Consider the following 57,007-nt stretch of genomic DNA (forward strand, 5'->3'; position numbering starts at 1 on the left):
CGCATCTTCACCGGATTCGTCGGTCATTTTCAGCACGCCAACTGGACGGCAGCGAATGACGGAGCCTGGCTCCAGTGGATATGGCGTTGGGACCAGCACGTCAACCGGGTCACCGTCCAGAGACAGGGTGTGGTTGATGTAACCATAGTTGCACGGATAGAACATCGCAGTAGACATGAAACGGTCTACGAACAGGGCGCCGCTCTCTTTGTCCACTTCGTATTTGATCGGATCTGCGTTAGCCGGGATTTCGATAACTACGTAGATGTCTTCTGGCAGTTCTTTACCCGCTGGGACGTTGAGTAAGCTCATGTCGGTGTCCTTTAAAATGGATGGTAAACAAGTGGCAGGTATTATAGCCAACTCGCGCTGAATGTCTCCGCCTGTTTTCGCTTTATCTCCCCGCTTTCTCCACTTTTCAGACCGATTCCATGACAGGAAAATCCATAAACTCAGCCGCATTTTTCATGGCGAAATGAAAGCGATTACAAACTTGTGATTAACGTTTTATTCACTTTTCTGAAGTGTGATGTAACGCAATTCGTTACATATTTCATGGGCTATAGTCATTCCGCAGAACATCTTTTAACCAACAATAACTCACCCTACGAGGACGTTCATATGTGGAAGCGCTTACTCCTGGTCACAGCAGTTTCGGCAGCCATGTCGTCTATGGCGATGGCCGCTCCCTTAACCGTAGGTTTTTCGCAAGTCGGCTCTGAATCTGGCTGGCGAGCGGCAGAAACCAACGTGGCGAAAAGCGAGGCTCAGAAACGCGGCATTACCCTGAAAATCGCCGATGGTCAGCAAAAACAAGAGAATCAGATCAAAGCCGTGCGCTCCTTTATCGCCCAGGGCGTGGATGCCATCTTTATTGCACCCGTCGTGGCGACCGGCTGGGAACCCGTCCTGAAGGAAGCGAAAGACGCTGAGATCCCGGTCTTCCTGCTCGACCGTTCCATCGACGTCAAAGACAAATCCCTCTATATGACCACCGTCACCGCCAATAATGTGCTTGAAGGGCAATTGATTGGCGACTGGCTGGTGAAGCAGGTCGACGGCAAGCCGTGTAACGTCGTTGAGCTGCAGGGTACCGTCGGGGCGAGCGTGGCCATCGACCGTAAAAAAGGCTTTGCTGAAGCCATCGCGAAAGCGCCAAACATTAAGATTATCCGCTCTCAGTCCGGCGACTTTACCCGTAGTAAAGGTAAAGAGGTTATGGAGAGCTTCATTAAGGCTGAAAACAACGGCAAGAACATCTGCATGGTTTACGCCCACAACGATGACATGGTGATCGGTGCGATTCAGGCGATTAAAGAAGCGGGTCTGAAGCCGGGCAAAGATATCCTCACCGGCTCTATCGACGGCGTGCCGGACATCTACAAAGCGATGATCGACGGCGAAGCCAACGCCAGCGTGGAGCTGACGCCAAACATGGCGGGTCCGGCATTCGACGCGCTGGAGAAATTCAAGAAAGACGGCACGATGCCGGAGAAGGTGACGGTCACCAAGTCCACCCTTTACCTGCCTGATACGGCGAAAGAAGAGTTAGAGAAGAAGAAAAATATGGGCTACTGATCCAGTGAAATTGCCGGGTGGCGCTGCGTTTACCCGGCCTACGATACGCTCTTTTGTAGGCCGGATAAGCGTAGCGCCATCCGGCTTGATGCAGGGGGAAACCATGACCACTGAACAACACCAGGAAATCCTCCGCACAGAGGGCTTGAGTAAATTCTTCCCCGGCGTAAAAGCGCTGGATAGCGTTGATTTCAGCCTGCGGCGCGGGGAGATCATGGCGCTGCTGGGCGAGAACGGCGCGGGAAAATCGACGCTGATTAAATCCCTGACCGGTGTTTATCACGCTGACCGCGGCACCATCTGGCTGGAAGGTAACGCCATTTCGCCCAAAAACACCGCCCATGCCCAGCAGCTGGGGATCGGGACGGTGTACCAGGAAGTGAACCTGCTGCCGAATATGTCGGTGGCGGATAACCTGTTTATTGGCCGCGAACCACGCCGTTTTGGCCTGCTGCGCCGCAAAGAGATGGAAGCGCGGGCGACAACGCTGATGGAATCGTACGGCTTCTCCCTCGACGTCCGCGAGCCGCTGAACCGCTTTTCCGTGGCGATGCAGCAGATCGTCGCCATTTGTCGCGCGATCGATCTCTCCGCAAAGGTGCTGATCCTCGACGAACCCACCGCCAGCCTCGATACCCAGGAGGTGGAGATGCTCTTTACCCTGATGCGCCAGCTGCGCGATCAGGGCGTCAGCCTGATCTTCGTCACCCACTTCCTCGATCAGGTGTATGAGGTGAGCGATCGCATTACGGTGCTGCGCAACGGCAGCTTTGTCGGCTGCCGCGAAACCCGCGAGCTGCCGCAGATCGAGCTGGTAAAAATGATGCTTGGCCGCGAGCTGGAGACCAACGCCCTTCAGCGCGCGGGGCGCACGCTGCTGAGTGAGAAACCGGTCGCCGCGTTCAGCGATTACGGCAAAAAAGGGGTGATCTCGCCGTTTAACCTTGAGGTGCGGCCAGGCGAAATTGTCGGCCTGGCGGGCCTGCTGGGCTCCGGCCGGACCGAGACCGCCGAGGTGATCTTCGGGATCAAGCCTGCCGACAGCGGCAGCGCGCTGATCAAGGGCAAACCGCAGACCCTGCGATCGCCGCATCAGGCCTCCTGTCTGGGCGTCGGCTTCTGCCCGGAGGACCGGAAAACGGACGGCATTATTGCCGCGGCCTCGGTGCGGGAAAATATCATTCTTGCGCTACAGGCGCAGCGCGGCTGGCTACGGCCGATCCCTAAGCGCGAGCAAAACGCCATTGCCGAGCGCTTTATCCGCCAGCTCGGCATCCGCACTCCGAGCGCGGAACAGCCCATCGAATTCCTCTCCGGCGGTAACCAGCAGAAAGTGCTGCTGTCGCGCTGGCTGCTGACCAAACCCCAGTTCCTGATCCTCGACGAACCGACCCGCGGCATTGACGTGGGGGCGCACGCCGAAATTATCCGGCTTATCGAAACCCTGTGCGCGGACGGTCTGGCGCTGTTGGTCATTTCCTCCGAGCTGGAAGAGCTGGTGGGCTATGCCGATCGCGTCATCATCATGCGCGATCGCAAACAGGTGGCAGAGATCCCGCTGGATAAGCTGTCCGTTCCGGCGATCATGAATGCCATCGCGGCATAAGGAGTGAATCGTGATGCCCCGTTCGCTTTCGCAAACCGGTGAGTCAAAGCGCCGCTTCAGCTGGCCAACCGGCACGCCGCAAATCGCGGCGCTGCTGGTGGTTCTGCTGGTGGATAGCCTGGTCGCGCCGCATTTCTTCCAGATCATCGTGCAGGATGGCCGCCTGTTTGGCAGCCCGATAGACATTTTAAACCGCGCCGCGCCCGTGGCGCTGCTGGCCATCGGGATGACGCTGGTGATTGCCACCGGCGGGATTGACCTCTCCGTCGGCGCGGTGATGGCTATCGCCGGGGCTACGGCCGCCTCCATGACCGTGGCCGGACATAGCCTGCCGGTGATCCTGCTGGCAGCCTTGGGCACCGGCGTGCTGGCAGGATTATGGAACGGTATTCTGGTTGCGGTGCTGAAAATCCAGCCCTTCGTCGCCACGCTGATTTTAATGGTGGCCGGGCGCGGCGTCGCGCAGCTGATAACCTCCGGCCAGATTGTGACCTTCAACTCCCCGAGCCTGGCGTGGCTCGGTAGCGGCAACCTTCTGTTCTTCCCGACGCCGGTGATTATTGCCCTGGTCACGCTCGTTGTCTTCTGGCTCTTCACCCGCAAAACGGCGCTGGGCATGTTCATTGAGGCCGTCGGGATCAACATCCGCGCCGCGCGCAACGCCGGCGTCAACACCCGACTGATGGTAATGCTGACCTACGTGCTGAGCGGCGTCTGCGCCGCCATCGCCGGGGTCATCGTCGCGGCGGATATTCGCGGGGCCGATGCCAACAACGCGGGACTCTGGCTGGAGCTGGACGCGATCCTCGCGGTGGTGATCGGCGGCGGGTCGCTGATGGGCGGGCGCTTTAACCTGCTGCTCTCGGTGATCGGCGCCCTGATCATTCAGGGCATGAACACCGGGATCCTGCTGTCGGGATTCCAGCCGGAACTCAACCAGGTGGTGAAAGCCGTGGTCGTGCTCTGCGTGCTGATCGTCCAGTCACCGCGCTTTGTCAGCATCATTAAGGGGATCCGTGGCCATGATAAAACGTAATTTACCGTTAATGATCACGCTGGGCGTGTTTGTGCTGGGGTACCTCTACTGTCTGACGCAGTTCCCCGGTTTTGCCTCGACGCGCGTGATTTGCAATATCCTGACCGATAACGCCTTTTTAGGCATCATCGCCGTCGGGATGACCTTTGTGATCCTCTCCGGCGGGATCGATCTCTCCGTTGGGTCGGTGATCGCATTTACGGGCGTGTTCCTCGCGAAGGCAATCGGCTTCTGGGGCATCTCTCCGCTGGTGGCGTTTCCGCTGGTGCTGGCGATGGGCTGTGCGTTTGGCGCCTTTATGGGGCTGCTGATCGACGCGCTGAAAATCCCGGCGTTTATCATTACCCTCGCGGGAATGTTCTTCCTGCGCGGTGTGAGCTATCTGGTGTCGGAAGAGTCGATTCCAATTAACCACCCCATCTACGACACGCTCTCCAGCCTGGCGTGGAAAATTCCCGGCGGCGGCCGCCTGAGCGCGATGGGGCTGCTGATGCTGGGCGTGGTAGTGATTGGCATCTTCCTCGCCCATCGTACCCGGTTTGGCAATCAGGTTTACGCCATCGGCGGTAACGCCACGTCGGCCAACCTGATGGGCATTTCAACCCGCAGCACGACCATCCGCATCTATATGCTCTCGACCGGCCTGGCGACGCTGGCGGGCATCGTCTTCTCGGTGTATACCCAGGCGGGCTATGCCCTTGCAGGCGTGGGCGTCGAGCTGGATGCGATTGCTTCTGTGGTCATTGGCGGCACGCTGCTCAGCGGCGGGGTGGGCACGGTGCTGGGGACGCTGTTCGGCGTGGCGATTCAGGGGCTGATACAAACCTATATCAACTTTGACGGCACGCTCAGCTCCTGGTGGACGAAGATCGCCATCGGCATTCTGCTGTTTATTTTTATTGCCCTGCAGCGGGGGCTGACGGTGCTCTGGGAGAACCGTCAAAGCTCGCCTGTTACCCGCGTAAACACATCGGTAACAGAGCGATAACATGCTGAATTTGCTTAAAGTCTAAACATTTTCCGGTAGCGGCCGATAATCTTTTTTTATGCCCAGAAATATCTCGCTACCGGAAATAATATCATGCTTAAAACGCTATCGATTCGTACCGGCTTGCTCTCTTTACTGGCCGTTATGACCCTTCTGCTGCTGATTGTCAGCGGCATTGGCATTTATGCCCTCACACAGAGTTCTTCTTCGCTGCAGCGTATTAATCACCTTCAGGGTGAGCAGATGGTGCAGCTTAATTCAGGCTATACGCTGCTCCTGCGCGCGCGCAATGAGGCGGGTCAGGCCGTCCGCATGATGGAAATCGGCATGCTGGACGATGCGGCCAATGCGGTAAAAAACATCAATCAGGAAGTTGCCCTGGCCCAGAAAACGCTGAAAGGCGTGATCGACGGCGGCGTGGCTGACGAGCAGGGACAGCAGCTGCTCGATAAAGTGGCGGCCAGCCTGGCGACGTATAGCCAGCAGGGGATCAACCCGATGCTGAAAACGCTGAATGACCAGAGCGCGGACGGGTATTACGATCTGCTCGAGAAGACGTTGATTCCGGTGGCGAAGCAGTTTGATAACGATATGCAGGCGTTTCAGAAATGGAGCGAAGCGCGGGGTCAGGCGGAAGTGAGCGCCGTGCAGTCGAGTAAAACCCGCGTCCTGATCCTGATTATCGTCGCAGCGCTGCTGACGGCGGGCATTATCGTGCTCGCCTGGCTGGTGCTGCGTCATATGCTGCTCAAGCCGCTCTCGGCCTCCATTGCTCAACTGGAGAACGTGGCGGCGGGTGATTTAACCCATACGCTGAATGCCCCCGCGAGCCAGGAGTTTAACCGCCTCAACGCGGTGATAGAGGAGATGCGCCAGTCGCTGATGAACTCGGTTCTGCGGGTACGCGATGCCAGCGCGCAAATTGACACCGGTAGCCGCGAGCTGACGCTGGGAAACCGCGATCTTGCCGAGCGTACGGAATCCACCGCCACGTCGCTGGAGCAGACGGCAGCCAGTATGGAACAGATCACCGCTACGGTGAAACTCAACGCCGATAACGCCGAGCAGGCGCACCAGCTGGCGAAATCGGTGTCTGACACGGCCGATCACGGCAGCGAGATGGTCTGCTACGTGATTGAAAAAATGCGCGATATTTCCGGCAGCTCGGCGCGCATCGCCGATATCCTGAGCGTGATCGACGGCATTGCCTTCCAGACCAATATCCTGGCGCTTAACGCCTCCGTGGAAGCGGCGCGCGCGGGCGAGCAGGGGCGCGGGTTTGCCGTCGTCGCAGGCGAGGTGCGAAACCTTGCCAGCCGCAGCGCCGATGCGGCGAAAGAGATCCGAACGCTAATCAGTGATTCGCAGACCCACGTTAACGAGGGGAGCGAGCTGGCCCAGCAGGCTGGCGAAACGATGGACGAGATCGCCACCGAAGTGCTGCGCATGACCAAACTGATGCGAGAGATTGCGACCGCGTCTCAGGAGCAGAGCCGGGGCATTGAGCAGGTGAATATTGCGGTGAACCAGATGGACGAAACCGCGCAGCAGAATGCGGCGCTGGTGCAGCAATCCTCCGCCGCGACCCGCTCCCTTGAGGAGCAGTCGCGTCAGCTGATGGAAGCCATGTCATCATTCAAAGTGACGACTCAGAACGCGGCATAATATTACCCAGCCCCGGTACGTTCTGTGCCGGGGTTTTATTCCTTCCGGAATTAAGCGCCCCGATATTATCGTGAATTTCGCCCATTAATATTTCCAGCGAGCTGGTTAAGGCTAACGCTTTTTCGGTCGGTTCAAGGTATAAACCTTTACGGAAAAATAACGGCTCATCAAAGAGTTGATTAAAGCGCTTTAATGCCAGACTCACCGCGGGACGGGACATCTCCAGACGCAAAGAGGCCTTTGCCATGCTGCCGCAGCGGACGATTTCAATAAATACAGGGATAAGATTTAAATCAATGCCGGTATTAGCACGGGAATAATTTTTCATTGCGATTCTGCTCCACGAAATATCTGTCAAACTGTTATGGAAATAATGCAGGAGCAGTGGTGAATATTAAAGCATGTTTTTTATAAGCACTTATACGGTAAAATATATAAATGACAAGGGGAGCCGGACAGGCTCCCCTGAAGAGAGGGATTACGCGTCCGGGTACTCACGGATAAAACGTTCAACGTCTTCAACCATGTGGTTGTTGCCGACGAAGAATGAACGGCGCTGGTGAAGGCTTTCCGGCACGATGTCCAGAATACGCTCTTTACCGTCGCTCGCCTTGCCGCCCGCCTGTTCAGCAAGGAACGCCATCGGGTTGCATTCGTACAGCAGACGCAGTTTCCCGTCCGGGTGGCTGGCGGTGCTTGGGTAGAGGTAGATACCGCCTTTCAGCAGGTTACGGTGAAAATCCGCGACCAGAGAGCCAATATAGCGGGACGTGTACGGGCGCTGGGTCGCTTTATCTTCTTCCTGGCAGAATTTAATGTACTTCTTCACGCCGTTCGGGAATCGGATGTAGTTGCCTTCGTTGATGGAGTAGGTGTTGCCCTTCTGCGGGAAGCGCATGCGCTCCTGGCTCAGACAGAAAACGCCCAGTGACGGATCGTACGTAAAGGCGTGAACCCCGCACCCGGTGGTATACACCAGCATGGTGGAGGATCCATAAACGACGTAACCGGCAGCAACCTGATTAATGCCCGGCTGCAGGAAATCTTCTTCGGTCACCGGCGTGCCAACAGGCGTGACGCGGCGGTAGATGGAGAAAATGGTACCGACAGAAACGTTAACGTCGATGTTTGAGGAGCCGTCGAGCGGATCCATCAGAACAACGTATTTAGCGTGTTCACACCCTTCGAAAACAACAATTTCATCTTCTTCTTCAGAGGCGATACCCGCAACGATGTCGCGCGCGCGCAGTGCAGCTTTCAATTTTTCATTTGCGAACAGATCGAGCTTCTGTTGAACCTCGCCCTGAACGTTCTCGGCACCGCTGGCACCCAGGATATCGACCAGACCGGCCTTGTTGATATCACGGTGGATGATCTTAGCGCCCAGCTTTATTGCCGACAGCAAAGCAGTGAGTTCACCGGTAGCATGAGAGAACTCGTGCTGCTTTTCGACAATAAATTCACCTAACGTTTTCATAACACTTTCCCTGCATCTTTGTGAGTAGAGCGATTGTATGTTCACTAAAACGACTAAAGCCCAACAATCTTAACAAACATTCAAATATTAGCGCAGAGGTGAATCGCGCCAGCAACATACGGATTTACCTGAAATGCGTTTCACACCCGCTAACATGTGAGTAAAATGTGCGCCACATTGAAGAAGGATAGTGACGTATGCGCATTCATATATTGGGGATTTGTGGCACTTTCATGGGCGGACTGGCAATGCTGGCGCGCTCGCTGGGCCATGAAGTGACAGGTTCGGACGCCAATGTGTATCCGCCGATGAGCACGCTTCTGGAGAAACAGGGCATCGCTTTAATTCAGGGCTACGATGCCAGCCAGCTGGATCCCGAGCCGGACCTGGTGATCATTGGCAACGCCATGACCCGCGGCAATCCGTGCGTCGAGGCGGTACTGGAACGCAATATTCCGTTCATGTCCGGCCCGCAGTGGCTGCATGACTTCGTCCTGCGCGACCGCTGGGTGGTTGCCGTTGCCGGTACCCACGGCAAAACCACCACCGCCGGAATGGCGACCTGGATCCTCGAAGCCTGCGGCTACAAGCCGGGCTTCGTGATCGGCGGCGTACCGGGTAATTTCGACGTCTCTGCGCGTCTGGGCGACAGCCCGTTCTTTGTGATCGAAGCCGACGAGTATGACTGCGCGTTCTTCGACAAGCGTTCTAAGTTCGTGCATTACTGCCCGCGCACGCTGATCCTCAACAACCTTGAGTTCGACCACGCGGATATCTTTGACGACCTGAAAGCGATCCAGAAACAGTTCCACCACCTGGTGCGCATTGTTCCGGGCCAGGGCCGCATCATCCTGCCGGAGAACGACATCAACCTGAAACAGACGATGGCGATGGGATGCTGGAGCGAGCAGGAGCTGGTGGGCGAGCAGGGCCACTGGCAGGCGAAGAAACTCAACGCCGATGCCTCCGAGTGGGAAGTGCTGCTCGACGGTGAAAAAGTGGGTGAGGTGAAGTGGGGCCTGGTGGGCGAGCACAACATGCACAACGGCCTGATGGCGATTGCAGCAGCGCGTCACGTGGGCGTGCTGCCTGCGGATGCAGCCAATGCGCTGGGCTCGTTTATCAATGCCCGCCGCCGTCTGGAGCTGCGCGGTGAAGCCCACGGCGTTACCGTGTATGACGATTTCGCGCACCACCCAACGGCCATTCTGGCGACGCTTGCTGCCCTGCGTGGCAAGGTCGGCGGTACCGCGCGCATTCTGGCGGTGCTGGAACCGCGCTCGAACACCATGAAGATGGGCATCTGCAAAGACGATCTCGCGCCGTCATTAGGACGTGCCGATGAAGTCTTCCTGCTGCAGCCGCAGCATATTCCGTGGCAGGTGGCGGAAGTCGCCGATGCCTGCATTCAGCCTGCGCACTGGAGCGCGGATGTGGATGCGCTCGCGGATATGGTGGTGAAAGCCGCTCAGCCTGGCGACCACATTCTGGTGATGAGCAACGGCGGTTTTGGTGGGATCCATCAGAAGCTGCTGGACGGCCTTACGAAGAAAGCGGAAGCGGCCGCCGACGCGTAAAAAAAAGCCCGGTGGCGCTTGCGCTTACCGGGCCTACGTTCTTTTCTCCCTCGCCCCTCTGGGGAGAGGGGGATTACTCTTCGTTCTCAGACAGCTCGCGCAGATACTGGAAAATCAGGCGCGCAGACTTCGGCGGCTTATTCCCTTCTTTCTCTTTCTTCGCGTTGCGGATCAAGGAACGCAGCTGCTGGCGGTCGGCATCCGGCCACAGGTTCAGCACTTCCGGTACGGCGTCATCACCCTGTTCAATCAGACGATCGCGGATCTGCTCCAGCTTGTGGAACAGCGCAACCTGCTGGTTGTGGCGGTTTTTCAGCTTGTCCAGCGCCTGGCGGATCGGATCAACATCGCGCTGACGCAGCATTTTCCCGATAAGCTGAAGCTGGCGACGACGGCCTTCTTTTTTGATTTTCTGTGCCAGTTCAATGGCATCTCGCAGATCCTGGTCGAGCGGGATCTTATCCAGCGCGTTTTTACCCAGTTCTACCATTTCCGCGCCAAGCTGTTTTAACTCTTCGGCGTCACGTTTAATTTCACTTTTACTGACCCAGATGATCTCATCATCTTCGTCTTCGATGTCATCACCGGGAACGTCGTCGAGCCAGTCTTCGGGCTGCTTAGTCATGTCAGGCTCCTTAAAAAAAGAGGCTAATGTTACCAGTTAAGACGCGCACTGAAAAACGGTTCTCTGTTAGACTTCAGATAACTCTCTCTTACAGTATGGCATTTGCGATGAAAGTAACCTCACAAGTTGAAGCGCAGCGTAAGATTCTTGAAGAAGCCGTCTCCACCGCTCTGATGCTTGCTTCAGAAAAATCAGATGGCGCCGAAGTGGCGGTCAGCAAAACCACCGGCATCAGCGTGAGTACCCGCTATGGCGAAGTGGAGAATGTCGAATTCAACAGCGATGGCGCGCTGGGGATCACGGTGTATCACCAGAATCGCAAAGGCAGCGCGTCATCCACCGATCTCAGTCCGGATGCCATTGCCCGTACGGTGCAGGCGGCGCTGGATATCGCCCGTTATACCTCCCCGGATCCTTACGCAGGCGTGGCGGATAAAGACCTGCTGGCGTTTGATGCGCCGGATCTCGATCTTTTCCACCCGGCGGAAGTGACCCCGGACGAAGCGATCGAACTGGCCGCGCGCGCCGAGCAGGCTTCCCTGCAGGCGGATAAGCGCATCACCAATACTGAAGGCGGCAGCTTCAACAGCCACTACGGCATCAAAGTCTTCGGCAACAGCCACGGCATGCTGCAGGGCTACTGCTCCACCCGTCATTCTCTCTCCAGCTGCGTCATCGCCGAAGAGAACGGAGACATGGAGCGTGACTACGCCTACACCATTGGCCGCGCGCTGGGGGACTTGCAGTCTCCGGAGTGGGTGGGAAAAGAGTGTGCCGAACGCACGCTGTCTCGCCTGTCGCCGCGCAAACTCTCCACCATGAAGGCCCCGGTTATTTTTGCCAACGAAGTGGCGACCGGTCTGTTTGGTCATCTGGTGGGCGCTATCGCGGGCGGCTCGGTTTACCGTAAATCGACCTTCCTGCTCGATTCGCTGGGCAAGCAAATCCTGCCGGAATGGTTGACCATCGAAGAGCATCCGCACCTGCTGAAAGGGCTGGCCTCCACGCCGTTCGACAGCGAAGGCGTGCGTACCGAACGTCGTGACATCGTCAAAGACGGCGTGCTGACCCAGTGGCTGCTGACTAATTACTCCGCGCGCAAGCTGGGGCTGAAAAGTACCGGACACGCTGGCGGCATCCACAACTGGCGCATTGCCGGGCAGGGCCTGAACTTTGAGCAGATGCTGAAAGAGATGGGTACCGGCCTGGTCGTCACGGAGCTGATGGGCCAGGGCGTAAGCGGCATCACCGGAGACTACTCTCGCGGCGCTGCGGGCTTCTGGGTGGAAAACGGCGAAATTCAGTATCCGGTAAGCGAGATTACGATTGCCGGCAACCTGAAGGACATGTGGCGCAATATCGTTACGGTCGGTAACGATATTGAAACACGTAGCAATATACAGTGTGGTTCTGTACTTCTGCCGGAAATGAAAATCGCCGGCCAGTAATATCCGTAAAGGCGTTTTAATAATAAAAAAGGAAGTGAGCAATGCGTAAACACCTGTTAGCGATCGTCGCGGCTTCAACGCTGGTTCTTGGCTCTTCTGTGTTTGCTGCCGATCTTGAAGACGACATGGGCATCCTCGGTCAAAACCTGAAGGTGGTGCAGAAAACGGACAATGCGGCTGAAATGAAAGACGCGCTGACCAAAATGCGTGAAGCGGCGCTGGACGCACAGAAAGCGACGCCTCCGAAGCTGGAAAGCAAAGCGGCAGACAGCGCAGAGATGAAAGACTATCGCCACGGCTTTGACGTGCTGGTCGGCCAGATCGACGGCGCGCTGAAGCTGGCTAACGAAGGCAAAGTGAAGGAAGCCCAGGCGGCGGCCGAGCAGTTTGCGACCACGCGCAACACGTACCACCAAAAGTATCGTTAATTGGGTGCCTGAGCTGTACGTCCTTTGCCCGTATGCGGAGGCGCATGACGCGCCCCCGCATCCTTGCTCCCTACTGGCCGGAGCGACAATCCATCCTCGCTGTCACTGCAAAAGAATCGTTTCGAAAACTGATCTCGCACAGTGTTTTCCGCGTCACCAGCGTTAAGATGATTATTGTCAAAGCAATAATCATCAAAACTCCAATGCCTGGGTTTTGGCGTTTCATGGATGCCTCCTTGCTTTAAAGCGGGCGAGGTAGCGAACTCCACGGTCCGACGTGTCGTTTCGAGCCCCCGCCCTGATTTTCTATCAGGCGGGGCTTTCCACTTTCCGTCCCATGCCTGAGACGGTCAGTCTCAAGCACCCGTTGCCACTCTAGCGGATCCCCATAAGAAAACCTTATCCACGTCACATTTCTACGAGCCCGCTCGTAATCTTTTCCGCTTTGCTTGCCCCGTTTTGGCCGCGCAATAGCGTGATATTCATCACGTAAATGCAGCGGTTTATCCAGATTCACCGCATTTATGTGGCACAGATCACTGTCGCGGCTCGCCTTTCCACTTCGAAGTGGAAAACAACTCGCTACAAACAATTCCCCCCCAACGTTAGTTTTATTCCAGAGCCATTAACGGGGTAAGACCAGTGATTAACGGAGCGGTAATGAACGACGTTGGGGAACATGCGGAGCAAACAGAACAGCTCGCGAACACCATGCTGCAGCAGGTTTATGCCCTGCTGGCCCGAAACAACATCATCCCCAATGCGGTACAGGAGCAGATGCTCACCTCCCACGTGCGCGCCATGGCGCACCGGTCCGTGACCGGCGAGCCGCTGCCGGAGGTTGAAGCAGAGCTGTTTGACGAAATTTCACCGGATTCAATGCGGCTCGCCCGTGAAGTGGTCGCGCAGTTTGGCAATCTTCCTGATGAAGAAGCCTGGCTGCTCTCCGTTCACTTTGAAGTCGCGAAAGACAACCTTTAAGGAGCAACACATGGAACAGATTACAGTCGTGATTGGCGATCGCCTGGGTAAAGGTCAGAAAGTGGCTGCCGGTGTGGAAAAAGCAGGTGGACGCGCGGTGGTTGTGCCGGGCATGGCGGCGGACATGAAGCTCGGCGACATGATGAAAGCGGAAAACGCCACCTTCGGCATCTCCTTCTGCGGCAGCGGCGGCGCGGGAGCCATCACTGCCCAAACCAAATATGGCTACAAAGCCAAATACGGCATGCGTTCCGTGGAAGAGGGCGTGACCGCCATCAACGAAGGCTGCAACGTGCTGGGCTTCGGCTTTATGGATAAAGAAGAGCTGGGCGAGCGTCTGGTGCAGGCGTGGCAGAAAAAATACGGCGCATAAGCATGAAAGAACAGTTCACAACCACGGTGAGAGTGAAGGGAAAAGGCGACGCCAAAGCGCGCGCCTTTGCCGACGCGCTCAACCACGTTCAGGCCGCGGTGATGAAAGCTTCACCGCATATCTTACTGCGTATTGAGCCACAGGATGTGCAGGTCGTTCAGGCGCAAGAAGCGGTGCGTAAAGAAGCGTTTCTGTTCTTCTTTCTGCGCCGGGAAAGACGCACCTACAGCGTGGAGCTGGATGTGACCGTCAACGTGACAGCCATCAATCTCGACCAGGTGGATTTCGTCACGCAACGCTGATTATTCATAAAAGGGCAGACTGATGTTCTTAATTATATTAATAAAATCGCTCATCATTGGCGGCCTGGTTGGCGTCGGTGTCGGAGCCGGGGCTGCACGCATGTTTCATGCGCCTACCACACAGGGTATGGGCGCGTTTCGTACGTTGGGGGAACTGAACTCCTGTGAAGGGGATCCGGCGTCCCACTTCTCCTTTGGGTTAGGTTTCTTCTTTAACGCCTGGGCCTCTTCCGTGGCCGCAGGGGCTTTCACACAGGACGTTGACCACCGCATCATCCCGAACTGGGGTGCTGCTGCACTGATGATCAAAAACCGTAACGTCGGCGAAACGCTGCACGATCCGCGCAAAATGGCGATTGCCTGCGGCCTGATCGGCATGATTGTCGTGACCTTCCTTAACCTTACCGCCTCCTCCGTACCGGCTGCGCTTCAGGTCACCGCCGTCAAGGTGCTGGTGCCGGCGGCGAACCTGCTGGTGAACACCGTGATGCCGGTGATCTTCTGGCTGGCGGCCATCGACGCGGGTAAAAAATCGGGCTTCTGGGCCACCATCTTCGGCGGCGCGGCGCAGCTGATCATGGGCAACGCCGTACCGGGCCTGGTGCTGGGGATCCTGATCGGTAAAGGCGTGGAAGAGAGCGGCTGGAACCACGTCACCAAAGTGATGATGGCGGCTATCGTCCTGCTCTTCGTGCTGAGCGGCTTCTTCCGCGGCTTCGACATGAAGATGATCGAATCCTTCCATCTGACCGTGCCGAACTGGCTCGACATGATCCACAACTCGCTCAGCGGTAAATAACAGGAGCCTCTAAATGGAACAGAATAAAGGTTTTTGGTATGCCGACTGGTCGTTCCCGATCTTCGTTGGCCTGCTCTCCTCCGGCGTCTTCGCCGGGACGCACATGTACTACCTCTACGGCATCGGTGCGTTTAACGAAGTGGCCTTCGTGGCGATGCTGAAAGCGGGCATCGATACCGGCGTTTACGGCGCGGTGGCGGCGTTCGGCGCGAGCTTCCTGTTCGCCCGAATTATCGAAGGGTCGCTGGTCGGTATTCTGGATATCGGCGGCGCCATCCAGACCGGCGTGGGCCTCGGGGTTCCGGCACTGCTGCTGGGCGCGGGGATCATGTTCCCGGTGACCAACTTCATTGCTTCGCTGATCACCGGCCTGGTGATTGGTCTGGCAATTGGCTACGTTATCATCCTGGCGCGTAAGTTCACCATCAACCAGAGCAACTCCACCTACGGCGCAGACGTGATGATGGGCGCGGGCAACGCCTCCGGCCGCTTCCTCGGGCCGTTGATTATCCTGAGCGCCATGACCGCCTCCATTCCTATCGGCGTCGGTTCCCTGCTGGGAGCGCTGGTGTTCTACATCTGGCAGAAGCCGATCACCGGTGGCGCCATTCTGGGTGCAATGCTGTTGGGCTGGCTGTTCCCGGTCGCCCTTTAATACCCGCGGGCGCTCCGGCGCCCGCCTTATCAGGAGATCCTCATGTTTGATTTACTCCTGCGCCGTGCGCGCTTTGCCGACGATACCCTGACCGATATCGCCATTCAGGACGGGAAGATCGCGGCGCTGGGCGACATTGACGCCCCCGCGCATAAAACGGTTGAGCTGAACGGCGACGTGTTCGTCAGCGCAGGCTGGATTGACTCCCACGTTCACTGCTACCCGAACTCCCCGATTTACCACGACGAGCCCGACAGCGTCGGCGTTGCCACCGGCGTCACCACCGTAGTGGACGCGGGCAGCGCCGGCGCCGACGACGTGGACGATTTCTATGAGATCACCCGCAAGGCCTCCACCGAGGTTTTTGCTCTGCTGAATATCTCCCGCGTAGGGCTGATTGCCCAGAACGAGCTGGCCAATATGGCCAATGTTGATGTCGACGCGGTGAAGCAGGCGGTGAAGCGCCACCCTGATTTTATCGTCGGCCTGAAGGCGCGCATGAGCAGCAGCGTGGTTGGTGAAAACGGCATTACACCGCTGGAGCGCGCCAAAGCCATTCAGAAAGAGAACGGCGACCTGCCGCTGATGGTGCACATTGGCAACAACCCGCCAAATCTCGACGAAATTGCCGAACTGCTGAGTTCCGGCGACATCATTACCCACTGCTATAACGGCAAACCCAACCGCATTCTGACGCCCTCCGGCGAGCTGCGCGCCTCCATCACCTCCGCCCTGAAGCGCGGCGTGCGTCTGGACGTGGGGCACGGTACGGCGAGCTTCAGCTTTGAGGTGGCGAAACGCGCCATCGCGATGGGCATTCTGCCGCACACCATCAGCTCGGATATCTACTGCCGCAACCGCATCAACGGCCCGGTGGGCTCGCTGGCGAGCGTGATGTCGAAATTCCTCGCCATCGGCATGTCGCTGCCGCAGGTGATTGACTGCGTGACCGCGAACGCCGCCGACGGCCTGCGTCTGGCGCGCAAAGGCCGCATTCAGCCGGGTCTCGACGCCGACCTGACGCTGTTCACGATTAAACGTCAGCCGACGGTGCTGACGGATGCCGAAAACGACAGCCTGCAGGCTGAACACATTCTGGTGCCGCTTGCCGCGATCCGCGCGGGCAAGGGCTACATGACCGAACAAGGGAGCACGGAAAATGCCTTCGATTTATGAGAAGTACCGCTTAAAGCAGGTAATCAACACCTCTGGCCGCATGACGGCGCTGGGCGTCTCCACGCCGCGCCCGGAGGTGGTGCAGGCGGCGATGGACGGGATGAATCACTATTTCGAGATGAAGGATCTGGTCAACAAAACCGGGGAATACATCGCGAAGCTGCTGGACGTGGAAGGGGCGACGGTCGTCTCCTGCGCGTCGGCGGGCATCGCCCAGTCCGTGGCGGCAGTGCTGGTCAAAGACAGCGACTGGCTGCTGGAAAACCTGCACGTGACCCCGATTGAGAACAACGAAATCGTCCTGCCGAAAGGCCACAACGTGAACTTTGGCGCGCCGGTGGGCACCATGGTGGCGCTGGGTGGCGGCAAGCTGGTGGAAGCGGGCTACGCCAACGAATGCTCTGCCGATCAGCTGGCGGCGGCGATCACCCCGCGCACGGCGGCGATCCTCTATATCAAATCGCACCACTGCGTGCAGAAAAGCATGCTCAGCGTCGAGCAGGCGGCAGTCGTCGCACGTAAACACGATCTCCCGCTGATCGTCGATGCCGCGGCGGAAGAAGATCTGCACGTGTACTACCGCTCGGGCGCGGATCTGGTGATCTACAGCGGCGCGAAGGCGATCGAAGGGCCAACCAGCGGGCTGGTGATCGGCAAAACCCAGTACGTAGAGTGGGTAAAACGCCAGACGGCGGGCATTGGCCGCGCCATGAAGGTGGGTAAAGAGGGCATTCTTGGCCTGACCTGCGCCATCGAACACTACCTGACGGCGACCAAAGAGAGCGGTGCCGAGATGGTGTCGAAAATGACGCCGTTTATCGAGGCGCTCAACACTCTGAACGGTGTGACCGCGCGCGTGGTCTGGGACAGCGCCGGACGCGACATCGCCCGCACCGAGATTAAGTTCGACGAAGCCGCAACGGGCGTCGGCACGGGTGACCTGGTGGCGAAGCTCAAGCAGGGCGAATACGCCATTTACTTCCGTGGCTACAAGGCCAACGAAGGGATTATCGAGGCGGACGTGCGCAGCGTGAATGCTGAGCAGCTGAACATCGTGTACCGCCGCATTAGCGAAGTGTTAGGACAGGAGAAAAATGCATGAAACTGACCCCCAACTTTTACCGTGACCGCGTCTGTCTGAACGTGCTGGCAGGCTCCAAAGCCAACGCCAGCGCCATTTACGAGGCGGCGGAAGGTCACGTGCTGGTGGGCGTGCTCTCCAAAAATTACCCGGACGTGGCGAGCGCCGTCGCCGATATGCGCGAGTACGCCGCCCTGATCGATAACGCGCTCTCCGTTGGCCTGGGCGCGGGCGACCCGAACCAGTCGGCAATGGTGAGTGAAATCTCCCGCCAGGTGCAGCCGCAGCATGTTAACCAGGTGTTTACCGGCGTGGCTACCAGCCGCGCGCTGCTGGGGCAGAATGAATCCGTGGTCAACGGTCTGGTCTCCCCGACCGGCACCGTCGGGATGGTGAAAATCTCTACCGGACCGCTGAGCAGCGCGGCGCCGGACGGCATCGTGCCGGTTGAAACCGCGATTGCCCTGCTGAAAGATTTCGGCGGCAGCTCAATCAAGTACTTCCCGATGGGGGGCCTGAAGTGCCGTGACGAGTACAAGGCAGTGGCAGAAGCCTGCGCCCGTCACGACTTCTGGCTGGAGCCAACCGGAGGTATCGATCTGGAAAACTATGAGGAGATCCTGCAGATCGCCCTCGACGCGGGCGTGAGCAAAATCATCCCGCATATCTACAGCTCAATTATCGACAAAGCCAGCGGCGATACGCGTCCGGAAGATGTGCGTACCCTGCTGGCGATGACGAAGAAGCTGGTGAAGTAGAACTCACACATATAAAGGAGCCACCATGCACACCCGTACCCTGCTTGTCGCTTCACTTTCTTTACTGACCACTGCCGCGATCGCCCAGACGCAATACGCCTGGGTGGGCACCTACAACCCCAACGGCGAAGGGCTGTACCGCTTTACCGTTGACCCGCAAACCGGCGCGCTGGCGAATAAAACGCTGGTGAGCAAACTGCCGAATGCGGCGCAGTTGGCCCTTTCACAGGACGGCAAAACGCTGTATCTGGCAAGCGAAGTGGAGCAGGGCGTGGTGCAGGCGCTGCGCGTCGGCGATAACGGTGCGCTGAGCGAGCTCAATCAGGTGGCCTCCGGCGGCGCGGGGCCGGTTTACCTGTCGCTGACGCCGAACGGTCGCCATCTGCTGGTGGCCAACTACGTCAGCGGGTCGATTGCCGTTTTGCCGATCAAGGCAGACGGCAGCCTGGGTGAAGCCACGGACACACATCAGGACAAGGGCGAACCGGGCGCGGCGAAGCCCGAAGCCGCTGCGGAGGGCAGCTTTGCCATCAGCGATCATAATGGCCCCCACGCGCATATGATCGCCGCCGATCCGAGCGGAAAATACGTATTTTCCACCGATCTGGGGCTGGATCGCCTCTACCAGTACCGTTTTGACGATCGAACCGGGAAGCTGACGCCGAACGATCCACCGTTTATCAGCGCCTCCTCGAAAGGCGCCGGGCCGCGCCACTTTGTCTTTACGCCAAAAGGCGATGCCCTGTGGCTGATTAACGAAGAGGCGTCTACGCTCACCCATTATACCGTGAGCGCCAACGGCACCTTGAAAGAGGGCAAAACGCTTTCAGCCCTGCCGGAAGGCTACAAAGGCACCAGCTTTGCTGCCGGGCTGGCATTAAGCGCTGATGGCAAACAGCTGTATGTGGCTAACCGTTTGCATAACAGCATCGGGCACTTTACCGTAACAGCGGAGGGTACGCTGACGCATCAGGACGATGTGTGGACGCGTGGTGATTATCCCCGCACCCTGACGCTCGATAAACAGGGGCGCTGGCTGTACGTCATGAACCAGCGGAGCGACAACATTACCCGTTTCCGCGTCGGTCAGGACGGCAAGCTAAGCTTTGAGCCAGACTATACCCCGGTCGGCAGCCCATCCCAGATGGTCATTTCACCTTAAGCCGTAAGAGGACAAACCCGTGCGATTTCCGAACCAACGTTTAGCGCAACTTTTCGATCTGTTGCAAAACGAGACGCTGCCGCAGGACGAGCTGGCGCAGCGGCTGTCGGTCTCCACGCGAACCGTCCGTGCGGACATTACCGCCCTTAACGCGCTGCTGGCCAGCCACGGCGCGCAGTTTATCCTGAGCCGGGGCAACGGCTATCAGCTCAAAATTGAGGATGCCGGGCGCTATCAGCAGCTTCAGGCATCCCACCCGCGCGCGCTGCGTATTCCCCGGACCGGGCCGGAGCGCGTGCATTATCTGGTGGTGCGTTTTCTCACCTCGGCGTTTTCGCTTAAGCTGGAGGATCTGGCGGACGAGTGGTTCGTCAGCCGCGCCACGCTGCAAAGCGACATGGCGGAGGTGCGCGAGTGGTTTCATCGTTACAACCTGACGCTGGAAACCCGTCCGCGCCACGGCATGAAGCTGTTTGGCAGCGAGATGTCCACCCGCGCCTGCCTGACCGATCTGCTCTGGGAGCTGGCGCAGCAGGACAGCCTGAACCCGCTGGTGACCGACGTGGCGCTGAATGCGGGCGTGGCGGAGCAGATGGTGCCGGTGCTGCACGACGCCCTGACGCGTCACCACATTCGCCTGACCGATGAAGGCGAGCTGTTCCTGCGCCTGTACTGCGCGGTGTCGGTGCGGCGCATCAGCGAGGGCTATCCGCTGCCGGAATTCCACGCCGAAGACGTGGAAGAGAACGTGCGCGAGGCGGCGAAGGATATCGCGGTGACCATCCAGCAACTGGCGGGCAAAACGCTTTCGCCGTCGGAGGAGAGCTGGCTGTGCGTGCACATTGCGGCGCGGCAGATTCAGGAGATTGCCCCGAGCGCAATTAACGCCGACGACGACGAAGCGCTGGTCAACTACATCCTGCGCTACATCAACACCCACTATAACTACAACCTGCTTAGCGACGCGCAGCTGCACGCGGACCTGCTCACGCATATCAAAACCATGATTACCCGCGTGCGGTATCAAATCATGATCCCCAATCCGCTGCTGGATAACATCAAGCAGCACTACCCGATGGCGTGGGACATGACCCTCGCGGCGGTGTCGAGCTGGGGCAAATACACGCCGTATGTGATCAGCGAAAACGAGATTGGTTTCCTGGTGCTGCATATTGGCGTCGGGCTGGAGCGTCACTACAACATTGGCTACCAGCGTCAGCCGCGCGTGCTGCTGGTATGCGACGCCGGTAATGCCATGGTCCGCATGATTGAGGCGGTGCTGCAGCGTAAATACCCGCAGATTGAGGTCACGCGCACGCTCACCCTGCGCGAGTACGAGCTGGCGGAAACGATTGGCGAAGACTTTGTGATCGCCACCGCCCGCGTCAGCGAAAAGTCAAAACCGGTGGTGACGATCGCCCCGTTCCCGACCGACTATCAGCTGGAGCAGATTGGCAAGCTGGTGCTGGTGGATCGCACCCGTCCGTGGATGCTGGATAAATACTTCGACGCGGTCCATTTCCGCATTATCGACAAGCCGATCGATCAGCAGACGCTGTTCCGCGAGCTGTGTGAACAGCTTGAGGCAGAAGGCTTTGTTGGCGCGGAGTTTCTGGATTCGGTTGTTGAGCGTGAAGCTATCGTCAGCACCATGCTCGGCGACGGCATTGCGCTCCCGCACTCCCTCGGCCTGCTGGCGCAGAAGACGGTGGTCTACACCGTGCTGGCCCCGCATGGCGTTCAGTGGGGGGACGAAACCGCGCACGTCATCTTCCTGCTCGCCATCAGCAAAAGCGAGTACGAAGAGGCGATGGCGATTTACGATATCTTCGTCACCTTCCTGCGCGAGCGGGCGATGTCACGTCTCTGTAGCTGCGAGGATTTTGCCGGATTTAAGGCGATGGCGATGGAGAGTTTGAGTCGTTTTTGAGATAAGGGCGGATGGATAACATCCGCCTTTGATCAACGCAAATGATGTACAACCTGGTTGCTGCTGCCGCGCCAGATGAGCGCCGGGTCTTTTAAATCCTGCACGAACTTGCCGTCGACCAGCACGTTAATCAGATCCACGACTTCCATCTGCTGCGCATTCAGCTCATCCAGCTTGTAGCCTGTCCAGACCCAGATATCTTTTCCCGTACACTCTGCCCGAATGCGCTTCACCAGCTTCAGGATATCCGGCACGTTTTGCGGGTGCAGCGGATCGCCGCCGGAGAGGGAAATCCCCTGACGGTGAATGCGCGTGTCGTTCAGGTCGCTGATGATTTTATCTTCCATCTCCGCGGTGAACGGCATGCCGGAATTCAGGCGCCAGGTGCTTTTGTTGTAGCAGCCAGGGCATTCGTGGACGCAGCCTGACACGAACAGGGTGCAGCGGGTGCCGGGGCCGTTGACGATGTCGACGGGGTAGTACTGGTGATAGTTCATAGCGTTAACCTGATGCCCTCACCCCGGCCCTCTCCCACAGGGAGCGGGAGAAAACCGGAGTCAGGCTTAGCAATGTGCTCGATCGGTTCCCTCTCCCTTGAGGGAGAGGGGTAGGGTGAGGGGGAGTACCCTGCGCAGAACTTACCCGATCTGCCCATTCCCCAAATGCTTCACGCGACGCTTCACCTCTTCCTGCTTGCCCGCGTTAAACGGACGCGCGTCCGGGCTACCGAGGTAGCCGCACACGCGACGGGTCACGGAGACGCGGGCCGCGTCGTGGTTGCCGCATTTCGGGCAGGTAAAGCCTTTACTCGTACACTCGAACTCACCGGTAAAGCCGCACTCGTAGCACTCGTCGATAGGCGTGTTGGTCCCGTAATACGGCACGTGCTGATAGCTGTAATCCCACACGTCCTCCAGCGCCTTCAGGTTGTGCTGAATGTTCGGGTACTCGCCGTAGCAGATGAACCCGCCGCTGGCGATCGGCGGATAGCCCGCTTCGAAGTCGATCTTGTCGTACGGGTTTACCTTCTTCTCCACGTCGAGGTGGAAGCTGTTGGTGTAGTACCCTTTGTCGGTCACGCCTTCCACAATCCCGAACTCGGCGGTGTCCAGACGGCAGAAGCGGTCGCACAGGTTCTCGCTTGGGGTGCTATACAGGCTGAACCCATAGCCGGTTTCCTCTTTCCACTGGTCTACCGCGTCGCGCAGGCGCTGAACGATGGCGATGCCTTTTTCGCGCAGGGCCTCGCTGTCGTACATGTGCGTGTCGCCAAACAGTGCGTTGATGGTCTCGTGAATACCGATATAGCCCAGCGAAATCGACGCGCGGCCGTTTTTGAAGATCTCCGACACGTCATCGTCCGCCTTCAGGCGCACGCCGCAGGCTCCTTCCATATAGAGGATCGGCGCCACGCGGGCTTTGACCCCTTCAAGGCGCGCAATACGGGTCATCAGCGCCTTACGCGCCAGCTGCAGGCGCTCATCCAGCAGTTTCCAGAATTCAGCTTCATTACCTTTTGCCTCCAGCGCGATGCGCGGCAGGTTCAGGCTGATGACGCCCAGGTTATTGCGCCCGTCGTGGATCTGCTCGCCGTTTTCATCTTCGTACACGCCGAGGAAGCTGCGGCAGCCCATTGGCGTTTTAAACGAACCGGTCACTTTGACGACCTGATCGTAGTTCAGGATGTCCGGGTACATGCGCTTGCTCGCGCACTCCAGTGCCAGCTGTTTGATGTCGTAGTTCGGATCGCCAAACTTGTGGTTCAGGCCGTCGCGAATCGCGAACACCAGTTTCGGGAACACCGCCGTTTTGCGGTTTTTGCCGAGGCCGGAAATACGGTTGCGCAGGATCGACTGCTGGATCAGACGCGATTCCCAGCTGGTGCCCAGGCCAAAGCCGAAGGTCACAAACGGCGTCTGGCCGTTGGCGGTGTGCAGCGTGTTCACCTCATATTCCAGCGACTGGAAGGCGTCGTAGCACTCTTTCTCGGTGCGGGAGCGCGCGTAGCCGTCAGCGTCCGGGATCTGCCACTCTTCAGCTGTTTTACGATGCTTGTTGAAGCTTGCCGTCACGAACGGAGCCAGCACTTCGTCAATGCGGTTAATGGTGGTCCCGCCATAAATGTGGCTGGCGACCTGGGCGATAATCTGCGCCGTGACCGCGGTGGCCGTGGAGATCGACTTAGGCGGTTCAATCTCGGCGTTACCCATTTTAAAACCGTGGGTCAGCATGCCTTTCAGGTCGATCAGCATGCAGTTGAACATCGGGAAGAACGGCGAATAGTCGAGATCGTGGTAGTGAATTTCGCCGCGCTCGTGCGCAGACACCACGTCGCGCGGCAGCAGATGCTGACGGGCATAGTGTTTGGCGACGATACCGGCCAGCAGGTCGCGCTGGGTGGGGATCACTTTACTGTCTTTGTTTGCGTTTTCATTGAGCAGGGCGGAGTTGGTCTGCTCGACCAGGCCACGGATCTCTTGGTTCAGACGGCCGCGTTTCTCGCGCTGAACGTCACGATCGTGGCGGTACTCAATATAGGCGCGCGCCAGCTGCTTGTAAGGTCCTGCCATCAGCTGGTTCTCAACCGCGGTCTGGATTTCGTTGATATCGACCTGACTGCGTTCATTCATCTGGCTGCTAACGACTTCTGCGACGGTGGCGCAGTAATCTGCGTCATCGACTCCCGCTGCTTTAGCTGCACGCAGAATGGCTTCCTGGATGCGCTCTGATTTAAACGGCACTTTACAGCCATCACGTTTCATCACATGCGGTGTCATGATCACTCCATTTTTGAAAACAGGTTATCCACAGAGGTGGAGAAGTATTCACCGGACGCATTTCCCGCCAGGCCAAAGACTTCCCGCGTTCCCGGCTCGTGTTATCCACAATTCCGGCCAGCGTAAGCGCCGTCTTGTTGTTGGAATAGTAGACGATAAATACAAGATATTGGGTCGGCGTGCATTTTAAGTGCTACATATAGTGATTTGCATCAAACATGTTTGCGATTTATTTGATTCAGAACAAAGTAAAAAGGCGAGAGTACAAACGGCGGGCGCTACAGCATTTGTAAAGGCGAGCGAGAAAAATCTGATTAATTATTCAACAAAAACAGTAAAGTAAGCCGGGTGCAGGGCTGCACCCGGCAGGACGGTTACTGTTGCAACCACCAGACGGCTTCAAACGGACGCAGCGACGTCGTTTGCGGTGTCGGGTAGTTACTCATCAACACCTGCAACTTACCGCTGAGAAGGTCTGTCTGCCATTCCTGAGGCGTATTGCTCAGGTTTGCCGCAACAATCAGGGTCTGCCCCTGCCACTGGCGACGGTAGCACCACAGGGAAGGGTGTTCCGGCAGGAGATCCTCATAATCCCCCCACGTCAGCACCGGCAGGGTTTTGCGCAGGCTAATCAGCGACTGATAGGTATAGAAAACGGAATCCGCATCGTCCAGCGCCGCGCGGGCGTTCACGGTTTCGTAGTTGTCGCAGACGCCAATCCACGGTTCGCCCTCGCTAAAGCCCGCATTGTGCGACGCGTCCCACTGCATTGGCGTGCGGCCATTATCCCGGGACTTACTCGCCAGAATCGCCAGTAACTCATCCGGATCGCGGCCGTTGGCGCGCAGTTCGGCGAACATGTTCAGGCTTTCCACGTCGCGGTAATCGGTGATGCGGCTGAAGTGCGGGTTCGTCATCCCCAGCTCTTCGCCCTGATAAATATACGGCGTGCCCTGCATGCCGTGCAGCACCATCCCGAGCATCTTCGCGGCGTGAACCCGGTATTCTCCTTCGTCACCGAAGCGCGACACGATGCGCGGCTGGTCGTGGTTACACCAGAACAGCGCGTTCCAGGCTTTGTTATGCATCCCCTGCTGCCAGTGGCGGAAGAGGGTTTTCAGCGCCACGAAGTCCGGCTTGGCCTTCGTCCACTTTTCGCCGCCGGGGTAGTCCACCTTCAGGTGGTGGAAGTTAAAGGTCATCGACAGCTCGCTTCCGTCGAGCGACGCGTACTGCTGGCAGTTCTCCAGCGAGGTCGAGGACATCTCGCCTACCGTCATCAGGTTGCGCGGGGTGAAGACGTCGCGGCTCATCTCCTGCAGATATTCATGGATGCGCGGCCCGTCAGTGTAGAAGCGGCGACCGTCACCCGTCTCGTCATTCGGGAAATCCTGATCTTTCGAAATCAGGTTAATCACGTCGAGGCGCAAGCCGTCGACGCCGCGGTCGGCCCAGAACGCGCACACCTTTTTCAGCTCGGCGCGCACCGCCGGATTTTCCCAGTTGAGGTCCGCCTGCTCCGGCGCGAACAGGTGCAGGTAATACTGCTCGCTCTCCGCGTGCCAGCGCCAGGCGTTGCCGCCAAACTTGGAGCGCCAGTTGTTGGGCAACTGCTCAGGCGTGCCGTCGCGCCAGATGTAGAACTGGCGGTACGGGCTCGCTTTGTTCAGCGATTCCCGGAACCAGGGGTGCTGGGTCGAGGTGTGGTTGAACACCATATCCAGCACGATGCGAATGCCGCGCTGGTGCGCCTCGGCGACCAGCTCGTCAAAATCATCCAGCGTGCCGTACGCCGGGTCGATGGCGGTGTAATTCGCCACGTCGTAGCCGTTATCCACCTGCGGGGAGATATAAAACGGCGTCAGCCAGATGGCGTCGATGCCGAGGGTTTTCAGGTAGTCCAGACGCTGCGTCACGCCGCGTAAATCGCCGGTGCCGCTGCCGGTGGTGTCCTGGAAACTCTTGGGGTAAATCTGGTAGATAACGCCGTTTTGCCACCAGTGAGGAAGGGTATTCATAGTGTGTTCCTGCAAATGCGAAGGGGCGCAACTGCGCCCCGAAAGAGAAAGTTAAACAATCTGCAGCGAGCCCTGACGGAACTTACGCTGATAAACCACGGTAGTCAGCGCCATTGGGACGATAATCGCGATGGCCATTGCCAGGGCGAACACCTGCCAGTAAGCGGGCTGGATGGAGAGGATGCCCGGCAGGCCGCCGACGCCAATCCCGTTTGCCATTACGCCGTTCAGTCCGCACACCAGGCCCGCCAGACCGGAACCGATCATCGCGCAGAGCATCGGGAAGCGGTATTTCAGGTTGATACCGTACATCGCCGGTTCGGTGACGCCGAGGTAGGCGGAGATGGCCGCCGGAACGGAGATCTCGCGTTCGTTGTGCTTGCGGCTGACGATGATGATGCCGGTCACCGCGGACGCCTGAGCAATGTTAGACAGAGCGATAATCGGCCAGACCGGCGTGCCGCCGAGGCTCTGGATCATCTGCATATCAATGGCCAGCGTGGTCTGGTGCACGCCGGTGATCACCAGCGGAGCGTACAGGAAGCCAAACAGCGCGGCGCCAATCGGGGCGAAGCTGCCGGTCATCAGGTGGCGCACCGCGAAGGCCACGCCGTCGCCAATCATGCGGCCAAACGGACCGATAAAGGCGTGCGCCAGGAAGACCGCCAGAATCAGCGAGCAGACCGGCACCACCACCAGATAGAGGTAATCCGGCACGATGCGCTTCAGTCGGGTTTCAATAAAGCCCAGCGCCAGCCCCGCCAGCAGGGCCGGAATGACCTGCGCCTGATATCCCACTTTGGCGATGGTAAACAGGCCGAAGTTCCACACCTCAGGCACCTGCTGACCAAGTAAGTAAGCGTTCATTAACTGCGGAGAGACCAGGGTGACGCCCAGTACGATACCGAGGATCGGCGTACCGCCCATCTTGCGCACGGCGGACCAGCAGATCCCGACCGGCAGATAGAAGAAGATCGCCTCGCCAATCAGCCACAGGAAGTCGTACACGGTTTTCAGCGCCGGATACATCTGCGCCAGGGTTTTGCCGTCGCTCATCGGCACGTCGCCGATGACGTTACGGAAGCCTAAGATCAAGCCTCCGCTGATCAGCGCCGGGAGGAGCGGGAAGAAGATCTCCGCGAAGTGGGAAATCAGCTGCTCGTGCCACTTCATATTCTGACGCGCGGCCTTCTTCGCCTGCTCTTTATCGGCGGAGGAGTGCCCGGTCGTTGCCAGCAGAGCCTGATAGTAATCGCCCACTTCGGTACCAATCACGACCTGGAACTGACCGGCGTTGGTGAAGCAGCCTTTAACCATGGAGAGTTCTTCAATGGCCTTCGGGTTAGCTTTGGCCGGATCGTTCAGCACGAAGCGCAGGCGGGTAATGCAATGGCTGACGGTAGCGATGTTTTCGCGGCCGCCGACCAGGACGATCAGCCGATCGATATCTGCTTGTTTGACTTTACTCATCATGAAACCTCATGACAGATGGTGAGGGGGTGTAATGACCTGAGCGCAAGCCTACTCCTTCAGCGTGACGGCGAAAATGGGAACGTTCCCGAAATCAGGCGAAGATCACAATAATCTGTTTTAGGAGGGTTACGAAAGGTGAGCGGGAATGACGATCTGACGCGGCTCAGCGCGCCCGTTGATCTGCTCGATCAGCTGCGTGGCGGCCTGTCTGCCGGACTCGGCGTAGCCCGGATCGACGGTGATGATCTCCGGGTGCAGGAACTTCATCAGCGGCGTGCTGCCGACGCTCGCCACCTGCAGGTTATCGATGCGCTGCTCCTGCAGATATTTGCTGGCACCCAGCGCCAGGGTATCCGTGGCGCACACCAGCGCGGTGGTCTGCGGCGTCAGAACGCTGGCGACCTGCTCGTAGCCCTGCTTCATGCCCAGCCCCGGCAGAGAGGCCACGGCGGAGAGGTTGTGCTTTTTGCAAAAGGCCAGATAGGCCTCATGGCGACGCTTGCCTGTGGTGACGTCCGCGTGCGGCACGCCGAGGAAGCTGATATGACGATGGCCTTCGTCAAACAGGCGCTGCATCAGGGTGATAATCGCGCCCTCGTCGTCATAGCAGACGGAGGCAAAACCGTGGGCATCGCGCGCCAGCAGCACCAGCGACGGCTGCCAGGGTTTTAGCATCTCGTCTTTGATGCCGGTAAAGCCGAACAGCACCACGCCGTCAATGTTGCGCCGCTGGAGCATGCCCAGATGCTCTTCCACCAGCTGTGGCGAGAACTGGCTCTCCATCATGATCGGGTCATATCCCTGCTCATAGAAGGCGGGCAGCATGGTCTGCACGGCGAGGTTTTCAGACAGAGAGTCCAGACGCGAGACAATGATGGCGACCACTTTGTCACTCTGCCCGCGCATGGCGCGCGCGGAGCGGGAAGGGGAAAAGCCGTGCTGATTCATGACCGCCTCAACGCGCTCGCGGGTGCGTTCGCTGACGCCGCTTTCGTTGTTCAGCACGCGTGAGACGGTTGATTTCCCCACGCCGCTTAAACGCGCGATGTCTTTAATCGTAAGGCGGTTCTGCATGCTGTATTCCCTGTAACAACGACAAAATGGTCAATTGAGCCTAATGCTATAGCGCGATTTCGCTATGGGCAAAGTCTGGTTTACGTTCGGTTTATTTGCAGGGGGGTATAATACCGCCCGAATCGTCACAAAGGGTACGCTTAAATCCTTATACTGCGCGGCGACACCCTACTTTTTACTTACCGGAGGCTTCATGGATCCCGATCCCACACCTCTCCTGAACGGGAGAATGCGTTCTTTCCGGTAAGCCAGCCTGTTGCTGACTCACCGGTGATGTGAGGCAGCAACGTCCCAAACGTTCCTGCTTGAAAAATTGAGTGCCTCTCAGGTACGGCCTTGCCACGCCTGAAGGAAATGCTGCGTCCGCATTCGCGGGTGCGGAGGAATGACTATGTTTAAAAATATCACCCGGCAGCTGCAGGCCCTGCTGAGCCGCCACCTGCCACACCGTCTTGTCCAGCGCGACCCGCTGCCAAACGCCAAAAACATGGCGGGGGCGGCGATCCCCGCGTCCCTGACCGAACGCTGCCTGAACGTGGCGGCGATGGATGAAAATGAAGTCTGGCGCGCCTTTGGCGGACACCCGGAAGGGCTGAACGCGGCAGAAGTGGAAAAAATCCGCGCCGTGCACGGCGATAACCTCATTCCGGCGCAAAAGCCGTCTCCGTGGTGGGTGCATCTGTGGCTCTGCTACCGCAACCCGTTCAACCTGCTGCTGACCGTGCTCGGCCTCATCTCCTACGCGACGGAAGATCTGTTTGCCGCAGGGGTGATTGCCCTGATGGTGGGCATCTCCACGCTGCTGAACTTCATTCAGGAGGCCCGCTCCACCAAAGCGGCGGACGCCCTGAAGGCGATGGTCAGCAACACCGCGACCGTCTCGCGCGTGATCAACGATCTCGGCGAAAACGCCTGGGTGGAATTGCCTATCGACCAGCTGGTGCCGGGCGATCTGGTGAAGCTGGCCGCGGGGGACATGATCCCGGCGGATTTGCGCATCATCCAGGCGCGCGATCTCTTCGTGGCGCAGGCCTCCCTGACCGGGGAATCCCTGCCCGTTGAAAAGGTGGCGCGCAGCCGCGACCCGCAGCAGATGAACCCGCTCGAGTGCGACACCCTGTGCTTTATGGGCACCACGGTGGTCAGCGGCACCGCGCAGGCGATTGTCACCGCCACCGGGGGCAACACCTGGTTTGGTCAGCTTGCCGGGCGCGTCAGCGAGCAAGAGAGCGAGCCGAACGCCTTCCAGAAAGGCATTGGCCGCGTCAGCATGCTGCTGATCCGCTTTATGATGGTGATGACGCCGATCGTGCTGCTGATCAACGGCTACACCAAGGGAGACTGGTGGGAAGCTGCGCTGTTTGCGCTCTCCGTGGCGGTCGGCTTAACGCCGGAAATGCTGCCGATGATTGTCACCTCCACGCTGGCGCGCGGGGCAGTAAAACTGTCGAAACAGAAGGTGATCGTCAAACACCTCGACGCCATTCAAAACTTTGGCGCGATGGACATCCTCTGCACCGATAAAACCGGCACCCTGACGCAGGACAAAATCGTGCTGGAGAACCACACCGATATCTCCGGCAAAACCAGCGAGCGCGTCCTGCACAGCGCGTGGCTGAACAGCCATTACCAGACCGGGCTGAAAAATCTGCTCGACGTCGCGGTGCTGGAAGGGGTAGATGAAGAGTCCGCCCGCACGCTCTCCGGCCGCTGGCAGAAGGTGGATGAGATCCCGTTCGACTTCGAGCGCCGCCGGATGTCGGTGGTGGTGAGCGAGCAGACGGATGTGCATCAGCTGATCTGCAAAGGCGCGTTGCAGGAGATCCTGAACGTGTCCACGCAGGTTCGCTATAACGGCGACATCGTGCCGCTGGACGACACCATGCTGCGCCGCATCAAGCGCGTTACCGACAACCTGAACCGTCAGGGGCTGCGCGTGGTGGCGGTGGCGAGCAAGTTCCTGCCGGCGCGCGAGGGTGACTATCAGCGTATCGACGAATCCGATCTGATCCTCGAAGGTTACATCGCCTTCCTCGATCCGCCGAAAGAGACCACCGCACCGGCGCTGAAGGCGCTGAAGGCGAGCGGCATTACCGTCAAAATTCTCACCGGAGACAGCGAGCTGGTGGCGGCGAAAGTGTGCCACGAGGTGGGGCTGGACGCGGGTGACGTGGTAGTGGGGAGCGATATTGAACATCTCTCTGATGACGAGCTGGCGAAGCTTGCCCAGCGCACCACGCTGTTTGCCCGCCTGACGCCGATGCACAAAGAGCGCATCGTCACCCTGCTTAAGCGCGAAGGGCACGTGGTGGGCTTTATGGGCGACGGCATCAACGATGCGCCCGCGCTGCGTGCGGCGGATATCGGTATCTCCGTGGACGGAGCGGTCGATATTGCCCGCGAAGCGGCGGATATCATTCTGCTGGAAAAAAGCCTGATGGTGCTAGAGGAGGGCGTCATCGAAGGTCGCCGTACCTTTGCCAATATGCTCAAGTACATCAAGATGACCGCCAGCTCCAACTTCGGTAACGTCTTCAGCGTGCTGGTGGCAAGCGCGTTTCTGCCGTTCCTGCCGATGCTGCCGCTGCACCTGCTGATCCAGAACCTGATGTACGACGTGTCTCAGGTGGCTATCCCGTTTGATAACGTGGATGACGAGCAGATCCAGAAACCGCAACACTGGAACCCGGCAGATCTCGGGCGTTTCATGCTGTTCTTTGGCCCGATCAGCTCCATCTTCGACATTCTGACCTTCTGCCTGATGTGGTTTGTGTTCCACGCCAACACCCCGGAACACCAGACGCTGTTCCAGTCCGGCTGGTTCGTGGTCGGTCTGCTGTCGCAGACGCTGATTGTGCATATGATCCGCACGCGCCGCATTCCGTTCATCCAGAGCCGTGCCGCATGGCCGCTGATTGTGATGACGGGGATTGTGATGGCGCTCGGCATCGCGCTGCCGTTCTCACCGCTGGCGAGCTACCTGCAGCTGCAGGCGTTGCCGCTGAGCTACTTCCCGTGGCTGGTGGCGATCCTCGCGGGGTATATGGTGCTGACGCAGATGGTAAAAGGGTTCTATGCGCGTCGGTATGGGTGGCAGTAAAAACATACCCTCACCCTAACCCTCTCCCTGAAAGGGAGAGGGGACCGCTCGGTGCCGCCTTTCACCCTCGCCCCTTTGGGGAGAGGGCCGGGGTGAGGGGACTGGCTTTCCTCTCAAATTCAACAACCTGTGATCTCCGTCGGCGCATTCGCTTGACGACAAATTGAGCGCATGTTAACAGAATGTTTTGCCTTTATTTGGCCCGTCAGATAAGGAACATTCATGTTACGGTACAGTCTCTTAACCGCCGGGCTGATGCTCGGCGCCTCTGCCTTTGCCGCCCCGGCAGGGGATCTCCCTTTAATGCCCTGGCCTGCGAAGGTCGAACGCCCGACGACCCAGGGCGCGCTGGTGCTTAACGATAAAATCTCTGTCAGCGTCAGCGGCGACGATCTGGGCGACGCCGTCAACCGCCTGCGCCTGCGCATCGCCCTGCAAACCGGCTGGACGCTGCAGCCTCAGGCTGAAAAGCCAGACAAACCGACCATCCGCATAGCGATTGCCAAAAAGGTGAAGCCGCAGCCTCTGCCGGACAGCGATGAAAGCTATAGGCTCACGGTGGATGCCAACGGCGTGACTATCTCTGCCAACACCCGTTTCGGTGCCTTGCGCGCCATGGAAACCCTGCTCCAGCTGATGCAGAACGGGGCGGAAAATACCTCGCTGCCGTGGGTTACCATTGAAGATTCGCCGCGCTTCCCGTGGCGCGGGCTGCTGCTGGATTCGGCGCGCCACTTTATCCCGCTGCCGGATATCAAACGCCAGATCGACGGCATGGCCGCGGCGAAGCTCAACGTGCTGCACTGGCACCTGACCGACGACCAGGGCTGGCGCTTCAGCTCGAAGCGCTACCCTAAGCTGACGCAGCTTGCCAGCGACGGGCTGTTCTACACGCCTGAACAGATGCGCGAGGTGGTGCGTTACGCCGCCGAGCGCGGCATTCGTGTGGTGCCGGAGATCGACATGCCGGGCCACGCCTCGGCGATTGCCGTGGCCTATCCGGAGCTGATGAGCGCGCCGGGACCGTACGCCATGGAACGCCACTGGGGCGTGCTGAAGCCGGTGCTGGATCCGACAAAAGACGCAACCTATACCTTTGCCGACGCGATGGTCAGCGAACTGGCGGCGATCTTCCCCGATCCGTATCTGCACATCGGCGGCGACGAGGTGGACGACAGCCAGTGGAAAGCGAATCCGGCTATCCAGCAGTTTATGCGCGACAACAGGCTGGCGGACAGCCACGCGCTGCAGGCTTACTTCAACCGCAAGCTGGAAACGATCCTCGAGAAGCATCACCGCCAGATGGTCGGCTGGGATGAGATCTACCATCCTGACCTGCCGAAAAGCATTCTGATCCAGTCCTGGCAGGGGCAGGACGCGCTGGGGCAGGTGGCGCAGAGCGGTTACAAGGGCATTCTGTCGACCGGCTTTTATCTCGACCAGCCCCAGTCCACCGCCTATCACTATCGCAACGAGATCGTCCCGCAGGGGCTGAACGGCGTGGACGTGATAGCGGACACCGACAGCGCCCAGAGCTGGGCCTTCTCCATGCCGCGCCTGAAGGGCAAGCCGGTGGAGGGGAGCTTCACGCTGGTGAAAGGGGATGCGGGCTGGCGCGGGTTTATTGATTTTGCCGGGAAATCCCGCCGCGCGGTGCAGAACATCGAATGGCGCGATGACAGCCAGGTCACGTTTACCGTCGATACGTGGATGGGCGAAACGCGCCCGGTCGTCACCGTCGATAACGACAAACTCTCCGGCTATTTCCTTGTCGGGAATACGCGCTACCCGATTAGCGGCACGCGTCTGGACGACGTGCCGAAAGGCGTTCCGCCGGTCGTGCCGGACGTGGCGAACCAGGCCAACCTGCTCGGCGGTGAAGCGGCGCTGTGGGCGGAAAACGTGGTGGCGCCGGTGCTGGATATCCGCCTGTGGCCGCGCACCTTTGCGGTGGCTGAGCGGCTGTGGTCGGCGCAGGACGTCAACGATGTCGACAACATGTACACCCGCCTGCAGGCGATGGACAGCTGGTCGACGGTGTCGGTCGGGCTGCAGCAGCATACCCAGCAGCAGGTGCAGTTCACGCGCCTCGCCGGTAATGCCGACACCCTGCCGCTGCAGATCCTCGCGCAGGCGGTAGAGCCCGCGCAGTATTACACCCGTCAGCACCTGAAGTTCCAGGCCGGAAACTATCATCAGTTCGAGCCCCTCAACCGCTTCGCCGATGCGCTAAACGCCGAAAGCGCCACCGTGCGCCAGATGCACAAATGGGCGGACCGTCTGGTGAGCGATGCGGAGGACACGGAAAGCGCCGACGCCCTGCGCCACGTCTTTAACCGCTGGCAGAGCAACACCAGCGACGCGCTGGCGCTAAGTGAAAACAGCTATCAGCTGAAGGCCATGAAGCCGGTGATCCAGGAGGTGGATAAGCTGGCCTCGATTGGCCTGCGGCTGACGGATCTGGTGGCGCGCCAGGGCACGCTGGATGATAAAGAGATTGCGTCGATTCAGAGCGAGCTGGATAACGCGGCGAAGGTGCAGGACGAAGTGGTGATTGCGGCGGTCTATCCGCTGGAGACGCTGCTTCGCGCCACGCGGAATCAGTAGCGGGCCATAAAAAAAGGCAGCCCAGGCTGCCTTATCATCGACAAAGCGAATTAGCGACGTACGGCAATCGCTTCGATTTCAATTTTCACGTCTTTTGGCAGACGCGCCACTTCCACGCAGGAGCGCGCCGGGAAGGTGGCGTTGTGCTCGGTGAAGAACGCTTCGTAGGTGGCGTTAACGGTCGCGAAGTCGTTCAGATCTTTCACGAAAACGGTGGTTTTGACGATGTCGCCCACTTTCAGGCCCGCTGATTCAACGATAGCCTGCACGTTTTCCAGCGACTGACGCGCCTGTGCTGCCACGTCGGTCGGCACTTCACCGGTTTTTGGGTTTACGGGGATCTGACCTGAAGTGATGATCATGCTGCCCAGATCAACGCCCTGAACGTAAGGGCCGATAGCGGCTGGTGCATTTTCCGTCGCGAGTACTTTGCTCATGTTTTCTCCAGAATTACAGCGTTAAGAATGTTCCCGGCCATTATAACAGCCGGGATTTCATTACCAACCTCAATTAGTTGGCCAGCACCACATAATGAGAAAACTCTTTTTCGCAGTATTTGCATTTGAGCGCGATGTCATCGGCGCGTTTTTTCACTGCGAAGCTGGAGGAAACCGGCTCGGCATGGCTGATGCAGTTGCTGTTCGGGCAGACCAGCACGCTTTCAATGCGATCCGGCAGGCTCGGGCGGGATTTACCGACCACTTCATACTCGTCGATGCGGTTGACGGTGGCGTCCGGCGCGTACAGCGACAGCTGGTTAACCTGCTCGTCGGTCAGGAAGGTATTCTCGATTTTGATCAGGTCCTTGCGGCCCATTTCACCTGACGGCAGGTTCAGGCCGATGGTGATGCGCTGGTCGGTTTCGGTCAGTTTGAACAGCGTCAGCAGCTTAAAGCCCACCTGCGCAGGGATGTGGTCAATCACGGTGCCACGCTTGATGGCTTCAACCTGGAGTTTGTTATCGTGTGTCATGGTCGTTTCCCCTTACAGTGCCAATTCGCGATTCAGAACCAGTGCCAGTAACGCCTGGCGGGCGAAGATGCCGTTTCCGGCCTGCTGGAAGTACCAGGCGTGCGGCGTTTTATCCACGTCTGTGGTGATCTCATCGATGCGCGGCAGCGGATGCAGCACCTTCATGTTGTCGCGCGCGCCCTCGAGGTCGCTGGCGCGCAGCACGAACTGTGCCTTCACGTTGGCGTATTCGGACGGATCCAGACGCTCTTTCTGCACGCGGGTCATGTACAGAATATCCACGTGGCTCATCACCTCTTCGATGCTGGCGTGCAGGCTCCACTGAATGCCTTTCTCATCCAGCATGTCGAGAATGTACTGCGGCATCGCCAGCGCGTCAGGCGCGATGAAGTAGAAGCGGTTGCCGTTAAATTTCGCCAGCGCCTGCGTCAGGGAGTGGACGGTGCGGCCATATTTCAGGTCGCCGACCATGGCGATATTCAGGTTCTCGAGCTTGCCCTGGGTCTCCTGAATGGTGAACAGATCCAGCAGGGTCTGCGTTGGGTGCTGGTTGGCACCGTCACCGGCGTTCAGCACCGGAATGCCGCCGGAGAATTCGGTCGCCAGGCGCGCCGCGCCCTCCTGCGGATGACGCATCACAATCGCGTCGACGTAGGTGCTAATCACTGAAATGGTATCCGCCAGGGTCTCGCCTTTTTTACCCAGCGACGTGTTGCTGCTGTCCGAGAAGCCCACCACGCTCGCCCCCAGGCGGTGCATGGAGGTCTCAAAGGAGAGGCGGGTGCGGGTCGAGGCTTCAAAGAAGCAGCTCGCAATCACCTTGTGCTTCAGCAGCTCCGGTTGCGGATTGGCCTTCAGTTTTGCCGCGGTTTCCAGAACCAGTTCCAGCTCTTCGCGGCTGAGGTCGTTTATGGAAATGATGTGTTTTTGATAAAGCGGATTCATGTTTATCTCCTGACGCCGGGCAAAAAAAAGCCCCTCAAATGAGGGGCTCTGGGAATAGGTTTAGCAACGGGAAGAAAAACGGCAGGCCAGCGTCTGATTTCAGACGCGGTAAGACGTTATGTCGTACACGCTTGACCATGCTTCCTCCCGGCAAATTGTCGGGCATTATACGCAGCTCGCTTTTCGGATCAAGCGATTTAATGCACGCTTTACTCAATGCAAACGGTTCTTTATGAATATTAATTCGTTCTGAGTAAATAATTAATTTGCTTATGCACCAGCGCGGTGCGCTTCACGACCCGGGGAGCGACCCAGACGATACTGCTGCCAGCCACCACGCCTAAAATTTCCGGCAGCTGGTGATAATCCAGAATACGCGCCACCGCGCGGCCATATCCGGCGACGGTATGCACAAGGATAAACTCGCTATTATGCTCGACGCTGACCACCATTTCGGACACGGTACGCGCGGCGTCGGGGGCAGGGCGCAGCTGGGGATTCAGCGAATAAATCTTTAGCCCTTTGGCATTTCGAATTTTTATGACACCGAGCAATTTAAGCAGACGTGAAACGGTGGACTGGCTGATGGTCTCAAAACCACGCTCCTGCAAATCCCGGCGGATCTCCTCCTGGGAGAGATAGCTCTTTTCTGCTATCAGACGCTGGCAGACCGTCAGCTGTAGTTGTTCTTTGGGAGAGTACTCTTCGTAATCCATCATAGTTCCCATATCAGTTCCCGAAATAACCGGTGGCACCGCACCGATCCGTAGGCCGGATAAGCGCAGCGCCATCCGGCAAATCACAACAAGGCACCCAGGCTCAACGCCACCATGATCACTACCGTTAATATCCCCAGCAGCGGTGCCACCCATTTCAGATAGCGCACGTAGGGCACGCGGGCGATCGCCAGCCCGCCCATCACGACGGCTGAGGTGGGAGTGACCAGGTTAACGATGCCGGACGCCGACTGGTAGGCCGTGACCACCAGGTCGCGGTTGACGTTAGCGAAATCGGCAAGGGGCGCCATGATCGGCATCGTCAGAACGGCCAGGCCGGACGAAGAAGGCACAAGAAACGACAGCACCACTTCCAGCCAGTACATCACGTTGATGAACGCCACCGTCGATAACCCGGTAACCATCCCCTCGGCGCTGTGCAAAATGGTGTGGGTAATCATGCCCTTATCCATGATCACTACGATACCGCGCGCGATGCCGATAATCAGCGCGACGCCCAGCAAATCTCGCGCGCCGTTGATAAACGTCGAGGTCAGCTCCTCTTCGCTCATGCGGGCGATCAGGCCGACGATAATCGCGCTGGCGAGAAACACCGCCGAAATCTCCGCCATCCACCAGCCCAGCACCGCCACGCCGTAAATCATCACCGCGAAGGCGAGGGCGAAAATCACCAGGATGATTTTGCGCACCGGGGTGAACTCCAGCGACTGTTCGCCCTTGTTGCCGAGGAAATGGGCGCGGTTCTCTTCCTGTTTGTCTGCGACGATAGAGAGGGACGGATCCTTGCGCACCTTGCGGGCGTAGCGCATCACCCACGCCACGCAGATGATCCAGCCGATGACCAGCAGCGCCACGCGCAGGGCGATGCCGTTGGTAAAGGGGATCCCGGCGGCGTTGGCGGCGATGACCGTGGCAAACGGGTTAATGGTGGAACCCAGCGTGCCGATCCCCGCGCCGAGCAGCACGGTGGAGGCGGCGACAACCGGATCGAACCGGGCGGCCAGCATCACCGGCACCAGCAGGGTGTAGAACGGCAGCGACTCTTCGGCCATGCCGTAAATGGTGCCGCCCGCGGCAAACAGCGCCATCAGGATCGGGATCATCCACTCCTCGCGTCCGCGCAGCCGGGTGGTGACGCGCTCGATCCCGGCGTCAATCGCCCCGGTTTTGGTGACGATCCCGAGAAATCCCCCGATGATCAGAATAAACAGCGCCACGTCGATCGCCCCGGCCTGGCCGGAGACCGGATCGTACAGCCCGGCGATGGGCGCCATCAGGACGGAAACCAGCCCTTGTGGATGCGCCGCCACGTGCGCGTACGTTCCGGCAATCGGGACTTCTTTACCGAGGGTGTCGTTCATCGCCATCTGGTACTGACCGGCGGGAACGACCCAGCTCAGCGCCGCCACAACGGCAATCAGAAAAAAGAGAATGGTGTAAGCGGAGGGAAACTTAAACTTGCCCATGATGTTCTCCTTAAACCCGGCGCACCCCGCGGCGCGCCGGGCGGTGATTAGTCGCCGAGTGTCGCCACCATGACCGCTTTAATGGTGTGCATGCGGTTCTCTGCCTCGTCGAAGACGATCGAGTTCGGTGATTCGAAGACCTCTTCCGTCACCTCCAGCCCCTTCAGGCCGTACGCCATCTCGATCTCGCGGCCCACTTTGGTGTGTTCGTTGTGGAACGCCGGCAGGCAGTGCATGAATTTGACGTTCGGGTTGCCGGTGGCCTTCATCACCTGGGCGTTAATTTGATATGGCTTCATCAGGCTGACGCGCTCGGCCCAGGCTTCCTTCGGCTCGCCCATGGAGACCCACACGTCGGTGTAGAGGAAATCGGTCCCCCGCACGCCTTCTTCCACGTCGTCGGTGAGGGTGATGCGCGCGCCCGTCTCTTTGGCGATGGCGCGGCACTGCTCAACCAGCCCGGCTTCCGGCCAGAAGGATTTCGGCGCGACGAGGCGGATATCCATCCCCATCTTGGCTGCGCCCACCATCAGGGAGTTGCCCATGTTGTTGCGCGCGTCGCCGAGATAGGCAAAGCTCAGCTCCGGCAGGGTTTTGCCCGGCGCATGCTCCAGCATGGTCATCAGGTCGGCGAGGATTTGCGTTGGGTGGAACTCGTCGGTCAGGCCGTTCCACACCGGTACGCCCGCGTACTCGCCCAGCTCTTCGACGATGGCCTGACCATAGCCGCGGTATTCGATGCCGTCGTACATGCGGCCCAGCACGCGGGCGGTGTCTTTCATCGACTCTTTATGGCCGATCTGCGATCCGCTTGGGCCGAGATAGGTGACCTGCGCGCCCTGATCGAATGCGCCCACTTCAAAGGCGCAGCGGGTGCGGGTAGAGGTTTTTTCAAAGATCAGGGCGATGTTTTTCCCGACCAGGGTTTGTTTCTCGCGCCCGGCTTTTTTGGCGGCCTTGAGCTCAATGGCGAGGTCGATCAGGTACTGGATCTCCGCCGGGGTGTAGTCCAGCAGTTTCAGGAAGTTGCGGTTTTTCAGGTTGATGGTCATGGCTAAATCCTTTTTAAAATGAGTGTTCAGTTACGAATCAACGTGCCTTTCTCGCCCGCGAGGATCTCCGCGCCGTCGGCCAGCGCGCCGATCCCGGCAATGCCGTTGCAGGCTTCAACAAACTCGCGGCAGGCGGCCACTTTCGGCCCCATCGATCCGGCGTCGAACTGCATGCCTTTGAGCAGCTCCGGCGTCACCTGTGCCAGCGGGCGCTGGGTCGGCTTGCCCCAGTCGAGATACACCGCGTCGGCGTCGGTGAGGATCAGCAGGGCGTCGGCCTCGATTTGCCTCGCCAGCAGGGCTGCGGAGAGGTCTTTGTCGATTACCGCCTCGATCCCGCGATAGCCGTTGGCGTGTTCCACCACCGGCACGCCGCCGCCTCCGTTGCAGATCACCAGGTGGTCGCGCTGGATCAGCGCCGTGATGGCGTCGCTCTCGACGATGCGCTTCGGCTGCGGTGACGGCACCACGCGGCGGACGTAGCTGCCGTCGGCCTTAAACACCCAGCCTTTCTCCGCCGCCAGCGTTTTTGCCTGGGCTTCGCTGTAGACCGGGCCGATGTACTTGGTCGGGTTGCTGAAGGCCGGGTCGGCGGCATCCACTTCCACCTGCGTGAGCAGAACGCTCACCTCCCGCTGCGGGAGGCTGTTTTTCAGCGCCTGCTGGAGCATGTAGCCGATCATTCCCTGGCTTTCCGCGCCGAGAACGTCCAGCGGGTAGGGCGTGACTTTGTCGTAGGCGCTGTTCTGCAGCGCCAGCAGCCCGACCTGTGGCCCGTTGCCGTGTACCAGCACCACGCGCCACTGCGCCGTCAGCCCGGCGATGGTGCGGGCGGCCTGCTCGATGTTCTGGCGCTGGATCTCCGCTTCCAGCGGCTCGCCGCGCTTGAGCAGCGCGTTGCCGCCCAGGGCCACAACCAGAGTGGGTTTTCGTTCCATGATGGCTCCTTTAAATTCCGTCGCGTTCCAGCGGGCAGCTCATGCAGCGCGCGCCGCCGCGTCCGCGTCCGAGTTCGTCGCCCGGGATGGGCAGCACGGTGATACCCGCTTTGTCGTACTTCTCGTTGGTCCAGACGTTGCGCTCGTAGCCGATCACCACGCCGGGGCGGATGGTCAGGACGTTGTTGGCGTCGTTCCACTGCTCGCGTTCGGCCTCAAAGGCGTCGCCGCCGGTGGTGATCAGACGTACCTGGTTAATGCCGAGCGCTTTCTCGATGGCGTGCAGCAGGTCGGTTTCCTGGGTGCGCAGCAGGCCGCCGCGTCCGTCCGGGGTGAGCGTCCAGCACTGGGCGTCTTTGCGCACCACTTCCGGGTAGACGGAGAAGGTATCCACGTCGATGTGGGTCATGACGGTGTCGAGGTGCATACAGGAGCGGTGTTTTGGCAGCTCAACGGCGATCACGCGCTCGGCCTGACGGTGTTTGAACAGGCTGTTGGCGAGGAATTCCACGCCCTGCGGCGTCGTGCGTTCGGACATGCCGATCAATACCGCGCCGCGGCCAATCACTAATACGTCACCGCCTTCTAAGGTGGCGTGGTCGTAATTAATATTCTCGTCGCCGAAATACTTAATAAAATCGCCGTCGGCGAACGCCGGGTGCCAGCGATATATTGCCCGCAGGTTATTGGTTTCACGCTGACGCGCCGGTTTGGCCATCGGGTTAATAGAGACGCCGTTATAGATCCAGCAGGAGGTATCGCGGGTAAATAAATGGTTCGGCAGCGGCTTCATAATAAAATCATTCGCCGTGTGGGTATCCACCACCATATTTTTAATGGCCGCCGGAATTTCGCCGTAGGTTAATCCGCCGCTCAGTCTGCGCGCCAGTTCACGGTGCGGCATATCCGCCAGCCAGCCGCGAACGTCGCCGGCAAAGGTGGGGCCGAGGCGGTAGTCGGAGATTTGCGTCTCCAGCAGCCAGGCCTTCGCCTCAGCAATATCAAGGGTTTGTGTCAGAAGGTCGGTCAACAGCAGGACTTCCACACCCTGCTCGCGCAGCGTGTTTGCGAAGATGTCATGCTCCTCACCCGCCCGCTCAACCGAGAGCACGTCATCGAAAAGGAGCTCCTGACAGTTTGATGGCGTGAGACGCTTCAGACTTAAATTTGGGCGGTGCAGCATAACGCTACGCAATTGACCAATTTCAGAACCGACGTAATGCTTTTCCATAATTATTCCTTTAACTGTTTTTCAGAATAAAAAGGGCATGCGCCATGTAACGTATTTAATTTCATGGCGGCTAAGCTCAATTGATTTCGTAATTCATACTAGGCAGTTAAATAATCCGTATTGTGATATTGCTCACGCGAAAATGGATATTAAGGGGTTTGTTTTCATTTGCATGATTCGCATCAGATAATGATTAATTTCATATTAGTGAGGGATGAATAGCTAAGCAGGATCCGGTGGCATTATTTGAGGTTGTTATTATTTTGTAGATTTTAATCTTTTGAAATATGTTGTTATGTGGCTGATTTTAAATGATAAATATTATGCATAAGAATGGCTATGCAATTAACGTAATTAACTATTTTTGACTTAAGAAAAATCAATAAATAATTATGGTTTTTTAGAGCAAATTATCAAAACAGTAAAGTGTGAGGCGGCAACGGGTTTTGTTAATTAGAGAGCATGATCAAGAGGTTAGAGCAGCCATGTGATAAGCACGGATCGAGGTTATGCATAACCCCTGCATAAATGCCCGGGCAGGATTAACAGTGAATTAACACCTTTCCCGATAAACATGCGCTCGCGCAAACCTCGTCCAAAAAGGGCTGGTATGGCAGCCGGGATTCTCGTATAAAAGATAAAAATGAAACATTGTTTTATATTGAGGGTTGAAACATGATTATCGGCAACATCCACCATCTGCAGTCCTGGCTGCCTGACGAACTGCGCCAGGCGATTGAGCACGTTAAAGCCCACGTCACCGACGCTACGCCGCTCGGCAAGCACGACGTCAACGGCAACAGCCTGTTTTATCTGGTCTCTGAAGACATGACCCAGCCGTTCGCCGAGCGTCGCGCCGAGTACCACGCGCGCTATCTGGATATTCAGATCGTGATGAAGGGACAGGAAGGGATGACATTCAGCACCCTGCCGCCCGGCACGCCGGACACCGACTGGCTGGCGGACAAAGACATCGCGTTCCTGCCGGAAGGTGAGCAGGAGAAAACCGTGGTGCTGAGCGAAGGGGATTTTGTGGTGTTCTGGCCGGGTGAGGTGCACAAGCCGCTGTGCGCGGTGGGTGCGCCTGCTAAGGTCAGGAAAGTTGTTGTTAAAATTCAGGTAGAGTAATCCTTACCCCTCACCCTAACCCTCTCCCCACAGAGGAGAGGGGACTGCTCCGAGCCGTCTTTTCCCCCTCGCCCCATTGGGGAGAGGGCCGGGGTGAGGGGGGACAATATGTGATCCAGCTTAAATTTCCCGCACTCCCTCTGCATCTCTCATTTACCTGCGCTTTTCCTGCGTCATAGTATGATCGTTAATTTAACGAACACTGTTCTATAATGTAGAACAAAATGATTCAACAAGGAGATCTCATGCCGCAGTCCGCGTTGTTTACGGGAATCATTCCCCCTGTCTCCACCATCTTTACCGCCGACGGCCAGCTCGATAAGCAGGGCACCGCCGCGCTGATCGACGATCTGATCAAAGCAGGCGTTGACGGCCTGTTCTTCCTGGGCAGCGGCGGCGAGTTCTCCCAGCTCGGCGCCGAAGAGCGTAAAACCATTGCCCAGTTTGCGATCGATCATGTTGATCGTCGCGTACCGGTCCTGATCGGCACCGGCGGCACCAACGCCCGGGAAACCATTGCGCTGAGCCAGCACGCGCAGCAGGCGGGGGCGGACGGCATCGTGGTGATCAACCCCTACTACTGGAAAGTGTCGGAAGCGAACCTGATCCGCTATTTCGAGCAGGTGGCCGACAGCGTCACGCTGCCGGTGATGCTCTATAACTTCCCGGCGCTGACCGGGCAGGATCTGACCCCGGCGCTGGTGAAAACCCTGGCCGACTCGCGCAGCAACATCGTCGGCATCAAAGACACCATCGACTCCGTCGCCCACCTGCGCAGCATGATCCATACCGTCAAAGCCGCTCACCCGCACTTCACCGTGCTCTGCGGCTACGACGATCATCTGTTTAATACCCTGCTGCTCGGCGGTGACGGGGCGATCTCGGCGAGCGGCAACTTTGCTCCGCAGGTGTCGGTGAATCTTCTGAAAGCCTGGCGGGATAAAGACGTGGCGAAAGCGGCTGAGTATCATCAGACCCTGCTGCAAATCCCGCAGATTTATCAGCTGGATACGCCGTTTGTGAACGTGATTAAAGAGGCGATTGTGCTCTGCGGCCGCCCGATTTCGACGCACGTGTTGCCCCCCGCGTCACCGCTGGACGAGCCGCGCAAGGCGCAGCTGAAAACCCTGCTGCAACAGCTCAAGCTCTGCTGAGCCGGACGATAACCATGACCATCGAGAAGATTTTCACTCCGCAGGACGATGCGTTTTATGCGGTGATCACCCACGCGGCGGGGCCGCAGGGCGCGCTACCGCTGACTCCGCAGATGCTGATGGAATCCCCCAGCGGCAACCTGTTCGGCATGACGCAGAACGCCGGGATGGGCTGGGACGCCAACAAGCTGACCGGCAAAGAGGTGCTGATTATCGGCACCCAGGGCGGCATCCGCGCCGGGGACGGACGCCCGGTCGCGCTGGGCTACCACACCGGGCACTGGGAGATCGGCATGCAGATGCAGGCAGCGGCGAAGGAGATCACCCGCAACGGTGGGATCCCGTTTGCGGCCTTCGTCAGCGATCCCTGCGACGGCCGTTCTCAGGGCACGCACGGCATGTTCGACTCCCTGCCGTACCGCAACGACGCGGCGATAGTGTTTCGCCGCCTGATTCGTTCCCTCCCGACGCGTCGGGCGGTGATTGGCGTCGCCACCTGTGATAAAGGGCTGCCCGCCACCATGATTGCCCTGGCCGCGATGCACGACCTGCCGACCATTCTGGTGCCGGGCGGGGCGACGCTGCCGCCAACCGTGGGGGAAGACGCGGGCAAGGTGCAGACCATTGGCGCGCGCTTTGCCAACCACGAACTCTCCCTGCAGGAGGCCGCCGAGCTGGGCTGTCGCGCCTGCGCCTCGCCGGGCGGGGGATGTCAGTTCCTCGGCACGGCGGGCACCTCTCAGGTGGTGGCCGAAGCGCTGGGGCTGGCGCTGCCGCACTCCGCGCTGGCCCCGTCCGGGCAGGCGGTATGGCTGGAGATCGCCCGCCAGTCGGCGCGGGCGGTCAGCGAGCTGGATAACCGCGGCATCACCACGCGCGATATCCTCACCGACAAAGCCATCGAAAACGCCATGTTGATCCATGCGGCGTTCGGCGGCTCGACCAATTTACTGCTGCACATTCCGGCCATCGCCCACGCGGCGGGCTGCACAATCCCGGACGTAGAGCACTGGACGCGCGTCAACCGTAAGGTGCCGCGCCTGGTCAGCGTGCTGCCCAACGGCCCGGACTATCACCCGACCGTGCGCGCCTTCCTCGCCGGCGGCGTGCCGGAGGTGATGCTCCACCTGCGCGATCTCGGTCTGCTGCATCTTGATGCGATGACTGTTACTGGCCAGACGGTGGGCGAGAACCTCGACTGGTGGCAGGCTTCCGAACGCCGGGCGCGCTTCCGCCAGTGCCTGCGCGCGCAGGATGGCGTGGATCCGGATGACGTGATCCTGCCGCCGGAGAAGGCAAAAGCGAAAGGGCTGACCTCGACGGTCTGCTTCCCGACGGGCAACATCGCGCCGGAAGGCTCGGTGATCAAGGCCACGGCGATCGACCCGTCGGTGGTGGGCGAAGATGGCGTGTACCGCCACACCGGCCGGGCGCGGGTGTTTGTCTCGGAAGCGCAGGCAATCAAGGCCATCAAGCGGGAAGAGATTAATCAGGGCGATATCATGGTGGTGATCGGCGGCGGTCCGTCCGGCACCGGCATGGAAGAGACCTACCAGCTTACCTCCGCGCTGAAGCATATCTCGTGGGGCAAGACGGTATCGTTAATCACCGATGCGCGCTTCTCGGGCGTGTCGACAGGCGCCTGCTTCGGCCACGTGTCGCCGGAGGCGCTGGCGGGCGGGCCGATTGGCAAGCTGCGGGATAACGACATCATCGAGATAGCCGTCGATCGGCTGACATTAACAGGTAGCGTGAACTTTATCGGCACAGTGGACAACCCGCTGACGCCGGAGGAGGGCGCGCGCGAGCTGGCAATGCGGCAGACGCACCCGGACCTGCACGCCCACGACTTTTTGCCGGACGACACTCGCCTGTGGGCAGCATTACAGTCGGTCAGCGGCGGCACCTGGAAAGGCTGTATTTATGACACCGATAAAATTATCGAGGTAATTAACGCCGGTAAAAAAGCACTCGGACTTTAATTATTTTTCACGCGGTTGTCGTCTACGGAATATATTCCGTGGACGGCTTTTGCTTGTCTTTGTTTTATCAATTTAAACAATAAGTTGTGATATATCGTTGGCGTCACAAAAGCAAAATAACGTAATTCAGAAATAAGATATGACCATTGCTGGTTAATTGAACAGCTCATTACACTCCATTAACACGATGTTGTAATTCAGCACACTACATAAGGGTGTAATTCTGATGACGCAATTAACCATGAAAGACAAAATTGGCTACGGGCTGGGTGACACCGCCTGCGGCTTCGTCTGGCAGGCCACGATGTTCCTGCTGGCCTATTTCTACACCGACGTCTTCGGCCTGTCGGCGGGCATTATGGGGACGCTGTTTTTAATCTCCCGCGTGCTCGACGCCGTGACCGACCCGCTGATGGGGCTGCTGGTAGACCGCACCCGCACGCGGCACGGCCAGTTCCGTCCGTTCCTGCTGTGGGGCGCCATCCCGTTTGGCATCGTCTGCGTGCTGACCTTCTACACGCCGGACTTCTCCGCGCAGGGCAAAATCATCTACGCCTGCGTGACCTACATTCTCCTGACCCTGGTCTACACCTTCGTTAACGTGCCCTACTGCGCCATGCCCGGCGTCATCACCGCCGACCCGAAAGAGCGTCATGCCCTTCAGTCCTGGCGTTTCTTCCTTGCCGCCGCTGGGTCGCTCGCCATCAGCGGCATCGCGTTGCCGCTGGTCAGCATCATCGGCAAAGGGAACGAGCAGGTGGGCTATTTCGGCGCCATGTGCGTGCTGGGCCTGACCGGCGTGGTGCTGCTCTACGTCTGCTTCTTCACCACCAAAGAGCGCTACACCTTTGAGGTGCAGCCGGGCTCGTCGGTGGCGAAAGATCTCAAGCTGCTGCTCGGCAACGGCCAGTGGCGGATCATGTGCGCGTTCAAGATGATGGCGACCTGTTCCAACGTGGTGCGCGGCGGGGCGACGCTCTACTTTGTCAAATACGTAATGGATCACCCGGAGATGGCGACCCAGTTTTTACTCTACGGCAGCCTTGCCACCATGTTTGGCTCGCTCTGCTCCTCCCGACTGCTGGGGCGCTTCGACCGCGTCACCGCCTTCAAGTGGATCATCGTCGCCTACTCGCTCATCAGCCTGCTGATTTTCGTCACCCCGGCGGAACATATCGCCCTGATTTTCGCCCTCAACATCCTGTTCCTGTTCGTCTTTAACACCACCACGCCGCTGCAGTGGCTGATGGCTTCTGACGTGGTGGACTACGAGGAGAGCCGCAGCGGGCGCCGCCTCGACGGCCTGGTGTTCTCCACCTACCTGTTCAGCCTGAAGATTGGCCTGGCGATTGGCGGGGCGGTGGTGGGCTGGATCCTGGCATACGTGAACTACTCCGCCAGCAGCAGCGTACAGCCGGTGGAGGTGCTCACCACCATCAAAATTCTGTTCTGCGTGGTGCCGGTGGTGCTCTACGCGGGCATGTTCATCATGCTGTCGTTCTACAAGCTCACCGACGCCCGCGTGGAGGCCATTAGCCAGCAGCTGATCAAGCACCGCGCGGCGCAGGGCGAGGCCGTTCCCGACGCCGCGACAGCCGCATCCCATTAACCGGAGGCACTATGCAAATCACTAACCCTATTCTGACCGGCTTCAACCCGGATCCTTCCCTGTGCCGTCAGGGCGAGGACTACTACATCGCCACTTCGACCTTCGAGTGGTTCCCGGGCGTGCGCATCTACCACTCCCGCGACCTGAAAAACTGGTCGCTGGTCAGCACGCCGCTGGACCGCGTGTCGATGCTGGATATGAAGGGCAACCCGGACTCCGGCGGTATCTGGGCGCCGTGCCTGAGCTACGCCGACGGCAAATTCTGGCTGCTCTATACCGACGTGAAGATTGTCGACTCGCCGTGGAAAAACGGCCGCAACTTCCTCGTCACCGCGCCGTCCATTGAGGGACCGTGGAGCGAGCCGATCCCGATGGGCAACGGCGGGTTTGACCCGTCCCTGTTCCACGACGACGATGGCCGCAAATACTACCTCTACCGCCCGTGGGGGCCGCGCCATCACAGCAACCCGTACAACACCATCGTGATGCAGGCGTTTGACCCGCAGACCGGCACGCTCTCGCCCGAGCGCAAAACCCTGTTTACCGGCACGCCGCTCTGCTACACCGAGGGCGCGCACCTGTATCGCCACGCGGGATGGTACTACCTGATGGTGGCCGAAGGCGGCACCAGCTACGAGCACGCCGTCGTGGTGCTGCGTTCCAAAAATATCGACGGGCCGTACGAGCTGCACCCGGACGTGACGATGATGACCAGCTGGCACCTGCCGGAGAACCCACTGCAGAAGAGCGGCCACGGCTCGCTGCTGCAGACCCACACCGGGGAGTGGTACATGGCCTACCTCACCAGCCGCCCGCTGCGCCTGCCTGGCGTGCCGCTGCTGGCCTCCGGCGGGCGCGGTTACTGCCCGCTGGGTCGCGAGACCGGCATCGCCCGCATTGAGTGGCGCGACGGCTGGCCGTACGTGGAAGGCGGCAAGCACGCGCAGCTGACCGTGAAAGGCCCGCAGGTGGCGGAGCAGCCCGCAGCCGTTCAGGGCAGCTGGCGGGACGATTTCGACGCCAGTTCGCTCGACCCGGAGCTGCAGACCCTGCGCATTCCGTTCGACGACACCCTCGGCTCGCTCACCGCGCGCCCGGGCTACTTACGGCTCTACGGCAACGACTCGCTCAACTCGACCTTCACCCAGTCGACTGTGGCGCGCCGCTGGCAGCACTTTGTCTTCCGGGCGGAAACGCGGATGCAGTTCTCGCCGATCCACTTCCAGCAGAGCGCGGGGCTGACCTGCTACTACAACAGCAAAAACTGGAGCTACTGCTTTGTGGACTTCGAGGAGGGGCAGGGGAGAACCATCAAAGTGATCCAGCTCGACCACAACGTGCCGTCGTGGCCGCTGCACGAGCAGCCCATTCCGGTGCCGGAGAGTGCGGAGAGCGTCTGGCTGCGGGTGGATGTGGATACGCTGGTCTACCGCTACAGCTACTCGTTCGACGGCGAGACGTGGCACGCCGTGCCGGTAACGTATGAGGCGTGGAAGCTGTCGGACGACTACATTGGCGGGCGCGGCTTCTTCACCGGCGCGTTTGTGGGTCTGCACTGCGAGGACATCAGCGGCGACGGCTGCCACGCGGACTTCGACTACTTTACCTACGAGCCGGCCTAACGGCTCAGGCCGGGTAGCCCAGCGCGCGTGACAGCTCGAGCCCGGCCTGCTGGAGCTGCTCGCGGAAGTGGGCCAGCTCGGCGTCGTCCACGCGGGAGGTGAGCGTCGACAGGCTCAGGGCGGCGATGACGCGGGATTCATGGTTCCACACCGGCACCGCCACGCAGCGCACGCCCTGCTCATTCTCTTCGCTATCCAGGGCGTAACCCTGCTCGCGGGTCTGCGCCAGGGCGCTTATTAAGGCTTCACGAGAGGCGAGGGTGGAAGGCGTAAAGGTAGTGTACTGATAGCCCTCCAGCAGGGCGTTCAGCTCGGCCTCGCCCAGCCAGGCAATCAACACCTTGCCGATGGCGGTGGCGTGAACCGGCAGTCGGCGGCCGATGCGCGAATAGGCGATGGCCGCCAGCTTGCCTTCAATCTTCTCGATATAAACCCCTTCACGCCCGTCCAGGATCCCCAGATGGGTGGTCTGCCCGGTCCGCTGGGACAGCTCCGTCAGCCAGCCTTTCGCCTTCTGGCGAATATCGATGGAGCCCACGACAAAATGGCCGCGCTCGACCAGCTTCATGCCGAGGCGATACTTACCGTTTTCCGGGTTCTGATCGATATAGCCGTGTAGCTGCAAGGTTTTCAGCAGCGAGTGGAGGGTACTCTTGCTCAGCCCCATCAGTTTGCTGATGTCGGTGATCTTAAGCTCGGTGGCCTGCTCGTTGAACAGGTCGAGGATCTGCAACGCACGTTCAACAGACTGAATAATCGGCATAATGCTGGTATGTCCACGCTGGAATTAAGGCGAAAACGTACCTTTTTCGGGGTGAAAAATCAATTGAGTAGCGCGGGTTGTGGGAGAAAGGGCATCAGGCCGCATCGTCGCCTGATTCGCCCGGCGGCGCTTCGCTTGCACGGGCCTACGGGTTGTGTAGGCCGGGTAAGCGCAGCGCCACCCGGCAAAAAGAGCGCGCAGTATCAATATTTTTGCCGGTACGTCGTTTGGCTCAGTTCGGTATAGTCAGGTTTCTTGAAAATTCAACAGCAGAAACTGACTGTACCTTCCATAAGTTGTCTTCTTTAACCATGCAGTCTATGACTATGTGGTCCTGCTTTTTACCGAATGCAATGTATACGTTGACACAGACTGGATCGGTATCCCCGGCTATGGCTGTTACATTCTGCGGCCAGTCATCGCCGACGTATTGCGCTTTTAAAAATATATCGGCCTCGTAAAACTCTTCGTCTGCATAGCGAGGATCCTGCGCGTGACGGAGTTTTTTCATTGTTGATGCTGTGACATATTTATCTATTTCGTTTCCATCAGTAATGGGAAATACGTCTTTGTTGATTTGATTTACGTACCAGCTGTTAAATTTTACAGCACGCTCAATTGGATCAGAAAGGCCAGCCGTTGCAGAGAAAGAAAACAGGCAGCAAAGAAGTAAGGTGCTTTTCATATCAGTAGTGCCTGTAAAAGGTGATTTTTGGCTGTATCTTCCGATATCTCTGGCCGGGATACAGACTATTCTGTTTAAAATCTGAATACCAGGTACCCGAACCGTCATAGATGCATGCATGCCCGTTCTGATGCGCACCAGGCAATGCGTCAATGACTGCAACATCACCCTCAATGAGGGTGCCGTACACCTTGCTGAATCCTGCTTTCTCAAGAGAGCGCCAGAAGTTTTTTGCATCAGCGCCATTAATTTCTAATCCTCCGGCGCGGATAGCCGCGGCTACGGCGCGAGCGCAGTAACCCGTGCTGTAATGGTGCGCGTGGCTGCGGGCATAAGACACAGCCTCGTGCTTATTCCATGACATACAATCATCCTTATTAATGAAATGAAGTAATAAGGAAACATTACACCGAATATATACAATGTTTTGTAATTGATAATGACCTGATATTAACCATTATCTACTCAATAAATAATGGTTAATAAAAACATAAATACCTATTATGGTTAATGCGTATCTGAGAAAGCGTCTGTAAAATGTATTTCTCTGCCAGACGATAACGCTGTTGTCGTTTTTAGGGTGTTCTCCCTCTCCCCGTGGGAGAAGGCCGGGGTGAGGGCACCAGGCCGCATCACCGCCTGATTCGCCCGGCGACGCTTCGCTTGCACGGGCCTACGGGCTGGGTTTTCTCCCTCTCCCCGTGGGAGAGGGCCGGGGTGAGGGCACCAGACCGCAGAGGAGTCAATCACTCCCCAAGCGTCGCCACCATCACCGCCTTAATCGTATGCATCCGGTTTTCTGCCTGGTCGAACACGATGCTCGCCGCCGACTCAAACACCTCGTCCGTCACTTCCATCCCGCCGTGCAGATCGAACTCCTTCGCCATCTGCTTGCCGAGCGTGGTCTGGTCGTCATGGAACGCCGGCAGACAGTGCAGGAACTTCACGTCCGGATTGCCGGTCAGCGCCATCATCTGCGCGTTCACCTGATACCCGCGCAGCAGCGCGATACGCTCCGCCCACTTCTCTTTGGCTTCGCCCATTGACACCCACACGTCGGTATAGATAAAGTCCGCGCCCTTCACGCCCGCCGCCACGTCTTCCGTCAGGGTAATTTTCCCGCCGTTTTTCTCCGCCAGCGCGCTGCACTCCGCCACCAGGCTCTCTTCCGGCCAGCAGGCCTTCGGGGCCACCAGACGCAGATCCAGCCCGGTCAGCGCCGCCGCTTCCAGCATTGAGTTGCCCATGTTGTTGCGCGCGTCGCCCGCGTACACCAGCGTCATCTCGTTAAACGCCTTGCCCGGCAGGTGCTCCTGCATGGTCAGCAGGTCCGCCAGCAGCTGCGTCGGGTGGAACTCGTTGGTCAGCCCGTTCCACACCGGCACGCCCGCATACTGCGCCAGCGTCTCGACCACTTCCTGGCCGTGCCCGCGATACTGAATGCCGTCGTACATCCGCCCGAGCACGCGCGCGGTGTCCTTAATTGACTCTTTATGCCCAATCTGGCTGCCGCTCGGCCCTAAATAGGTAACGCGCGCGCCCTGGTCAAATGCGGCAACTTCGAAAGAGCAACGGGTACGGGTCGAGTCTTTTTCGAAGATGAGCGCGATGTTTTTACCGGTAAGCTTCTGTACTTCCTTGCCATTTTTTTTATCGGCTTTGAGCTGTGCGGCAAGGGTCAGCAGAGAAGTGAACTGTGCAGGGGTAAAGTCGAGCAATTTCAGAAAGTGTTTCTTGTACAGATCAGACATTTTATCCTCACATGGCGAACGCCACTTATTGAATTAAAATTCACTTTATATGTGTAATTATTCATTTGCAACCCCGTTTCACAAATCTTTCCAACAAAGGTGGAGGCAAACCCGTCCGTGTGTGAAAATAGAAGTATCTGCCGCACTTTAAAGAGGATTGAGCCATGGCAAACCCGGAATTACTGGAAGAGCAACGCGAAGAGACGCGTCTGATTATTGAAGAACTGCTGGAAGACGGTAGCGATCCGGACGCGCTGTACACCATCGAGCACCATTTCTCTGCGGATGATTTCGACGCGCTGGAAAAAATGGCCGTGGAAGCCTTCAAGCTGGGTTACGAAGTGACCGAGCCGGAAGAGCTGGAAGTGGAAGAGGGCGACACCGTCATCTGCTGCGACATCCTGAGCGAAGGCGCGCTGAAGGCGGAGCTGATCGACGCGCAGGTCGAACAGCTGATGAACCTGGCCGAGAAGTTTGACGTGGAATACGACGGCTGGGGAACCTACTTCGAAGATCCGAACGGTGAAGACGGCGAAGAAGGCGACGACGAAGATTACGTCGACGAAGACGACGACGGCGTGCGTCACTAAGCGTTTCAGGCGGTGGCGCGCGCCACCGCTTTTTCAAGGCAGAACCATGGATTACCCGCAGATACTCGCCCCCGTACTCAACTTCCTCCAGTGCCCGACCCCGCAAGCATGGATTGATAAAGCCCGCGACCCGGCGAACCTGCCGCTGCTGCTCACCGACCACATGGTGTGCGAGCTCAAGGCCGCCCAGACCGCGCTGCTGCTGGTGCGTAAATACGTCGCCGACAAAAGCGGTGCCGACGCGCTGCTCGACTGGCTCAAACCCTACGAACAGTTCACCTTCCGCGACGGCCCGGAGCCGGACTTCATCGCCCTGCACAGGCAGATTGGCAAAAGCGTGATGCCCAAAACCGACGACCCGTGGGGCCAGGCGCTTATCGACAGCATGGTGCTGCTGATTAAAGAGGAGCTGCACCACTTCTGGCAGGTGCGCGAGGCGATGCTGGCCCGCGACATTCCGTACGTCAAAATCACCGCCAGCCGCTACGCCAAAGGGATGCTGAAGGAAGTGCGCACCCACGAACCGCTGACGCTGATCGACAAGCTCATCTGCGGCGCCTACATCGAAGCCCGCTCCTGTGAACGCTTCGCCGCGCTGGCCCCGTTCCTCGACGACGACCTGCAGAAGTTCTATCTCTCGCTGCTGCGCTCGGAAGCGCGCCATTATCAGGACTACCTGACGCTGGCGCAGCAGGTGAGCGACGACGATATCTCACCGCGCATACAGCTTTTTGGCGAAATTGAAGCCACACTTATCTCGACACCGGACACCGAGTTTCGCTTCCACAGCGGCGTGCCGGTGTAAACCGGCATAGCGAAAGGATAAGGATGCGAGATGAATAAAACGTGGACCCGTATTGTGATTGTCGTCGTCGCGGCCGCCGCCGTGGCGTTCTGGGTATTCTTCGATAAGCAGCGTGCCCCCGAACACCAGATTGATACCACCCTCAACGCGATGCCCGCCTGGCAGGTGATTAAGGAGCAGGAGCCCGCGCTGCATCAGCGCATCCTCGACCAGATGGCTGCCCTGCAAAAAGCGGGCGAGCCGGAGCAGCAGATTATCGACACCATCCAGCCGCAGATCCTGCATCTGCAGATGTCGCGCCTGCAGAACGCCCCGGACGCCAACGTAGTGAACTACATGACCATCAACATGGAGCAGACCGCCGCCATCCAGAAGGTGAGCGACGACGCCTGCTTCCGCTTCCTCTACCCGATGGTAAAGGGCGGCGTGAACCCGATGCGCATGCTGGATAAAGACCTGATGACGCGGCGCATGCAGGCCGACGCCGACATGATGCGCGCGGCCTACGGCAAAAACCGCCACACCGTGACCCCGGCCGAACGCGAGGCGGCCGTCGAGGATGTGCGACCGATTATGAAGCAACTTGCCGACAAGTACGGCGAGGACATCCAGCTGCTGCAGATGCCGGAGAAGGCGGTGGGCAAAGAGAAGCTCTCCTGCGATATGGTGCAGGAGATGTGGGCCAAGGTGCTGGCGCTGCCTGAGCAGAAGGCGGCGAGGGTGATTCGGCTGGCGGTGTCTGAGCTGGAGTGACAAAGGGCGCTGGTTTTTTGGGCACTTAGCGCGGGTTTCGCGCGTCGTCGCTTGCATGGCGGCGCGCGACAGGTATAATCCACAACGTTTCCGCATCCCCTTCAGTGCCGAAGTGGCGAAATCGGTAGACGCAGTTGATTCAAAATCAACCGTAGAAATACGTGCCGGTTCGAGTCCGGCCTTCGGCACCAAGACTCATCTAATTGGTTGTTTTTTAAATACCTTTATCTATTTTTTCGCTTGTAATTGCGTAGCCCTACTACAAAAGGCTATACGAGGCGATGTCTCAGCGATATAAACTCTATCGTCGAACCAGCGGCATTTATGTTGTCCGCATCAGCGTTCCCCAACGTTTTCGCCGATACGCAGGACAGTGTGAGATTCACACTTCAACAGGCACTCATGACCTTCATGAAGCAAAGCAGAAGTCCGCGCTCCTGTTGGCGGTCTGGTATCAGACCTTACAAGAGTATGAACAATTGGATTACCGATCTTTAAATGACTGCGCCCCGCTGCTTGCCGGAGAGGGCATGATCTCGCTTTCTAACTTTGCTCAGTCAATCGAGCTGCCCGTTACTCAGTTAATTCAGGCGGTGATGAACCGCAATCTGCCTATGTTTTGGCTAGCGACGGGGCAGGCTGGCTTTTATGTTGAGACTTTATCTGAGGTCGAGTTAGACCCTCTCGATGGCAGCTACGTGCTTAACTATGTCGAAGCGCAGGGTATGGAAGGGGTTGTTAAAGGTTATCTGCAACTCATTGCTCCCTTGGCGCATTTACGTAACATCATCAGCGACGGGCATTCAGAAGCCTCGGTGTTTAAAACTGCTGGAAGCGAAGCTAAAGGCGGTTGGTTTTTCACCTCCAATTGCCCGGTAATAAAACCCGATACGCTATTGATCAATAAAGTCCATGCAGAAAATCTCCGGCTTGATTGGCTGGCTAAGACTACACCACCAGCTGTTAGCGTTCATCCCGCTGCGCCTCTTGCTACCCCATCCCCCGTTATCGTTAACGAGTATGTTCATCGAAAGTATTACACTAAGAGCCTGTCATGGTTATGTTCAGAGTATGTAAAGCATCGGCGCAAGGGTAAAGTCTCGGAGTCGGCAATTAACGATATCCGTAACTACTTCACCTTTATGATTGAAGCGATGGGCGACATTCAGTTGGAAGACTTTGATCGCGATTTCCTCCGAGCTTATGAGAGCAAACTACGCACGATCCCCGCAAACCGGAATCTAGCGAAAGCTAAATATGGGGTGAAAACACTGGATGAGTTAATCGCTAAGGCGGCGGAATGCGGCGATAAGTTGATGACTGAGGAATCCGTCAGGAAGTATATCAACGGCCTTTATGGTGCAATGAAGTGGGCTGTTGCTGATGGCAAGCTACTGAAATCGCCATGCGAGAACTTTTTCCCGCGCGATGATAAAGACGAGCGAGACCAGGATCACACTGACGTGTTTGAACCTAATGAAGTTAAGGCGATTTTTTCGCTACCGTGGTTTCTAGCTGGAACAGGAGAACGTAACGCGCAAGGGCGATTCCATCAATATTGCCCGTTTCACTATTGGGCACCTTTGCTGGGGCTACTGACGGGGGCGCGAGTTAATGAGATCGCGCAGTTACTTCTAGATGACATACTAGCGGAAGATGACGTTTATTACCTGAACCTTGAAAGCGATAGCGAAAGTGGAAAGAAACTAAAAAATGCCAATGCTCGCCGCAAGATTCCGATTCACTCCACGCTGATTGCTCTCGGTTTCATCGACTACGTTAAAGCCTTAAAAAATGCCGGGTATGCCCGCCTGTTCCCCGAGCTTAAGCCGCATAAAACTAAAGGCTATGGCAGGCCAGTTTCCGCATGGTTCAATGAATCGCTACTGGCGCGTAGATTGAATGTAGAGAGGAACAGAACCAAATCTTTCCATTCTTTCCGCCACTCTGTTTCGACTTTACTAAAGGAGAAGGGCGTTAGCCCGGAATTACGTGCGCAATTAGTTGGACATGTGCGCGGCGAAACGGAAACAGAAGTGCGATATAGCAAAGACCTCAAACCGATTCATATGATTCAAACTGTGGAAAAAATTGATTTTTCGTTGCCTGAGATAGCGAAATTTAACATTC

53 protein-coding genes, 1 tRNA gene and 1 pseudogene (2 of these 55 cut by a window edge) are annotated in these 57,007 nt (G+C 58.3%); 32 read left to right on the top strand and 23 right to left on the bottom strand.

The genetic code is table 11. The annotated features are described in order from the left end of the window. Window positions 1-312 carry the 5' portion of an inorganic diphosphatase gene (gene ppa / locus AC0TOY_RS19390; protein WP_010427397.1) on the bottom strand. Its footprint begins 219 nt before the window's first position, so 312 of the gene's 531 nt are visible here — the first part of the coding sequence; the start codon lies at window positions 310-312; its stop codon lies off the left edge, out of view. A 309-nt stretch (window positions 313-621) separates the two neighbouring features. Between ppa and ytfQ the strand changes: the two genes are divergently transcribed. From ytfQ to AC0TOY_RS19415, 5 genes are all read left to right on the top strand, one after another. After that, window positions 622-1,578 carry a galactofuranose ABC transporter substrate-binding protein YtfQ gene (gene ytfQ, locus AC0TOY_RS19395; protein WP_014882271.1) on the top strand — a complete coding sequence of 319 codons (957 nt, stop codon included), beginning with the start codon at window positions 622-624 and terminating at the stop codon, window positions 1,576-1,578. 103 nt (window positions 1,579-1,681) lie between these two features. Then, the gene (ytfR, locus tag AC0TOY_RS19400; RefSeq protein WP_024907287.1) at window positions 1,682-3,184 is read left to right on the top strand and encodes a galactofuranose ABC transporter, ATP-binding protein YtfR; all 1,503 of its coding nucleotides are present in this window, start codon (window positions 1,682-1,684) and stop codon (window positions 3,182-3,184) included. A gap of 10 nt (window positions 3,185-3,194) precedes the next feature. Next, window positions 3,195-4,220: a galactofuranose ABC transporter, ATP-binding protein YtfT gene (gene ytfT / locus AC0TOY_RS19405; protein WP_024907286.1), complete on the top strand. Its 1,026-nt coding sequence runs from the start codon at window positions 3,195-3,197 to the stop codon at window positions 4,218-4,220. Beyond that, the gene (yjfF, locus tag AC0TOY_RS19410; RefSeq protein ID WP_023334296.1) at window positions 4,207-5,208 is read left to right on the top strand and encodes a galactofuranose ABC transporter, permease protein YjfF; all 1,002 of its coding nucleotides are present in this window, start codon (window positions 4,207-4,209) and stop codon (window positions 5,206-5,208) included. The genes ytfT and yjfF overlap by 14 nt, the downstream gene beginning before the upstream one ends. Window positions 5,209-5,301: 93 nt before the next feature. Further along, window positions 5,302-6,873, top strand: coding sequence for a methyl-accepting chemotaxis protein (locus AC0TOY_RS19415; protein ID WP_048989433.1), 1,572 nt, complete (start codon window positions 5,302-5,304; stop codon window positions 6,871-6,873). Here AC0TOY_RS19415 and AC0TOY_RS19420 read toward each other — a convergent pair. Together AC0TOY_RS19420 and fbp are read right to left on the bottom strand one after the other, a co-directional pair. After that, window positions 6,845-7,201: a helix-turn-helix domain-containing protein gene (locus AC0TOY_RS19420; protein WP_024907284.1), complete on the bottom strand. Its 357-nt coding sequence runs from the start codon at window positions 7,199-7,201 to the stop codon at window positions 6,845-6,847. The two genes, AC0TOY_RS19415 and AC0TOY_RS19420, sit on opposite strands and share 29 nt — an antisense overlap. 150 nt (window positions 7,202-7,351) lie before the next feature. Beyond that, complete coding sequence (fbp, locus tag AC0TOY_RS19425; RefSeq protein WP_024907283.1) at window positions 7,352-8,350, bottom strand: class 1 fructose-bisphosphatase; 999 nt, start codon at window positions 8,348-8,350, stop codon at window positions 7,352-7,354. 197 nt (window positions 8,351-8,547) lie between these two features. On the opposite strand from fbp, the gene mpl reads away from it, so the two are divergent. Further along, window positions 8,548-9,927 carry a UDP-N-acetylmuramate:L-alanyl-gamma-D-glutamyl-meso-diaminopimelate ligase gene (gene mpl, locus AC0TOY_RS19430; protein WP_024907282.1) on the top strand — a complete coding sequence of 460 codons (1,380 nt, stop codon included), beginning with the start codon at window positions 8,548-8,550 and terminating at the stop codon, window positions 9,925-9,927. Window positions 9,928-10,000: 73 nt separating this feature from the next. Here the strand turns inward: mpl and yjgA are convergent, their stop codons facing one another. Continuing rightward, on the bottom strand, window positions 10,001-10,552 hold the full coding sequence (yjgA, locus tag AC0TOY_RS19435) for a ribosome biogenesis factor YjgA (protein ID WP_008501414.1): 552 nt from the start codon (window positions 10,550-10,552) through the stop codon (window positions 10,001-10,003). A gap of 95 nt (window positions 10,553-10,647) precedes the next feature. Between yjgA and pmbA the strand changes: the two genes are divergently transcribed. The 13 genes from pmbA (at window position 10,648) to AC0TOY_RS19500 (ending at window position 21,645) form a co-directional block, all read left to right on the top strand. Beyond that, complete coding sequence (gene pmbA / locus AC0TOY_RS19440) at window positions 10,648-12,000, top strand: metalloprotease PmbA (RefSeq protein ID WP_032643854.1); 1,353 nt, start codon at window positions 10,648-10,650, stop codon at window positions 11,998-12,000. Between the two features lie 41 nt (window positions 12,001-12,041). Then, a complete protein-coding gene (cybC, locus tag AC0TOY_RS19445) occupies window positions 12,042-12,428 on the top strand; it encodes a cytochrome b562 (protein ID WP_473722391.1) in 387 nt (128 codons plus the stop codon). Between the two features lie 44 nt (window positions 12,429-12,472). Continuing rightward, window positions 12,473-12,673 (top strand): hypothetical protein, encoded by a 201-nt coding sequence (locus AC0TOY_RS19450; protein WP_032664104.1) that lies wholly within the window; start codon window positions 12,473-12,475, stop codon window positions 12,671-12,673. Window positions 12,674-13,070: 397 nt separating this feature from the next. Then, complete coding sequence (locus AC0TOY_RS19455) at window positions 13,071-13,409, top strand: glycine dehydrogenase (RefSeq protein WP_024907278.1); 339 nt, start codon at window positions 13,071-13,073, stop codon at window positions 13,407-13,409. A gap of 10 nt (window positions 13,410-13,419) precedes the next feature. Beyond that, window positions 13,420-13,782: an SFCGS family glycine-rich protein gene (locus AC0TOY_RS19460; RefSeq protein WP_010427372.1), complete on the top strand. Its 363-nt coding sequence runs from the start codon at window positions 13,420-13,422 to the stop codon at window positions 13,780-13,782. A gap of 2 nt (window positions 13,783-13,784) precedes the next feature. Continuing rightward, window positions 13,785-14,084 carry a DUF4312 family protein gene (locus tag AC0TOY_RS19465; RefSeq protein WP_006810338.1) on the top strand — a complete coding sequence of 100 codons (300 nt, stop codon included), beginning with the start codon at window positions 13,785-13,787 and terminating at the stop codon, window positions 14,082-14,084. Between the two features lie 22 nt (window positions 14,085-14,106). Further along, window positions 14,107-14,883 carry a DUF4311 domain-containing protein gene (locus tag AC0TOY_RS19470; RefSeq protein ID WP_024907277.1) on the top strand — a complete coding sequence of 259 codons (777 nt, stop codon included), beginning with the start codon at window positions 14,107-14,109 and terminating at the stop codon, window positions 14,881-14,883. Between the two features lie 13 nt (window positions 14,884-14,896). Beyond that, window positions 14,897-15,538, top strand: coding sequence for a DUF4310 family protein (locus tag AC0TOY_RS19475; RefSeq protein ID WP_024907276.1), 642 nt, complete (start codon window positions 14,897-14,899; stop codon window positions 15,536-15,538). A 42-nt stretch (window positions 15,539-15,580) separates the two neighbouring features. After that, entirely contained in the window at window positions 15,581-16,714 is a 1,134-nt protein-coding gene (locus tag AC0TOY_RS19480) for an amidohydrolase/deacetylase family metallohydrolase (protein WP_473722392.1), read from the top strand. Next, a complete protein-coding gene (locus AC0TOY_RS19485) occupies window positions 16,698-17,816 on the top strand; it encodes a DgaE family pyridoxal phosphate-dependent ammonia lyase (RefSeq protein ID WP_290094376.1) in 1,119 nt (372 codons plus the stop codon). The genes AC0TOY_RS19480 and AC0TOY_RS19485 overlap by 17 nt, the downstream gene beginning before the upstream one ends. Continuing rightward, window positions 17,813-18,553, top strand: a complete 741-nt coding sequence (dagF, locus tag AC0TOY_RS19490; protein ID WP_024907273.1) for a 2-dehydro-3-deoxy-phosphogluconate aldolase — start codon at window positions 17,813-17,815, stop codon at window positions 18,551-18,553. The genes AC0TOY_RS19485 and dagF overlap by 4 nt, the downstream gene beginning before the upstream one ends. A 25-nt stretch (window positions 18,554-18,578) precedes the next feature. Beyond that, the gene (locus tag AC0TOY_RS19495) at window positions 18,579-19,715 is read left to right on the top strand and encodes a lactonase family protein (RefSeq protein WP_061716066.1); all 1,137 of its coding nucleotides are present in this window, start codon (window positions 18,579-18,581) and stop codon (window positions 19,713-19,715) included. A gap of 19 nt (window positions 19,716-19,734) precedes the next feature. Then, window positions 19,735-21,645 (top strand): BglG family transcription antiterminator, encoded by a 1,911-nt coding sequence (locus tag AC0TOY_RS19500; protein WP_473722393.1) that lies wholly within the window; start codon window positions 19,735-19,737, stop codon window positions 21,643-21,645. A gap of 32 nt (window positions 21,646-21,677) precedes the next feature. Here AC0TOY_RS19500 and nrdG read toward each other — a convergent pair whose 3' ends face one another. The 5 genes from nrdG to treR all read right to left on the bottom strand — a co-directional run bounded on the left by nrdG (window position 21,678) and on the right by treR (window position 28,987). Beyond that, a complete protein-coding gene (gene nrdG / locus AC0TOY_RS19505) occupies window positions 21,678-22,142 on the bottom strand; it encodes an anaerobic ribonucleoside-triphosphate reductase-activating protein (RefSeq protein WP_157188532.1) in 465 nt (154 codons plus the stop codon). A 141-nt stretch (window positions 22,143-22,283) separates the two neighbouring features. Further along, window positions 22,284-24,422, bottom strand: coding sequence for an anaerobic ribonucleoside-triphosphate reductase (gene nrdD / locus AC0TOY_RS19510; RefSeq protein ID WP_090419315.1), 2,139 nt, complete (start codon window positions 24,420-24,422; stop codon window positions 22,284-22,286). A 374-nt stretch (window positions 24,423-24,796) separates the two neighbouring features. After that, window positions 24,797-26,440 (bottom strand): alpha,alpha-phosphotrehalase, encoded by a 1,644-nt coding sequence (gene treC / locus AC0TOY_RS19515; protein WP_473722394.1) that lies wholly within the window; start codon window positions 26,438-26,440, stop codon window positions 24,797-24,799. A 51-nt stretch (window positions 26,441-26,491) separates the two neighbouring features. After that, on the bottom strand, window positions 26,492-27,910 hold the full coding sequence (gene treB / locus AC0TOY_RS19520) for a PTS trehalose transporter subunit IIBC (RefSeq protein ID WP_029739268.1): 1,419 nt from the start codon (window positions 27,908-27,910) through the stop codon (window positions 26,492-26,494). Window positions 27,911-28,039: 129 nt separating this feature from the next. Further along, on the bottom strand, window positions 28,040-28,987 hold the full coding sequence (treR, locus tag AC0TOY_RS19525; protein WP_024907266.1) for a trehalose operon repressor TreR: 948 nt from the start codon (window positions 28,985-28,987) through the stop codon (window positions 28,040-28,042). 391 nt (window positions 28,988-29,378) lie between these two features. On the opposite strand from treR, the gene mgtA reads away from it, so the two are divergent. Together mgtA and AC0TOY_RS19535 are read left to right on the top strand one after the other, a co-directional pair. After that, window positions 29,379-32,087, top strand: coding sequence for a magnesium-translocating P-type ATPase (gene mgtA / locus AC0TOY_RS19530; protein WP_045335516.1), 2,709 nt, complete (start codon window positions 29,379-29,381; stop codon window positions 32,085-32,087). Between the two features lie 222 nt (window positions 32,088-32,309). Next, window positions 32,310-34,694, top strand: a complete 2,385-nt coding sequence (locus AC0TOY_RS19535) for a beta-N-acetylhexosaminidase (protein ID WP_473722395.1) — start codon at window positions 32,310-32,312, stop codon at window positions 34,692-34,694. Window positions 34,695-34,744: 50 nt separating this feature from the next. Here the strand turns inward: AC0TOY_RS19535 and ridA are convergent, their stop codons facing one another. The 4 genes from ridA to AC0TOY_RS19555 form a co-directional block, all read right to left on the bottom strand. After that, window positions 34,745-35,131 carry a 2-iminobutanoate/2-iminopropanoate deaminase gene (gene ridA / locus AC0TOY_RS19540; RefSeq protein WP_024907263.1) on the bottom strand — a complete coding sequence of 129 codons (387 nt, stop codon included), beginning with the start codon at window positions 35,129-35,131 and terminating at the stop codon, window positions 34,745-34,747. 73 nt (window positions 35,132-35,204) lie between these two features. Then, window positions 35,205-35,666 (bottom strand): aspartate carbamoyltransferase regulatory subunit, encoded by a 462-nt coding sequence (gene pyrI / locus AC0TOY_RS19545; protein ID WP_023310197.1) that lies wholly within the window; start codon window positions 35,664-35,666, stop codon window positions 35,205-35,207. A 12-nt stretch (window positions 35,667-35,678) separates the two neighbouring features. Further along, window positions 35,679-36,611, bottom strand: a complete 933-nt coding sequence (pyrB, locus tag AC0TOY_RS19550; protein WP_024907262.1) for an aspartate carbamoyltransferase — start codon at window positions 36,609-36,611, stop codon at window positions 35,679-35,681. Between the two features lie 34 nt (window positions 36,612-36,645). Further along, window positions 36,646-36,750: a pyrBI operon leader peptide gene (locus AC0TOY_RS19555; protein ID WP_022646880.1), complete on the bottom strand. Its 105-nt coding sequence runs from the start codon at window positions 36,748-36,750 to the stop codon at window positions 36,646-36,648. Between AC0TOY_RS19555 and AC0TOY_RS19560 the strand changes: the two are divergent. After that, window positions 36,730-36,847, top strand: a pseudogene (locus AC0TOY_RS19560) (hypothetical protein). The gene AC0TOY_RS19555 and the pseudogene AC0TOY_RS19560 overlap by 21 nt on opposite strands. A gap of 3 nt (window positions 36,848-36,850) precedes the next feature. Here AC0TOY_RS19560 and AC0TOY_RS19565 read toward each other — a convergent pair. From AC0TOY_RS19565 to arcA, 5 genes are all read right to left on the bottom strand, one after another. After that, the gene (locus AC0TOY_RS19565) at window positions 36,851-37,330 is read right to left on the bottom strand and encodes an arginine repressor (RefSeq protein WP_024907261.1); all 480 of its coding nucleotides are present in this window, start codon (window positions 37,328-37,330) and stop codon (window positions 36,851-36,853) included. Between the two features lie 80 nt (window positions 37,331-37,410). Next, the gene (locus tag AC0TOY_RS19570) at window positions 37,411-38,814 is read right to left on the bottom strand and encodes a YfcC family protein (protein WP_024907260.1); all 1,404 of its coding nucleotides are present in this window, start codon (window positions 38,812-38,814) and stop codon (window positions 37,411-37,413) included. Window positions 38,815-38,861: 47 nt separating this feature from the next. Beyond that, window positions 38,862-39,866 (bottom strand): ornithine carbamoyltransferase, encoded by a 1,005-nt coding sequence (gene argF, locus AC0TOY_RS19575; RefSeq protein ID WP_032651476.1) that lies wholly within the window; start codon window positions 39,864-39,866, stop codon window positions 38,862-38,864. Window positions 39,867-39,892: 26 nt separating this feature from the next. Next, window positions 39,893-40,804 (bottom strand): carbamate kinase, encoded by a 912-nt coding sequence (arcC, locus tag AC0TOY_RS19580; protein ID WP_148768609.1) that lies wholly within the window; start codon window positions 40,802-40,804, stop codon window positions 39,893-39,895. A gap of 10 nt (window positions 40,805-40,814) precedes the next feature. Next, window positions 40,815-42,035 carry an arginine deiminase gene (gene arcA, locus AC0TOY_RS19585; protein ID WP_008501384.1) on the bottom strand — a complete coding sequence of 407 codons (1,221 nt, stop codon included), beginning with the start codon at window positions 42,033-42,035 and terminating at the stop codon, window positions 40,815-40,817. Between the two features lie 675 nt (window positions 42,036-42,710). Here arcA and AC0TOY_RS19590 point away from each other — a divergent pair. From AC0TOY_RS19590 to AC0TOY_RS19610, 5 genes are all read left to right on the top strand, one after another. Then, a complete protein-coding gene (locus AC0TOY_RS19590; protein WP_473701960.1) occupies window positions 42,711-43,163 on the top strand; it encodes a YhcH/YjgK/YiaL family protein in 453 nt (150 codons plus the stop codon). A gap of 245 nt (window positions 43,164-43,408) precedes the next feature. Next, entirely contained in the window at window positions 43,409-44,317 is a 909-nt protein-coding gene (gene yagE / locus AC0TOY_RS19595) for a 2-keto-3-deoxygluconate aldolase (protein ID WP_473722396.1), read from the top strand. 14 nt (window positions 44,318-44,331) lie between these two features. Then, window positions 44,332-46,299, top strand: a complete 1,968-nt coding sequence (gene yagF, locus AC0TOY_RS19600) for a xylonate dehydratase YagF (protein ID WP_473722397.1) — start codon at window positions 44,332-44,334, stop codon at window positions 46,297-46,299. 226 nt (window positions 46,300-46,525) lie between these two features. After that, on the top strand, window positions 46,526-47,908 hold the full coding sequence (locus AC0TOY_RS19605; RefSeq protein ID WP_047054596.1) for an MFS transporter: 1,383 nt from the start codon (window positions 46,526-46,528) through the stop codon (window positions 47,906-47,908). Between the two features lie 11 nt (window positions 47,909-47,919). Beyond that, a complete protein-coding gene (locus AC0TOY_RS19610) occupies window positions 47,920-49,530 on the top strand; it encodes a glycoside hydrolase family 43 protein (protein WP_473722398.1) in 1,611 nt (536 codons plus the stop codon). A 4-nt stretch (window positions 49,531-49,534) separates the two neighbouring features. Here the strand turns inward: AC0TOY_RS19610 and xynR are convergent, their stop codons facing one another. From xynR to argL, 5 genes are all read right to left on the bottom strand, one after another. Beyond that, window positions 49,535-50,293: a DNA-binding transcriptional repressor XynR gene (xynR, locus tag AC0TOY_RS19615; RefSeq protein WP_473722399.1), complete on the bottom strand. Its 759-nt coding sequence runs from the start codon at window positions 50,291-50,293 to the stop codon at window positions 49,535-49,537. A gap of 232 nt (window positions 50,294-50,525) precedes the next feature. Then, window positions 50,526-50,978: a DUF3828 domain-containing protein gene (locus tag AC0TOY_RS19620; protein ID WP_048243448.1), complete on the bottom strand. Its 453-nt coding sequence runs from the start codon at window positions 50,976-50,978 to the stop codon at window positions 50,526-50,528. 1 nt (window position 50,979) lies between these two features. Then, a complete protein-coding gene (locus AC0TOY_RS19625; RefSeq protein ID WP_003862937.1) occupies window positions 50,980-51,342 on the bottom strand; it encodes a hypothetical protein in 363 nt (120 codons plus the stop codon). A 382-nt stretch (window positions 51,343-51,724) separates the two neighbouring features. Beyond that, a complete protein-coding gene (gene argF / locus AC0TOY_RS19630; protein ID WP_024908740.1) occupies window positions 51,725-52,729 on the bottom strand; it encodes an ornithine carbamoyltransferase in 1,005 nt (334 codons plus the stop codon). Further along, window positions 52,699-52,794: a putative translational regulatory protein ArgL gene (gene argL, locus AC0TOY_RS19635; RefSeq protein ID WP_213014347.1), complete on the bottom strand. Its 96-nt coding sequence runs from the start codon at window positions 52,792-52,794 to the stop codon at window positions 52,699-52,701. Before argL ends, argF (AC0TOY_RS19630) begins: the two co-directional genes overlap by 31 nt. Window positions 52,795-52,893: 99 nt before the next feature. Here argL and rraB point away from each other — a divergent pair, with 99 nt between their 5' ends. The 5 genes from rraB to AC0TOY_RS19660 form a co-directional block, all read left to right on the top strand. Then, complete coding sequence (gene rraB, locus AC0TOY_RS19640) at window positions 52,894-53,319, top strand: ribonuclease E inhibitor RraB (protein WP_008501374.1); 426 nt, start codon at window positions 52,894-52,896, stop codon at window positions 53,317-53,319. Window positions 53,320-53,365: 46 nt separating this feature from the next. Next, on the top strand, window positions 53,366-54,124 hold the full coding sequence (gene miaE / locus AC0TOY_RS19645) for a tRNA isopentenyl-2-thiomethyl-A-37 hydroxylase MiaE (RefSeq protein ID WP_473722400.1): 759 nt from the start codon (window positions 53,366-53,368) through the stop codon (window positions 54,122-54,124). Between the two features lie 30 nt (window positions 54,125-54,154). Continuing rightward, a complete protein-coding gene (locus tag AC0TOY_RS19650; protein ID WP_334762476.1) occupies window positions 54,155-54,877 on the top strand; it encodes a topoisomerase II in 723 nt (240 codons plus the stop codon). 106 nt (window positions 54,878-54,983) lie between these two features. After that, window positions 54,984-55,068, top strand: a tRNA-Leu gene (locus tag AC0TOY_RS19655). Between the two features lie 90 nt (window positions 55,069-55,158). Next, on the top strand, window positions 55,159-57,007 hold the 5' portion of the coding sequence (locus tag AC0TOY_RS19660; protein ID WP_284017244.1) for a tyrosine-type recombinase/integrase. Its footprint extends 62 nt past the window's final position; 1,849 of the gene's 1,911 nt are visible here — the first part of the coding sequence; its start codon is at window positions 55,159-55,161; its stop codon lies off the right edge, out of view.

This window comes from Enterobacter sp. PL_is379, assembly GCF_055817355.1.

Bases quoted from the DNA above. Each gene is read 5' to 3' on its own strand.
- AC0TOY_RS19650 (WP_334762476.1), top strand. From the start codon at position 54,155: ATGAATAAAACGTGGACCCGTATTGTGATTGTCGTCGTCGCGGCCGCC.
- AC0TOY_RS19495 (WP_061716066.1), top strand. From the start codon at position 18,579: ATGCACACCCGTACCCTGCTTGTCGCTTCACTTTCTTTACTGACCACT.
- argF (WP_032651476.1), bottom strand. From the start codon at position 39,866: ATGACCATCAACCTGAAAAACCGCAACTTCCTGAAACTGCTGGACTAC.
- argL (WP_213014347.1), bottom strand. From the start codon at position 52,794: ATGAATAATTACACATATAAAGTGAATTTTAATTCAATAAGTGGCGTT.
- mpl (WP_024907282.1), top strand. From the start codon at position 8,548: ATGCGCATTCATATATTGGGGATTTGTGGCACTTTCATGGGCGGACTG.
- AC0TOY_RS19420 (WP_024907284.1), bottom strand. From the start codon at position 7,201: ATGAAAAATTATTCCCGTGCTAATACCGGCATTGATTTAAATCTTATC.
- AC0TOY_RS19460 (WP_010427372.1), top strand. From the start codon at position 13,420: ATGGAACAGATTACAGTCGTGATTGGCGATCGCCTGGGTAAAGGTCAG.
- AC0TOY_RS19555 (WP_022646880.1), bottom strand. From the start codon at position 36,750: ATGGTCAAGCGTGTACGACATAACGTCTTACCGCGTCTGAAATCAGAC.
- arcA (WP_008501384.1), bottom strand. From the start codon at position 42,035: ATGGAAAAGCATTACGTCGGTTCTGAAATTGGTCAATTGCGTAGCGTT.
- mgtA (WP_045335516.1), top strand. From the start codon at position 29,379: ATGTTTAAAAATATCACCCGGCAGCTGCAGGCCCTGCTGAGCCGCCAC.
- yagF (WP_473722397.1), top strand. From the start codon at position 44,332: ATGACCATCGAGAAGATTTTCACTCCGCAGGACGATGCGTTTTATGCG.
- arcC (WP_148768609.1), bottom strand. From the start codon at position 40,804: ATGGAACGAAAACCCACTCTGGTTGTGGCCCTGGGCGGCAACGCGCTG.
- yagE (WP_473722396.1), top strand. From the start codon at position 43,409: ATGCCGCAGTCCGCGTTGTTTACGGGAATCATTCCCCCTGTCTCCACC.
- miaE (WP_473722400.1), top strand. From the start codon at position 53,366: ATGGATTACCCGCAGATACTCGCCCCCGTACTCAACTTCCTCCAGTGC.
- AC0TOY_RS19620 (WP_048243448.1), bottom strand. From the start codon at position 50,978: ATGAAAAGCACCTTACTTCTTTGCTGCCTGTTTTCTTTCTCTGCAACG.
- AC0TOY_RS19605 (WP_047054596.1), top strand. From the start codon at position 46,526: ATGACGCAATTAACCATGAAAGACAAAATTGGCTACGGGCTGGGTGAC.
- AC0TOY_RS19415 (WP_048989433.1), top strand. From the start codon at position 5,302: ATGCTTAAAACGCTATCGATTCGTACCGGCTTGCTCTCTTTACTGGCC.
- AC0TOY_RS19590 (WP_473701960.1), top strand. From the start codon at position 42,711: ATGATTATCGGCAACATCCACCATCTGCAGTCCTGGCTGCCTGACGAA.
- AC0TOY_RS19565 (WP_024907261.1), bottom strand. From the start codon at position 37,330: ATGATGGATTACGAAGAGTACTCTCCCAAAGAACAACTACAGCTGACG.
- AC0TOY_RS19470 (WP_024907277.1), top strand. From the start codon at position 14,107: ATGTTCTTAATTATATTAATAAAATCGCTCATCATTGGCGGCCTGGTT.
- treR (WP_024907266.1), bottom strand. From the start codon at position 28,987: ATGCAGAACCGCCTTACGATTAAAGACATCGCGCGTTTAAGCGGCGTG.
- yjfF (WP_023334296.1), top strand. From the start codon at position 4,207: ATGATAAAACGTAATTTACCGTTAATGATCACGCTGGGCGTGTTTGTG.
- AC0TOY_RS19480 (WP_473722392.1), top strand. From the start codon at position 15,581: ATGTTTGATTTACTCCTGCGCCGTGCGCGCTTTGCCGACGATACCCTG.
- ridA (WP_024907263.1), bottom strand. From the start codon at position 35,131: ATGAGCAAAGTACTCGCGACGGAAAATGCACCAGCCGCTATCGGCCCT.
- treB (WP_029739268.1), bottom strand. From the start codon at position 27,910: ATGAGTAAAGTCAAACAAGCAGATATCGATCGGCTGATCGTCCTGGTC.
- AC0TOY_RS19450 (WP_032664104.1), top strand. From the start codon at position 12,473: ATGACGCGCCCCCGCATCCTTGCTCCCTACTGGCCGGAGCGACAATCC.
- pmbA (WP_032643854.1), top strand. From the start codon at position 10,648: ATGGCATTTGCGATGAAAGTAACCTCACAAGTTGAAGCGCAGCGTAAG.
- nrdD (WP_090419315.1), bottom strand. From the start codon at position 24,422: ATGACACCGCATGTGATGAAACGTGATGGCTGTAAAGTGCCGTTTAAA.
- AC0TOY_RS19625 (WP_003862937.1), bottom strand. From the start codon at position 51,342: ATGTCATGGAATAAGCACGAGGCTGTGTCTTATGCCCGCAGCCACGCG.
- AC0TOY_RS19465 (WP_006810338.1), top strand. From the start codon at position 13,785: ATGAAAGAACAGTTCACAACCACGGTGAGAGTGAAGGGAAAAGGCGAC.
- argF (WP_024908740.1), bottom strand. From the start codon at position 52,729: ATGTCTGATCTGTACAAGAAACACTTTCTGAAATTGCTCGACTTTACC.
- treC (WP_473722394.1), bottom strand. From the start codon at position 26,440: ATGAATACCCTTCCTCACTGGTGGCAAAACGGCGTTATCTACCAGATT.
- ytfR (WP_024907287.1), top strand. From the start codon at position 1,682: ATGACCACTGAACAACACCAGGAAATCCTCCGCACAGAGGGCTTGAGT.
- nrdG (WP_157188532.1), bottom strand. From the start codon at position 22,142: ATGAACTATCACCAGTACTACCCCGTCGACATCGTCAACGGCCCCGGC.
- fbp (WP_024907283.1), bottom strand. From the start codon at position 8,350: ATGAAAACGTTAGGTGAATTTATTGTCGAAAAGCAGCACGAGTTCTCT.
- xynR (WP_473722399.1), bottom strand. From the start codon at position 50,293: ATGCCGATTATTCAGTCTGTTGAACGTGCGTTGCAGATCCTCGACCTG.
- AC0TOY_RS19610 (WP_473722398.1), top strand. From the start codon at position 47,920: ATGCAAATCACTAACCCTATTCTGACCGGCTTCAACCCGGATCCTTCC.
- pyrI (WP_023310197.1), bottom strand. From the start codon at position 35,666: ATGACACACGATAACAAACTCCAGGTTGAAGCCATCAAGCGTGGCACC.
- pyrB (WP_024907262.1), bottom strand. From the start codon at position 36,611: ATGAATCCGCTTTATCAAAAACACATCATTTCCATAAACGACCTCAGC.
- cybC (WP_473722391.1), top strand. From the start codon at position 12,042: ATGCGTAAACACCTGTTAGCGATCGTCGCGGCTTCAACGCTGGTTCTT.
- AC0TOY_RS19570 (WP_024907260.1), bottom strand. From the start codon at position 38,814: ATGGGCAAGTTTAAGTTTCCCTCCGCTTACACCATTCTCTTTTTTCTG.
- AC0TOY_RS19485 (WP_290094376.1), top strand. From the start codon at position 16,698: ATGCCTTCGATTTATGAGAAGTACCGCTTAAAGCAGGTAATCAACACC.
- rraB (WP_008501374.1), top strand. From the start codon at position 52,894: ATGGCAAACCCGGAATTACTGGAAGAGCAACGCGAAGAGACGCGTCTG.
- yjgA (WP_008501414.1), bottom strand. From the start codon at position 10,552: ATGACTAAGCAGCCCGAAGACTGGCTCGACGACGTTCCCGGTGATGAC.
- ytfQ (WP_014882271.1), top strand. From the start codon at position 622: ATGTGGAAGCGCTTACTCCTGGTCACAGCAGTTTCGGCAGCCATGTCG.
- AC0TOY_RS19535 (WP_473722395.1), top strand. From the start codon at position 32,310: ATGTTACGGTACAGTCTCTTAACCGCCGGGCTGATGCTCGGCGCCTCT.
- AC0TOY_RS19475 (WP_024907276.1), top strand. From the start codon at position 14,897: ATGGAACAGAATAAAGGTTTTTGGTATGCCGACTGGTCGTTCCCGATC.
- dagF (WP_024907273.1), top strand. From the start codon at position 17,813: ATGAAACTGACCCCCAACTTTTACCGTGACCGCGTCTGTCTGAACGTG.